The organism is Companilactobacillus nodensis DSM 19682 = JCM 14932 = NBRC 107160 (genome assembly GCF_000615905.1).
In the GTDB taxonomy this organism is placed as follows: Bacteria; Bacillota; Bacilli; order Lactobacillales; family Lactobacillaceae; genus Companilactobacillus; species Companilactobacillus nodensis.
Map to the genome: position 1 here is coordinate 115343 of NZ_BAMN01000005.1, position 50504 is coordinate 165846.

Genomic DNA, 50504 nt, shown 5'->3' on the forward strand with positions numbered 1-50504 from the left:
CATCACTAATAGATAACTTAATAATCAGTGGAGCAACCTCTTTAAGGAATACTAGACTTGCGGCGATATTACGTTGGTGGAATTCATCACCCATAGTAATGGCCTTAGCATCATAACTGTAATATTTAATCCACCCTCCGTTTGCTTGATAGCTTTACTCAAAGTTGGTCCAAGGACGTCTCTCATCCAAATTAATCTATCAACAACTTCTTGTGAATATGCTCCGAAACGTAATACTTTACCGATACCCTCATTCAAAGTACAGAATGCTTGATTATTCTTTAAACGATTTTCGATCACCAGAACCGGCATATTAGCAGAAGTAATACCACCCATAGGTCCTACAGCGCGTACTGAATGGCAAGGCATGAATCTAACTTCACCAGAGTTTAATAATTCTTTAGCCTCATTTTCATCTTTTACCCAACCTTCAAATAAAGCGGCACCAATACATGAACCTTGCATAGGTTCAGTCATATCTTTAAATGCGATTGGAGGACCGGCATGCAATAATGTCTTATGATTATCGTCAGCCAATTCATTAATAACACTCTTAGCAGGTACGACATCTACCAAATATGGTTCTGATTTTTTAAATGAGTTCAAAATATCTTCATTTTGCTTCTTTAAACCATCCAACTGACGAACTTGCTTTAGAAGCTTAATCATCTTAGGATTTCCCCCAGCAACTGGTTTCCAATCAAACTGAACTGACTTACCATTGTATTTATTAATTGGTTCATTAAAACTTTCTACACCGACATTCACTACACGTGGCTTTGTATACAGTAAATCAAGAACAGATTCACTTGATTCAGGAATCTCATCATGTGGTTTTGTATAAGGAACAACTTTCTTATCAGGTTCGTCGATATCCATTCCTACTAGATTCAACCCATAACGAACTGTTTCGGCATTAGTATCACAAACTGTAACACCTGCATCCTCTAATATCTTATGTTGTTCATCATAATCTTGTGGATCTTCATTAGTACCAACAATAGTTGCAACAAACGCCAATTTACGTCCATCATCATGTGCTGTTTTAATAGCAGCTTTAATTGATGGTGCAAGTGCTGAAGCCATATCATCTGTTGTACCGTAGCCTAAAACATCATCTAGAAGAATTACTCCAGTTTTTTCATCATGTGACAATTTTTCAATTTGTTGAATTCTGATACTTGGATCAATCATTGGATGTGGACGACCTTGTGTATAGATATCATCACCCAAATCAATAACATCATATCCATCTGATTTAAGAACATAGCCATTGTCTGTAATAATCCCACCTAAATTCAATGACTCTGAGATTAGCATTCCAGCTTCATAAGCTAAAGTACCACCTGAATACAATCCTTTGATTTTCTTTCCTCTTAATTTTTCATCCACATTGGCAATTGGTGCAGCAGTGTAGTAATTCTTTTTTACTTCTTTGTTCAATGAAAGATCCATCGCAATTTTTGCTGTCTCTTCCAATGTATGAGCAAGATATACACCATCTTCGTGATGATCTGGTTTTTCACCTAAAAAGATAGCTACAACTGGCTTGTCAATATCATGCAATAGTTTAACAACCTCATCACGAACTTCTTTTGCTGGTGGCTTAGAAATAATACCTAACACTTCAGATGGATCATGATGTGCTAATCCAACTAATGCATCGATCATCGTACGTGCTCCAACCTTATCAGAAAGATCACGACCGCCTGTACCAATAGCGTGTATAACTCCGCCACCCATTCGTTCGATGGCAGCTGTTACTTCCTGAATACCAGTACCAGATGCACCGACCAGACTGATATTACCTGATCTAATTACATTCGCAAATGCCATTGGAACTCCACTAATAATTCCAGTCCCACAATCAGGTCCCATTACCAACAAACCTTTTTTATGAGCTTTATTTTTAAGTCTTGCCTCATCTTCAATAGATACATTATCACTGAAAACAAATGCATTAAGATTGTGATCCAAAGCATTATCAATTTCATCTGCAGCATAAACACCAGGAACTGAAATTAATGCTGTATTTGCATCTGGTAATTTGTCAATTGCCTCGTCCCATGATGTTGCATGTGATGATGCGTTTGATTTGCTAGATTTTTTATTTGAAAGATCATCAATAAATTTGTCAATTGCTTTAAGAACATCATCCATAATTGATTTATCATCAGTATCTAAAACAATCATCATGTCACTAGGTTTAGCTTCTTTAGCTTCATCTGTGAGTAACCCAGCGCTGTTAAAAATATCTTTATTAGCATCAGTACCCATCATTACTTGAACTTTGTTGACACCGTTCATTTTGCTAATTTCTGTTGTTAACAACATTAAATTGATAGAATCTTGATAACTATTATTCTTTAAAACTGTATATAACATTTATGTCACCCTTTCTCGTTCTTGATTACAGTTATAATAGTAAGCGCTATCATAAATAAATACATTTACCAAAAAAGTAAAAAGAATGTCAGCTTCTTTGTCCACTTTGGATAAAGAAACTGGCATTCTATGGTTTTATAATATATATACTGGATAAGGAGATATTCTATATGAACACTTCATTGGAGGAAATTTTAGGTTTAACTGCTTTATCTAAGGCGAAAATCATTGCTGGTAAAAAAGACATTCATAAAAATGTCAGTAATATAATGATCATGGAAGGACACGATGTTGAAAAATGGGTTAAACCTGGATATATAATTCTAACAAGTCTTTATGGATATAAAAATGAAAAAAAAGAAGAATTCATAAATTTATTCAAAAAATTGAATGAACTAAAATGTAGTGCTGTAATTGTTAAGCTCAATCGTGCCGTCAGTATGGTACCCGAAGAACTAATTCATACTTGTAATAAAATGGGACTTCCACTTATAACCATTGATGACAACATTGGTTATAAAGATATAATCTTACCTGTAATGCAACAATTGTTTGACCAAAACAATCGATTACTTAATCACTACAAAGATGTAAATCAAAAATATATTCAACTAGCTGCTTCAGGTGCAACCATCGAGAACTTGATACAACAACTTGACGTTATTATAAATAACCAAGTTGATATTGTCCCAGATCTAGAATCTATAAATTATGTTGTATCCAGCAGAACCTATTCATCAAAGGTACTCAGTGCAGGCAAATCTGAAGTGCTTAAATCCGATCAATTTCAAAACTACGATTATTATATGAGAGATATTACTCAATACGATCATTTACACCCTGACGTAAAACAAATACTCGTCAAATTGGACGGAAATGAAACTAATAAAGGTTACTTATGCATAACTGAAAGTAATCAAAAATTAAGTAGTGAAGATTATATTGCAATTGAAATTGCTGTTAATTTTATCAATCTAGAAATTCTAAAATCAAGTGCACTAAAAAACGCCAAAAAGGACTCCGTAAATGAACAATTTGACGAATTTCTTGCTGGAAATCTGCCACTTGATGGTATTCTACCTGAAATATTTGAGGAAAAAAATTTCCAGATGAACAAAGAATATCGCTCATTCTATTGTAAAATCATAAACTCTAACGATTCAGAAAAAAATCTATTAAACCAAAAAATTACTATTTCAAGCCTCGAAAACCGATGCAAGATCTATTGGCCAAGAATTGTTTACCGCAGCTGGATAGACCAAATATATATTCTCGTAGAGAGTGATGATTCAATAATAGAGTTCAAGAAAAAATTGAACACAATCGTTAGCTATATTCAAAAAAATTCTAAAAGCAAATTAACCATTCAAATTTCAATTGGAAATAGAGAGACACTACAATTCATCCCTGATATATCAAAAAAATGCCTATCCAATTTACAAATAGAGTCAAAATTAGAGAATAAGGACTTTATTATTTCCGAAGATGACTTAGGAATACTTCAACTTTTACCATTTCCAATCAACAAAACAGAAATAATTAATTTATTACCTGATGAACTAATATACATGTATAAAAAGGAACCTGAACTAATTGAAACATTAAATTCATATATAAAAAATCAAACCAATATTACTCAAAGTGCAGAACACCTTTACATTCATCCTAAAACTATGAGATATAGATTAAAAAAAAATAAAGAATAAATATTCAATTGATTTAGATAATCCTAATAACATCATGAATATGGGAATAAATATAAAACTATTAAAATTATTATAGGAGAAAAAAATGAAACAATTTATCATTAATCCAGATCAAAAAATTAATTTTTACAAATCTTCAAGTAATCGAAAAAATCAGACAATAATATACATTCACGGCGGAGGATTATTATACGGTAATTTGGAAGATTTACCGAACGAATACATAGGTTTATTCTTAAAATCTGGATATGATTTTTTAACAATTGATTACTTATTAGCACCTGAATCTAAGTTAACAGAAATCAGAAAAAGTGTATACGATGCATTTACTTGGTTTAAAAATAATTATTCATCTAAATTAAGACTCGAAAGCAATGAATACATTTTGTTTGGAAGATCTGCAGGAGCATACTTATGCTATCAACTTATGGCTCAACTCATAATGGAAAAATCAAAGTTACCAAATAGAATGCTCGACTTCTATGGATTCATTGATTTAAATTCATCTAAACTAAAAAAACTAAGCGACTATTACAAACAATATCCGGTTCCATCAGACGACGTTATTAATTCGATGATTATGAAAAAAAGGATATACGAGGGAGACATACACACTAGGTTCTTATTATATGTTGCAAGTAGACAAAAGGGACTATGGCAAAAATATTTAATTAATTCTGTCAACGATCAAATAAAACTATGTCTTGAACAAGTTCCACCAACGTATATTGTTCACTGTACTGAAGATTTTGATGTTCCCTTCTCAATTTCGTTGAATAAAAAATTCAAATTTAAAAATTCAAATTTAATTTCAATTAACAAAAAAATGCATGATTTTGATCGAGAAGTAACTGAAGAAAGTCTAACTGTTTACAATAATATGATTAATTGGCTACAAGAGAAATAAAAGTGTGTCAAGGTAATTATCACCTTGGCACACTTTTTGTTAAATAACTTATTCCATAACTCTTATTGCATGATATGCTTCATGAACAGCATCCATTATTTTTCTTGGAGATACAGCATCACCAACGACAGTTAGATCCACCTTATCTTCTAGAATTTCTTCAAGAGAATCATTTGACTTATAACCAGCTGCAACAACTGCGGTATCACAAGGAAGTTTCTTTTCAACTCCATTATCATCAATAACTACGGAATCCTTAGTTATTGCCTTAACTTTAACACCGGTATCAAGTTTTACTTGAGCATCTTTCAAATGATCTCGTAATGACAAATCGTTGTTCTTCGAATGCGATCCAGTCTGTAAAATATCATCTAACATTTCAACAACCGTTACATTTTTTGCACGAGAACTTAGATCAAGGGCTGTTTCACATCCAACTAAACCACCACCAATTACAACAACATCGTCACCTGGCTGTTTGCTTTGAACTAAATAATCCTCGGCCTGATTTGCATTATCAACTCCCTCAATCGGAGGAACCTTACTTGTAGCACCAGTGGCTAAAATAACCTTGTCAAAATTACCTGCAAGAACATTCTCAGAAGTAGCCGTCATGTTATAACGAACATTAACGTTTAAACGATTAATCTCACGTCTCAAGAATTTTACAAACTTCATGACATCCACCTTAAATGATGGATAACCAGCTACAAACATGTTTCCACCTAGCTGAGTGGTCTTTTCCCATAATTCGACTTCAAAGCCACGTCTTGCAGCTGTCAAAGCAGCTTCCATACCACCAGGTCCACCACCAATTACTAAAACACGCTTCTTACTCATTGCGGGAGTTAGCTGATAATCTTTCTCAGCATAACACAGTGGATTTACTATACAGTAATAATGTTTACCGCTAAATCCTCCAAGAAGGCACTCATTGCAACCAATACATGGCGTGATTTGATCAAAGTTTCCTGCTTTAACTTTATTAGCCAGTGTGGATCGGCCAGCATTTGATGTGCCAATGCAACATAATCAGCATCACCATCTTGAAGTACTTTTTCAGCATCCATAGGATCATTAAGCTTTCCTTGAGTAATGACCGGAATATTTACTGCAGCCTTAACCGCCTTTGCAGCAAATATTTGATGCATTGGTTTTTCATAAACTGTCGTAATTGCTTTGTACCAAACTTCATAGCAGCCAACATCTACATGCAGGTCGGAAACTCCCGCTTTCTCAAAAATCTTGGCCATTTCAACACCTTCATCAAGTTGACGACCACCCTTAATGCCATGGTAAGCGGTAAATTTCATTGATACTGGAAAATCAGCTCCACACTTCTCGTGAATTGCTGAAATGATTTCAGTTGAAAAGCGAAGTCTATTTTCCAAACTCCCACCATATTCATCTTTTCTCTTATTCCAGAGTGAGGAATGGAATTGATCCAGTAAATAACCACCATAACCATGTAATTCAACACCATCCGCACCGGCAGCTTGTGCTAGACTTGCTGAGTAAGCCATTCTCTCTGTCAAATAATGGATATCATCCACAGTTAACATACGACATTTCAAATTTGGAAACCAGAACGAACGAGCCTCATCACTAGCTGAATATGGAGGCGTATATGGATCTGCGTAAACCATACGTCCCAATCCAGGGGTTATTTGAACAAACACTTTAGTTCCATAATGATGGCATCGCTCAATCATAACGGCTAATTTTTCAACATTATGAAAGTCAGATAATTCATTCTCTGGGCGAGTTTCATACTTGGTACTGACAATATTAGCACCGGTAATAATTAATCCAACTCCACCTTTGGCACGTTCTTCAAAATAATTAATTGCATTGTCAGAATAACTACCATCAGCAGTAGGTTTAGTTCCCATCGGTGCCATGATAATTCTGTTTTTTAATTTAACATTTCCAATTTTACCTCGTTTGAATAAATCCAAAATAATCACCCTTTCGCTAGTTATATAGTTCACAATCTTTACTTAAGTAAAGATAACACCATTTTTATGAAAGCGCAACCACCAGTGTGCAAATTAATATATGATAAAATGTAGCTAATACCTCGGAGGTAAGGACTTTGGACACTAAAAAATTAATTTTAAAAAATGCCTACAAACTATTTCAAGAAAAGTCATATCAAGAAGTTAGTATTGATGACATTTGTAATGCTTGCAATTTAACAAAACCAGCTTTCTACTACCATTTCAAAGCAAAGTCTGATTTATTAATCCATTATTATGATCATGTCGTTGAAAAAATGACACTAAAAATCTCCAATAAAAATGATGATTATTGGAAGCAATTTATTGATTTATTTATTCAATTGATAGAATCCAGTGTTGCCATAGGCACGGATTTAGTACGTCAATTATTTATAACCAATTTAAAAATTGACAAGGGTTCTTTTGATTTTAACAAACAATTTGCATCAATGTGTGTAAATCTAATTTCCAAAGCACAATCCTCAAATCAAATAAGAAACAAACAAGATCCAAAAGAATTATTTATAGCATCATCTTTCCTATTTACAGGATATGAAGTATTTTGGGCAATAAAGAACGATGATAAAAATACTATTCAAAATGTTATTGCATCAATTGAAGTTATTTTTGATATACAACCAGAATTAAAAAAATTTGATAAATGTATTTTTAATTCTATTGTATTCCCAATTAAATAAAAGCTAAGTATTTGTAATTTAAACAAATACTTAGCTTTTTAATTTTACAAACTCAAAATATACCTGTGCAAAACAGCTACTGCCTTCCACAAAATACCTTCATCAATATCGAATCTACCATTATGCAGTGGATAAGTTTTTTCATTCTCAGATTCAGCTGTGAATACGAAGAAAACTCCCCTAGCATAATTGAAATAATCTGCGGCACTGTCACCAGACAAGTATTCACTTGAAACCAGTCTTGATTCATTACCAAATACTTCTTCTCCGGCACGTAAACCAATATCCACCAAACCCGCATCGCTAACAATTGGTGGTATCGGTGGATCTGTTATCTCAACTTCAATTTGAGCCTTGGTATCCTCCTGAATATCAGCAATTCCATCTAATAACAGTTTACGTAACTTTGCATAATCTGACACTTTGATTGCTCTAAGCGTTCCTTCGAGCAACGTTTCATCCGCAATAACATTTGAGGCACTACCACCATTAATCTTACCAATTCCTAATATAAAGGGTGAGTTGGACACATATTCACGTTTAATCTTATTCATCAAACTAAGAATCTGACCTACAACATCAATCGTATCAACGCCATCATCAGGCAAAGCCCAATGACTAGATACACCGGTTATTCTTATCTTTATAGCACCGATAGCAGCTGACGAAGCTCCTTTATTCAATTCCATCCCTAATGGGGCGTCATTAGCAAAATGCAGCATTGTAAAATAATCAACCTCAGGATCATTCATTACCCCACCGTCAATCATAATTTCAGTACCCTTACCATTTTCCTCAGCTGGTTGGAAAAATACTTTTACATTATTGTGCAACAATTCTCTGTTATCAACACACAGTTTAGCGGTAACCAAGACTGTTGCCATAATTGCATCATGACCACAAGCATGCATTACACCAGGGTTTTGAGATTTAAAGTCAAAGTCATTCTGTTCTTGAACCGCAATAGCATCCATCTCTGCACGCAAAGCAACCGTCTTACAGCTAGGATCATTAGCCCAAATCATCGCTACCAAACCATAATCACCAATTCTGGTGGTTTCTAGCCCCAAGTCATTCAAATAATCCTCAACAAATATCGAGGTTTCTTTTTCGTGCAAACTGAGTTCGGGATGGCTGTGCAATTGCCTTCTCAAACTAACTATTTCATTTTGAAATGCTTGATAATTTATTTTTGACAATATTTTTCTCCATTTCAAATGAATTTATTCAACTTTGATGCCAAATAATCCAATCAATATTGCAGCTTGATACTGATTAACAACTAATCCACGTGCTAACTCAGGACTAATAGTAATCGTCTCAAACTCCGATTCTTTGAAGTCAAAACCTTTTAGTCTGGTCTCACTGAAGTTAGCCTCAGTTAAAATTGACCCCGCAAATGAAATATTCTTCTTAACCTTCAAAGCTTGAAAGAAGCTTCCATTCAAATCACAGTTAATAAAACCAATTTTTTCAAAGCGACTCTCAGTAAAATTAGCATATGGCATCTTACAATCACGAAAATCAGTATTCTTGAAATAAGTATTATTAAAATCAGCACCTGACAGTTGCATACTACTTATTTTGCAGTTATACCAATTGCTCTGGCTAAAATCACTACCAGCCAATTGGCTGTGATGCCATTCAACATTGCCAAAACTAACACGACTGAAATCAGTCTGTTCAAAATCACAGTGGTCAAATGTTATATCGGTATAATTCATCGAATCACCGTATGATTTGAAATGGCAACCTTTATAATAGTAGCCATCTTCAATTTCATTCATATTCAAGGTTTGATCAATTATCGTTTCGATTGGTTCATTCATTTATGTTCACTCCAGTTGATATCAATATACTATTAATATACAGGTCTGTGACAAAATAAAAAAGCTTACATCCAAACAGATGTAAGCTTTTGATTTAATCTATCCTTTATTAACGGCAGGTTCACGACTACCTAATCTTACCTTACCAACTTCATGAACGTTCTCTTCCAAATCTTGTTCCTTGAATCCGAACAAGTAGGTACATGTGAACGATACAACGATGGCGGCAGCTGATGCAATCAAGTAACCTGTGAAGCTTCCATCAATTCCCTTAGGATTGATGAATGAGGCGAATCCGATAAGTGATCCAGCGAAGCCCCACATATCAACGTGCAATAAACCTGTCAATAATCCACCAACAGCACCACCAATGTTAGCTGTCCAGAAGATACGGCCATATTTCAAGTTAATACCATACATAGCGGGTTCGGTGATTCCTGAGAATGCCGAAATCGTAGCAGCACCGGCAATTTGTTTCATACTTATATTCTTCTTAGTCTTGAAGAACACTGCCATAACTGCAGCACCTTGAGCAACCATGGTAGCAGAGACAATTGCATTCAAAGCACTGTGTCCAGTTGTAGCAATTTGATTGGCAACCACCGGAATAACTGCCCAGTGTAATCCGAAAATAACCAAGCATTGATAAAATGCTCCAATGATCAATCCTGATAGAGCTGGACTAAACTTGAGCAACGCAACGATGCCCATTGCTAGATATGAACTCAATAATGTAATAACTGGTCCAACGATAACTAGAATAACAGCACTGACTATGAATACCTCTACTAAAGGACTAACGATCATTCTAACTGTTGCTGGAATGTGCTTCTTCAACCACGGTTCAACGATCGATGCTAGCCAAGCTGCAGCAATCATTGGGAAAATCGAGTAAGTATAGTTAGCTACGTGAATCGGAATACCAAAGAAATCAGCGTTCATGTTCATTTGAACTGAACTCGTCTTCGAAGCTAATTGTACTAACGTCGGATACGCTAGAACTCCACCGATAACTCCGACGATTATCTGATTAGAACCAAGTCGCTTAGCAGCAGTGAATCCAACCAATATTGGAAGGAAGTAGAACACTGAATCTCCCATTGCGTTAACGATCATATAAGTTGAACTAGTATCTGAGAGCCACTTGGCTGATACGATCAATGACAACAATCCTTTGAGAATACCGGCAGCAGCCAACAATCCGATAATTGGCATCATGCTGGCAGTGATAACACCGATCAAGGAACTGAAATAATATTTTGTCTTCGGCCAGACACCCTTTGGTGCTGGTTCTTTTTTAGCTTTGGCTTCATTATCATTTGTACCAATGCCAGGTCCCAGATGATCGACGACTGCATCAAATACATCTTCAACTGCTGGTCCAATAACTACTTGATATTGTCCACCAGCCTTAGCGACATCCAAAACTCCATTCAGATTCTTAATAATCTCATCATTAGCTTTGGATTCATCTTTCAAATAAAAACGTACACGCGTAATACAATGAATAACATTATCAACGTTACTTGGTCCGCCAACATTCTTAACAATGTCTTTGGCCAGTGCATCAAAATCGACTTTCTTCTTATTAGAAGTGTCGGGTATTTCTTTTTCACCCTTGGCAAAGGTACTGACGGTTGCGGCACTATCACCACCATCAACATTTCCAACATGAACATTTATCTCTTTGAGGACCGCTGCGGTATTAGTGATAACGACGATAACATCAGTCGTCTTTCCAGCATTCTTGACCATGGAAGTATCCATCGTCGCAAGTTGCTGACCAGCTTTGATCGTGTCACCTTCTTTGACAAATACGTCAAACGGTTCTCCATTCATCTCAACCGTATCGACTCCCATGTGAACTAATACCTCTAGTCCATCATCGGTATCGATTCCTATTGCATGTTTGGTACTAGCTACCAATACTATTTTTCCTGAAACTGGAGAAACAATACTGCTGTCACTAGGCACCACTCCAAACCCATCACCCATTGCCTTTTCAGAGAACATTGGATCGTGAACATCTTTGATCTTCACGAGAACTCCGCTGACTGGGGAGAGCATGTTTATAGTGTTTTTCATAGTAGGACACCCTCCTAGTTCTTATTTGTAAAAAACGGCAGATAAGTTGTAATCAAGAAGTTTTGTCTTATCCACCGTTTTCATTTACATGTATAAGATACTATATGTATGACATGTTTAAACATCATATTTGAATAATTATTTTTATGAAAACTGTACTATTTGTTTAAACAAATAAGAATATAATATCAATAAGATTATATGTGTTTAAACATGTACAAATATTTTATTGGAGGGTAATCATGACACCATTATATTTAACTGTCACTGATAAACATATTAAATATTCATATGAAGATCAAAATACTACCGCAACTATTCAGCAAGACTACAATATTAACCCTAAGCTTCCATTAACTGATAACTTCGTTAACTTCAAATCCAAACTACCCGAATATTTTGACGTGATCGTTATTCTCAACCCGATCGATGTTGAAATGAAAGATACTATCGTCAGTTGTAAGAATCAGCCGATCGATATTGGCCTGTACATGGAGAACTTATTTCACATCCCCACTGTCGGGATTCATCAAGTTGCCAAATTGGGATTGAAACAAGCAGCTTCCATCGAAGCTGAATATGCTGGTTGGCACTTAGACTACTACGGCTATGAAGATGGCAAAACTCAATATTCTCAAGAGGCAATGCAGACACTGGGCAATGGTTATTTTGGACTACGTGGTGCCTATGTTGAATCTAAGGCTGACAAGAACAACTACCCTGGTACTTACGTGGCTGGTGTCTATAATCAACTAACGACTAGTATTAATAGTAAGGATATTGTCAATGAGGACTTGGTGAACCTTCCAAATGCTCAATACATAACCTTTAGCATCGATGACACTGAAAAATTCAAACTCAATGGCGAGGAACTTGAAGATATCTACCGTTCACTCGATATGAGAACTGGCTTATTGACGACAACGATGTTGTTACAACTCAAAAATGGTAAACGACTCAAAGTCGTAAGTCGTAAAGTTGCCGACATGAAAAACTATCATAGTTATTCACTACAATATACTGTTCAACCACTCAACTTCTCTGGTGAAATGAAGATTCACACCGAGATCGATGGACAAGTCGTTAATGCTAATGTTGAACGTTATAAGAATCTTGATAACCATCATTTGATCACTGACAAGACTCTAAATGACGACAACACTGCTATCCTACTGGCACATACACGCCACTCAAAAATCAATATTGCCGTGGGCTCTAAGCTAGATTCACCTAACTTAAGCGAGTTGAATGTTCACACAGACAAAGCACACGATAAAGTTGCTCAATCAGTAACCTTCGAAGTCGTCGAAGGTAATTCTTATACGCTCGAAAAAACTGTCAGCGTCTATACATCACTAGAAACAAAAGGTGATCTCGTTGAAGCTGTCAAATCACATTCATACCACAAGACCTTCGCCGATGCCGTCAATAATTCGATGGAATGCTGGCAAGATATTTGGAGTAACGAATATCTAGAGATCGACGGCGATATTACCTCTCAAAAATTGTTACATCTCAATGCCTTTCATGCCACTGTTTCCGCACAACAAAATGTCAATCGAGATCTTGATGTTTCCGTTGGCGCCCGTGGATTGCATGGTGAGGCTTATCGTGGGCACGTCTTCTGGATGAACTATTTATTCTGCCATACTACAACCTTCACTATCCCGATTTAACTAAGTCACTGCTGATGTATCGTTACAATCGTCTCGGTGCTGCTAAGGAATATGCCAAGTCAACTGGCAATGAAGGAGCTATGTTTCCTTGGCAAAGTGGGATGACTGGAGACGAACAATCTCAAGTAATGCATTTAAATCCTATTACTAATCAATGGGACCCTGATAATTCTCGCAAGCAACGCCACGTTTCACTGTCAATTGCTTATAATATCTGGAATTATTACAGCATGACCAATGATGAAGACTTCATCCGTGACTATGGATTAGAGATGTTATTGAACATCACTAAGTTCTGGATCAGCATGACCACATATAATGAAGAGACTGGTAAATATTCTATTTCTAACGTCATGGGACCAGATGAATTTCACGAAGGTTACCCTGATAAGGAAGATAGTGGATTAACCAACAACGCATATACCAATATCATGACTAGCTGGGTCTTCAAAAAGGTTGAATACTTCTCAACTCATGAATCACAGGATATTCTGGATGATAATTACAAACGTGCTGATTTTTCGAAAGAAGATTTGAAATTAACTAAGAAAATCAGACATAACCTCGAACTTGAATTTAATAAAGATGAAATCCTTGCCCAATTCGACGGTTACTTCGACCTCAAGCCAATTGATTTCGACTATTATCGGCGTCAATATGGCGATATATCCAGAATGGACCGTATCCTCAAAGCTGAAGGAGACAATCCCGACGACTACCAAGTAGCCAAGCAAGCCGATTCACTGATGGCACTGTATGCTTTGAGAGAACCAACTTTTTTTCACATAATGTCTGATTTGGGTTATGAAATTCCAGATAAGCATGATTTCATAACGAAGAATATTGAGTACTATCTGAGTCGGACAACCCACGGATCTACCCTTTCAAGAATTGTTTATGCAATGTTGGCACTCAAGGTTAATAACAATGACCTTGCTTGGAAACTATTCTCACAAGCATTAACGTCTGATTACTACGACATTCAAGGGGGTACGACCGCTGAAGGAATTCACCTAGGTGTCATGGGTGCAACACTCAACGTCGTTACTTGCTTCTTCGCAGGTATTGACTATCGTGGACCAGAACTAGAAATCGATCCACACGTTCCCGATGCTTGGCAGAGTATCAAGTTCAACATGTCATTCAAGGGGACCCGTTTCTACTTTACTGTTACTCACGATCAAGTTCGTGTTATCCCTGATGATGATATCGTCGTCGTTTTCAAAGGTGACAAAGTGCAACTTGATGCCCACAAAGAAAAAATGTTAAATTATTAAAACAAATTTATTGAATAACCTCCACAAAAGTATATGATAGAATGATTGTGATTACTTTTGAGGGGGTTATTTTTGTGACTGATTTAACAACTGGAAGACCTATCAAAGTTATCTTTCTATACACAATTCCATTGTTATTAGGTAACTTCTTCCAACAATTTTATAATTTTATCGACACATTGATTGTTGGTAAAACCATCAGTGTCAATGCTTTAGCCAGTGTTGGTGCTACTGGTGGATTGACCAGTTTGGTCATCGGTTTTGCGATGGGTATGACGAGTGGTCTAACTATTCTGACAGCCAGGCGCTACGGTGCTGGCGATGAAAAAGGTGTGACCAAGAGTTTTGCTTCAGGTATCTTGATATCGCTATTCATCACTGTGATCTTCACTGCCATTGCCATGTTAGTAGCGTATCCGCTACTCGTAATTATGCAGACGCCAAAAGTTCTCTTGCATAATGCATTTGTATTTTTGGAAATAATCTTTGCCGGAATATTTGCTTTCGTCGGATTCGATTTCTTGGGAAATACAATGCGGGCACTTGGTAATTCGCGTGTTCCACTGTTCTTTTTAATGGTAAGTACTGTTTTGAATATTCTGTTAGAATTGGTATTCATCCTCTACTTGCACATGGGAGTCGCCGGAGCCGGTCTGGCAACTGTCTTAGCACAGACCATCACGATGATTATCCTGTGGTTTTATATTAGAAAGAAGATTCCATACTTAGTAATTGGTTTCTCGGATTTCAAAATTGACAAAGCCGAACTAAAAGAATTATTGAGAATGAGTTTGCCAATGGGATTCCAATCATCAATCATCGCCATCGGTTCAATTATTCTACAATTCATGCTCAACACTTTGGGTGCACAAGCAGTCGCTGCCTACACTGTTGCAGGTAGAGTTGAACAAATCGCTACTTTACCAGCAATGAGTTTTGGTATCGCCTTAGTCAACTATACGGCTCAGAACCTTGGTGCTAAGCACTATTCCAGAATCTTAGAAGGTGTCAAAAAAGGATTGATCATGTCGGTTGCCTCCAGTGTTATCATTGGTGCCCTACTAGTATTATTCGGTAGAAATATCTCTCACCTATTCATGAATGGACCTGAGACGCACGTCTTGAACCTAATTCAAATCTACTATTGGTTCAACGGAACCATGTACTTCATGCTCTCGATCCTATTCATCGTTAGATACACATTACAGGGACTTGGCAATCAAAAAGCCCCAACCATTGCCGGTGTGGCAGAACTACTAATGAGAATCTTCGCCAGTGTCGTCATGATCCGCTTCTTTGGATTCTACGGTGCTGCAATGGCAAGCCCACTAGCTTGGATCGGTTCAGTCCTAGTTCTCGTAAGTACTTGGAAAATCGAACTCAATCGCCTTAGAAAGCTTCAAGACGAGTCAGAACAAATCGAAAATGTAACAGACTAAAAAGAACTTTATTAACTGATTTTCTAAGTTAATAAAGTTCTTTTTATTTAATAATCAATCACTAAATATTTTTATAAATGGAATGTTTAAGAATCACGTAAGGAGTTTTTAGATCACATTTTATCAATATAATATAATGTAAACTTCCCATATAACTGTAGGAGGTTATATCTTATGAGAAGAAACGGATTCTTGATCAGTGCTACCATGGCTGTTATGATTGCTCCAACAATGCTTGGCGGATTAGCATTAGACGCAACAACAGTTCACGCTGATTCAAAAATGATTGGAATCGTTCGACGTGACGGTGGAAATCTAGTCAATAATAATGGTGTCTTGATACCAGGTCGAACACTTGGTAACTTCACATCTTGGAAGCTAGGTACTCTAAAAAATATCAATGGAGTTGACTACTACCAAGTTGCGACTAATGAATGGATCAAAGCAGCTTCAGTCGAAATAAATAACGCTACTGCTAATTATTCTGTGAATGACGGACTAGTTAAGACACCGGGTTATGTCGGTACGGTCAGACGTGGCGGCGGCTCGATCGTCAATGATCACGGTGAATATACTAACCATACTTTAGGCAACTTTACTTCATGGAAACTTGACGCTAAAAAAGAAATGCGCGGTACGATTTATTATCGAGTCGCGACTAATGAATGGATCTCCGCTGCCTCGATGGATATCAATGTGCCACAAGCCACTAACATTACACGTACCCCAGGCTTTGTTGGAACTATTTCCCATGGTGGAACTCTTTCATATACTGACAATGGTCAAATAACTAACAATGCCTTCGGCAATTACACAGCTTGGAAACTTGATGCCAAAAAAGTTATGAATGGCCAGACTTACTATCGTGTCGCTACAAATCAGTGGATCGAAGAAAGCTCCATGTCGGTCGCAGATGCTAACGGTCATATTATCAACCAAACACAAACTGATAATGATACAAATAATATCAACAACTGGGACCCATATGAAGCTCAATCAATTGGCTTGAGAGATTACTATGATAGCAGCACCAATACTTACGTCCACAATCCGTACGGCGCTGGTTCAATGTTCACGATTTACAAAGTCGTTAAAAATATCAACGGCAAGTATTTCTTCTTGATCGATCAATACAACAGATGGCTACCATCAGATGACTTTGACAACATACCACAACGTGTCTTCAATTCGGCTGAGTACGAGCCTTACTTCGCTACTTCTGTTAAATAAAAAACTGATTCTACTCGTAAATTTGAGTAGAATCAGTTTTTTGCTTGACTAAAAGTTGGTATTAAATGTCGTTCCGCAAGGCAGGAACGGTGTCTGTGGGGACACCATGCCTGCCTTGCTGCACTAAATAATTTGACTATCTATCCAACACTAATTAAATCTAATCTGATACCGATCAGCTTCAGCTGGAGATTGTCAGTGAAGGAACCAGCTGTGAAAGTTTTGTTAGGGCGGTGATTTACCGGCCTTACAAAACGGACGAACTTTAAGATTTGCGAACCATGCAAAGCTTAAAGTCGAAGTCCCAGACCGCTTCTCAGGCTGAGGCTGGTCCCACAGCAGGTGGAGTCACTGACAATCGGAAGCGGCGAACAAAACACAAAATCTACAACCTCTTAGCACACTCATAAATTGCATCTTCACTAGCAGCAGCCTTACCAACCAAATTCAAGAATGCATGTGACATACCACCATAGCGAATATAAGTTGCATCACACCCAGCCATACCAAGTTTTTCAATGAAAGCTTCATCTTGAAGGCGGAATGGATCATACTCACCCGTCAAAACTGTCACTTTCTTATACAAAGTTGGATCAGAATACATTGGTGAAAGAATTGGTGATGTCAAATCAATATCTTGTTCTGGCAAGTACAACTCAGTCATCTTTTTATCCAATTGTTTAAAGATTTCATAACTTGCATGAAGTACGTCACGTTGTTCGTCAACAATTGGAATACGTGAATCATCCCACAGTCCACCATTAAGATCTGAACCATGAATTACCGTTGGGTAGAAGAGCAATTGACTAGAAATGTCACATATCCCCATATAATGACTCAACTGGCTCAATCCCAACGCCATGGAACCACCGGCGGAATCCCCTGCAAGTGTAATATCATGTTTTGTTTTTACAACTAACGAAAGTACTGAAAGACAATCCCAGAGTCCAAATGGATATGGATTTTCTGGAGCTAATCCATAGTCAACTGTATAAATAGTTCCATTGAATCTGGTTGCCAGAAGTCTGAGTGGAATCAATGAATCCTCTGCACTACCACCGTAATAGGCACCACCGTGAATGTAGATCAATGCACGATTGTTGTTTTCACAGCCCTTTTTGTAAATTCTCAAATAACGAACCTTACGACCCAATTCATATGAGTAACGAGAGTCTACACAAATATCTGGATACTGCATTTCAGGAATTGGTGCCGGTTCTGTACCTGCACGAAGTACAGTTAGATCATTCGATAATACTGGATTATCAACGACTCCCTTTAAGTCATTCCATGTGTTTGTTTCATATGAGTGGGCATCAACACGGTCTTTGATAACCATATTCACATCTTCCAAGCGAGGGACCTCAACTGGTTCCACACGTTTAAGTCGATTCAATTCTGTCAAATAATTACTTGTGATCATAATGTCCTCCCTGATTATTTGTTAAGCTTCAGCAACTTTTGTATGATTCTTCTTTGCTTCTGCTTCAGCCATTTCTTTCTTTTCGTTCAAGTTATAGAATACGAGAATTCCAATAATCAATACAGCAAGCAAAATTGGAAGCCAAACGAAGTTAATGTTAATAGCTAATTGAGCCTTGGCAGCTTGTGTCTTGGCAGTGGATTGGAAACCACCCCATGTCAGGATCCAACCTGATAGCGCACCACCAATACCCATACCGATCTTAGCACCAACAACGGGAACTGATGATAAGAAACCCGGTTCTTCAATGTGCAAGTGAGTTCTAGCAAATTCAACCGTATCAGCAATCATAACGAAGGCAATTGTAAAGACGGAACCCATGGCGATCATGGCGATCCCATTACCGATGAATAACAGTGGTAAGTTTTGTGATTTTTGACCGATAGGCATAAGAACTTCACCAATTACGAAAACAACTAGTGAAACATCCATAACATCACGGTTCTTGAATTTCTTTGAAAGGATTGGAGCAAGCAAGTTACCAGGTACAGCGAAGATCGTCATACCTAAGAATAAACCAACAATTGCGGGGCTCTTATAAACATAATTAATGTAGAAAACACCTGAAGCCATTCTTACTACCCAGAATGTTTGGATACAAATAAAACTCAAGGTAAGAATTACCCAAGGGCGGTTTTTGAAGGCACCTTTGAATGAATCTTTAACTGACAAATGACCTTGGATTTCTTCTTCACCAGCATCTTCACTGATGTCCCTTTCTCTCAAATTCAAGAAAGCTAAGAAGAAGCAAGCGGCAATTACTAATCCAACAATGGCTCCCCAAATGGCGAAACCTGTTTGTTGATTTTTACCACCAAAGAAACTGACCATTGGTAGTGTAACAGCACCGATGACAGCTGTACCAGTATTTGTCAGAACCATTCTGGCAGATGCCAAGTTAGCACGTTCGTCAGCATCATCTGTTAAACTAGGCAAGATTGCAGTAATAGGTGTATTTGACCCTGAATAGATCAAACTGAAGACTGTATAAATAACACTGATCCAGATCATTTGAATAACTTTGTTACCACCAAATGACGGATTGAAGAATAATAGAAATGCCAAAATTCCTAATGGAATACCAAACCATAAGAAGTATGGTCTTGCCTTACCATATTTAGAATGAGTGTGGTCAATCAAGAATCCGAAGAACATTCCATCGAAGGCATCAACGAAACGAACTAGTAAGAATAATGTTCCAACGAATGCAGCAGATATTCCAAGGACCGTCGTGTAATAGAATAGTAGGTATAAACCAACCATTTGCCAGATTAAATTTCCGGCCATATCAGTCATCCCATAGAATATACGTTGTTTCCAAAGTTGTAACTTGTTCATAGTATTTCCTCCTTTCGATAGGCAAGATATTGATAATTAATTTTTTTGTTATCAATATCTTGATATCTTTTTCAACTATATTATATAGCCTGTTTAAACAAATACAAGGCAAAATGTGTAAGTTTCTTTTACAAAAATTGCACGATTGCCTATGTGATGGCGTTTGCACAAATATTTTAGTAAATATTTTTTTGAAATTTAATTGTACAAAAATAGACATAACTAATTTTTCCACATACAATCTGTACAATTTTAAATACGCATTAACACTAACCCTATGGTACATGTCTAGTGCTAAATAAAAACTCACAGTGATAAATATCCCACTGTGAGTTTTATTTGTGATTTGATGTCGTTCCGCCAGGCAGGTACGGTATCCGTGGGGAACGACCATAGCCAAAAAACGGTCTATGGTCTCGCCTTGCTCCACTTAATCTTGTTACCGCATAATCTTTACTAACTAAGTATGCTGATTGATCTTAGCTGGAGTCACTGATAATCGGAAGCGGAAACCACTACATAACCTAAAATACTAAAAGACAAACTTATCCATAGCCTTAGCAATACCATCATTATCATGCGTATCAGTAATATAATCAGCAAAATTCTTTGCAATATCCGATCCATTTTCCATACAAACAGCGGTCCCAGCATATTTGAACATAGAAATATCATTCTTCTCATCACCAAATGCCATTACCTGATCAGCTGTCAAATTAAGATACTCAGCCAATCTGCGTAATCCAAAGCCCTTGCTAGCACTACGATTCATCACCGCTAGGAAGACAGTTCCTTCACGCACAACATTAAATTGCTCATCAAAGTCCCTTATCACTTGTAGCTCCGTGTTATCTAGTTTTTCGATTTCACCAACAAAATCAAACTTTGCTGCGGCAAAATCCTCTGGTAATTCATCCGGTGTTCTAACATAAATTCCTGCATGATTTTCATTTGCTTGAATTACTGCGACACGGCTGACATCACGATTGCCAGTATAAACATTACTATTATCATCCAGAGCATAGTACTGAATATCATGCTCATCACCATATTTGACTAATTGTACATATTCATCTTTGTTGATCAAATACTTGTTCAATGTCTTACCTGCTGCTGTCTCCACAATAGCACCATTGTACGTGATCACGTATTGGTCATCCCCGTGAATACCCAATTCATCCATATATTCTGAGACTCCAGCCAATGGACGTCCAGTGCACATTACAATTTTAATTCCCATATCTAAGGCACGCTTTATGGCCACTTTACTAGATTCAAGAATCATCTTGTTTGAATCCAACAAAGTATTATCCATGTCGAATGCAATTACTTTAACACTCATTTACTACCCCTCTTTATTCAGTAGTCTCTGCACATAATTAATGACACCATTATTATCATTACTCTTAGTGACATGATCAGCGATCTCTTTGACGTCATCAGTTGCATTATTCATGGCTACACCATCCCCGACATAATCCAACATTTCAATATCATTACCACCATCACCAAATGCACACATTTCCTCAGGTTTAATATGCAAAATATCACTGAGTTTGTTCAAACCAGTGGCTTTATTTACACCCGGTTTAATAATATCTATTGATCCATGCCCACTCGATACTGGCGTTGCGACTCCACTTAATCCAACTGTTAATTCATCAACTAATTTTTCCGTTACATCATCTGGACAATTAGAGGCAAACTTCAAAACCTCATCATCAACCTCACGAAAATCCGAAACTCTTTTTAATTTGAAATAATAATGATTAATATCTTCAAATAGTTCGTCAGAAATACTTTTCAAAACATAAGCACTATTCTTACCACAAACAACTAATTCTAAATCTGGTATTTGTTCTGCCAAATCAATGACTTTCAGATAACTGTCCTCATCAAAACTTGATGACCAATATTCTTCATCTTGATAAGTAATCAACGCACCATTTTCAGATACATAAATAGTCTCTGGATATTCTTCAAAGAAAGAACGTAACTGATAATACTGGTTACCACTGGCGACAACAAATCTAACATCATTCTGGTCCATTAATTGATGAACTTTCGCAAACGACTCAGCACCGTAGTTACTTTGGCTATTCAAAAAAGTTCCATCCATGTCGGTCGCAACTAACTTTAATTTTGTCATCTTTATCCTCTAATTTTCAAAGTATTTTTGTTTTTCGAGTTCCCAAACTTTTTTATCATTTTCATTTATCTCACGTAACACGTGACAAGGATTACCAACTGCAATAACATTATCAGGAATATCCTTAGTAATGACTGAACCAGAACCAATGACAACATTACTTCCGATAGTAACTCCAGGATTAACAATAACTCCGCCACCTATCCAGACGTCGTCTCCGATCACGATGGGCTTGCCATATTCATAAGCTTCATTACGAATAACAGCGTCAATTGGATGCCCTGCAGTATATAGACCAACTCGTGGTCCAAACATGACGTTCTTACCAATTGTAATTGGTGCAATATCAAGAAAAATACAATCGTAGTTAGCATAAAAATCTTCACCAATTGTGGTGTGAATTCCGTAATCAGTATGGAATGGTGGTTCGAAGTAAATATTGTCCCCCGTCTTACCAAACAGTTTCTTTAATAAATCATGACGGATATCACCGTCATCTTCAGTTGTCTGATTATATAGACGAGTTATACTCTTAGCACGATGCGAATCTTTGGCTAACTCCTGATCACTGGCAATATAGAGATCTCCAGCCAGCATTTTTTCTTTTTGTGAGCGCATATTGTTTTTACCTTTCAAATTTGTAAATCGTTTACAAATAAAATTGTACCATTTATGGGTAAAGAAAAAACACCCACAATGTGAGTGTTAAATTAACTAGTCAATTAAACTATCAGGCTTCATGCCTGTTAAAAAGTCCCAAGTACCATTACTGATCTGATAAGTATCTTGATCCATTCTCGACAACTTATGATTGATAAGTTCTTCGTGACCAGCCAAGACTTTACCAACAAAGTGCGGCTCAAGTAACATTTGAATACCAACACCAACTAATTCAGCGTTATTTAGTATGCCCTCAGCTTGCTCCTTACCTTCAACGCCACCGATACCGATCAACGGAACACGTCCGTTAATTTGGTCATGAACATAAGCCAAGATCGACTTATCTTTGTAGTCATCACTGACGGAAACACGTTTGTAATCATTCTCAGATAAGTGTAAGTAATCCAATGGTTTGTCAGCAAGTTTATCGACTAGATACATCGTATCTGACATACGGATCCCGGGATTTTCATATTCTTCAGGAGAAAACCTATATCCGACGATAAAATTCTTAGCACCGGACTTATCAACAACATCTAACACGCCATCCACTAACTCATCAATGAAATGATAACGTTTCTCAAGGCTGCCACCCCACTCGTCATGACGACGATTAGAATGTGGTGAGAAAAATTGTTGGATAATATAAGTATTGGCACCGTGTAGTTCTACACCATCAAATCCAGCTTCAATGGCACGTCTAGTGGCCTTCCTAAAGTTATTGATCAACTCTGTAACTTCAGCAGATTCCATTGCACGAGGTGTCTCAGCACCTGGACGCTCGGAAGCAACAGCACTGGCAGATACTGGTTGAACACCGTGAAGAACACCAGAATCGGTCATACGACCAGCATGGAAAATCTGCAATATTGCCTTAGTTCCATTCTTCTTAATTACTGCAGCCAACTTAGCCAGTCCAGGAATGAACTTATCATCAGCGACACTGAGCTCGCCATCCCAACCCTTACCATTATCTTGAACATTGGCTGCTCCAGTAATAACCGCACCATTTTCTCCGGCACGAGAACTATAATAACTCACCTCATCATTAGTCACAGTCCCGTCGAAGAAACTCATTTTGGTCGTCATTGGCGACATAATAAAACGGTTCTTGATCGTCAAACCACGTCTGAATGTTAATGGACCTGTCATTTTTGTCATAGATATCTACCTCTTTAGAACTAAATTATGATATTAAAAAGATGCCACCGTCAAGTAACACCTCATAATATTATTAATCTTTAACCAGTAACGATGTGAATGCGCCGAGTAATAACGAGATTGCCATAAAAATAAAGGCATTCGCAAAGTTACCACCTGATTGCTGAACAATACTACCAATCAACATTGGTGCGATGAAACCACCTAGAGTTCCACCGGTACCAACAATTCCTGATGCGGAACCAATGATCTCTTCAGGGAAAATCCTCTGTGGCCATGAAGCTGTGGCGGCAAAAGTGGAAACAATGAACATTCCACTGATTGCCACACTGATGATGGCAACAATCAATGTTTTGGCCAAAATCAAACCGACAATACCTAAGACGGCAATGATCGCACTACTAATAATAAATTGCTTCTGCTTACCAGCCATTACTCTAGTAAGAATAATACCAGTACCTAAGCTACCGAGAATCTGCATGATAGCACTGACCGCCATGATAGCCCCAGCTTGAGCAACTGACAGATCGAACGTATGAGTCAAATAACTAGGCATCCACGACATAGCACCATAGGTAACAATATTTTCGAGCAGTAAAATAACAAAAATTAAAATAACACTACGATTCTTGATTGTCTGACTGAAAGGCAGTTTCTTTTGAATCTTAACCTCAGTTCTAACCTCACCAGAATCATTAGGCAGCATAAACAAAACACAAAGAAATGCTACTAAAAACAAAGTTCCTAACATGTAATAACCGTATCTCCAATTAGCGGAAATAACGTTGGCACCCAAAGTATAAGCCAAAATGCCACCAATACCAGTTGTCGTCAAAATCCCTGACTGGGCCATAACACGTTTGGTCGGATCGAAGTTCTCCGCAATGGCCTTAGACGTTGAAGGTGGATAACCTCCGTGTCCTAATCCTGCCAAGAATCTGATTGCAATGAACAACAGTAAACTGCTGGCAAATCCAAATAAATACGAAGTTACTGCGATACTTGCCAATGATATCAGCAAAATCTTCTTGGCTCCGATTTTATCAGCCAACCAACCACCGGGAATCTGCATACATGAATACGCTAAAAAAAATGCACTCATAATGAACCCCGTTTGAGTCGTGGTCAAATTGAAGTCCTTAGCAATCGGAATAACCGCTGTCGAAACCATAGTCTTATCCATGTAGACCATCGTATAACCGATCATCAAAGCGGTAATAACTTTGATGTTCTTGGCCGACATTTTCGGCTTAGTAGTTTCTTTTCCCATAACGCCACCGCCCTTCGAACACTTTTATTTTCAAAGAAAGTGTCTAGTTTATCTAAACACTGGTTTGCTATTACGATACAGCACATCATCGACATCTTCAAGAACATTGGCATATCTTGCCGCAGCGAAGAAATAATCCGATAGACGATTGATAAATTTCAATACTTCAGCGTTGATAGATTCATCCTGCATCAAAGAAACGATCTCTCGTTCAGCACGTCGAGTTACCGTCCGTGCTACATGTAGATATGAGGCCGAAACAGAACCACCAGGTAAAATAAATTTTTTAACCTGTGGAGCCACCGCCATATACTTATCAATTTTTTTCTCTAACCAATCGACTGTTTCGTCATTCTTGAAGATATATTCATGTTTAGCATCGTCTTCAGGAGTGGCTAAGTCGGTACCACAATCAAACAATAATTGCTGAATTTCTTGCAGTTCATCCTTCAACTCAGCTGTTTTATCAGTCAAACTAGCCGCAACCAGTCCAACTAATGAGTTGAGTTCGTCAACCGTACCATAAGCATTGATACGCTTGTCAGACTTGTACAAAACGTCGTTACCAATAATACGAGTTTGCCCCTTGTCACCAGTTCTTGTATAAATTCTCATTATCTACTCCTTCGTGATAAATAAATTATATTTTTCTTTGTAGTTGTTAAATATTTTAATCCAACGTTTACCGACTAACAATAATAAAACAGCAGTAAATATTGCGTGGATCAAATCAAAGTAAAAACTACCAGCGATCGAGATACCGACACTCTTCCAAGTTATCGGATCAACGAAACCAATAATATAGTAGACATCCATGATCCATCCCATAATAAATCCTGATGCAAACCCCCAGACTGTCAATAACCAACGTGGTATTTGCTTACGTGACAGTAACCCTGATATTAGTCCAATAATACCTAGGGCAAACATCTGCCATGGCGTCCATGCCCCTTGTCCAAAATACATATTGGAGGTTAAAGCGATTATCGTACCCATTAAGAAGCCTGTTTCAGGTCCACTGACAATTGCTCCCATGATCAGAACAAATAATTCCGGTTTAACAGATGGCAAAGCAGCAAACAGAACACGACCACCAACCGCCAACGCACAAATGATAGCAATAAAAACAATTTCTCGTGAATTCTTACGTGAATGCTCGAATTTTGCAAAATAAACGCCAATCGTTAACGCTAATAATATAAATGAAAACAACAAATAATTCTTACTTCCGAAAACTGCCATTAAGATTAAAATAATAATTGAAATGGCAATTAACGAAATTGATTTTTTATTCAAAAATGTTCCTCCTTCAACTGTCGATAATTACCAGTGTAATTTAAATTACGTAATAATTCTTAGTTTTTTTTAAAAAAGCTCTTAAAAATGGTAATTATACTGTCAAGTATGTATAATATTTGTAAACGATGACATTACTAATAAAATGGTAATTATATCGAATTTTAATAAATTTTTATAGAATTATTTGCACAAAGGGGTGTATTTTATGCAAGATAGCTTAACTTTACAATTATTGGGTGAATTCATTGGTACCTTAGTCTTGATCCTACTCGGTGACGGTGTTGTTGCAGCTGTAAGTTTGAAAAAATCAAAGGCTGAAGGTGCTGGTTGGGTCGCTATTGCACTTGGCTGGGGTCTCGCAGTAACACTTGGTGTTTACTGCTCCGGATTCTTGAGCCCTGCTCATCTTAATCCAGCCGTTACATTAGGGATGGCCATTGCCGGATTATTCCCATGGTCATCAGTAATACCTTATATCATCGCTCAAACATTAGGTGGTATCGTTGGTGCCGTACTAGTCTGGGTCAACTACTATCCACACTGGGCTGAAACAAAAGATGAGGATGCTATCCGTGGTGTATTCGCAACTGGACCCGCTATCAGAAATTATCCAATGAATTTTATCAGTGAATTTATTGGTACTTTCGTTTTAGTCTTCGCTCTACTAGCATTTACACGTGGTAAGTTTACCGATGGATTGAATCCAATGGTCGTCGGTGTCTTAATTACATCGATCGGTTTCTCACTTGGTGGTACGACAGGTTATGCTATTAACCCTGCCAGAGATTTGGGACCAAGAATTGCTCACCAAATTTTACCGATTGCCAATAAAGGTGATTCTGACTGGCCCTATAGTTGGGTTCCTGTCTTAGGACCTATGGCCGGTGGCGCTGTTGGTGCATTAGTTTATCTATTAATTCCTTAATAATAAAAGCTATAGGACAAATATTAATATTTGTCCTATAGCTTTTTTAAATTATTCCAAGTCAAAGCATCTGGAAAACTATCCCTAGATGCCTTATTTATTTCCGTTGTATAAAAGAATTTGTCCCTGAAAAATTCAATTGGTTGTTTGAACTCACTTAATTTACCGTCAAACATCATTGACACATAATCAAACCGCGTCGCAAAAACTAAATCATGACTATTTGCGAATAAGATACCGCCAGTTGCCAGATAATCCTCTAATAGCTCATGAAGTTTTAAAACCATATTAGGATCTAATCCCTTCGTTGGTTCGTCCAAAAACAATACCTCAGGATTCTTGATCAAACCAATTATCAGCGCTAAGAATTCCTGTTGTCCTCCACTCAAATCATAAGGACTGATATCTTTTAACTCAAACAAATCATATTGTTTTAGAATCAAATCAACTTGTTGAGAAGTGATCTCAGAATTATTTTGTTTTAGCTGAAACTCGATTTCTCCAAAAACAGTATCGGCAACAAACAGTAGCGCTGGATTCTGCGGTAGAACAAACAGTTTTTGATAAATATCTATATTCTTATTATTAACAGTCTCACCATCCAAAACAATCTTGCCGGACTGTTGCTTCATCTGCTGTGAAATAACCCTGATCAATGTGGACTTACCAACTCCATTAGGACCGACTAAGCAGTATGACATCCCTTCATCCAACTCAAAATTAACTTTATCCACAATTGTTTTTGACTCAAAATCAAATCGGAATTCCAAATTTTTAAGCTGTAATACTTTTTTGGAATTATTAACTTTTCGAGGACTATCGACATAATTTATTCCATCTTTATGCTCAATTAACAGTTTATTAAATTGACGATTATTCAATGGCAAAACCATATCATCGTTAAACTTTAATTCCATAAAGGATCTATCTATTTGAGACAAATAATTCTTATAAAAATTATCTTGATACATCTTCTTTAACGCTGTATCGACCTTTTCATCCAGCAATATCGACCCCGATTCGATGATAGCCAAACGATTGGCATACACGGTATTACGTTCGAGTGAATGTTCCACCATGACGATAGTTACATTTAATTCCGAGTTTATTTTGTGCACCATCTGCAGTAATTTTTCGGCCGCAATTGGATCAAGTTGTGACGTCGGTTCGTCTAGTAACAAAATATCCGGATCAGTTATCAACGCTGAAGCCAAATTGATCAATTGCTTCTGCCCACCAGATAATTCCTGTTCAGTTAGATCCAACAAGTCGATGATCCCGAAGTAACTTGCTACTTCCGCGATTCTCATATGTCTTGTATCAGTCGAATAGCCTCTATTCTCAAGAATAAAATTAAATTCATCCCTAGCACATTCAGTTATCATCTGATTATCCACAAATTGCGAAATATAAGAAATATTATTATCAGCTATCTGACAATCTAGAGTACCTTCGGTAATATTACCAACCACTAGGTCCGGCTTCAGTTGTTTCAATAAGGTACTTTTACCACTACCGGTTTTACCGATCAATAACAAAAAATCGCCTTTGTTGATGGTTAAATCAACCTTACTTAACGAAAGTTTTTGACTGTTGGCATATTTGAAGCTGTAGTTTTTGAAATGTACCATTTCCACCATAAGTATTGAAACACTCCTATTAAAATTGGCATTGTAATCATAATTAAATTGATGACACTGATAATTATTATATTTGAATTTATTCCGAATTTAACTGTCGCTGAACCAAAATCAACTTTGCCCGTTTTTAAAAATATCATCGTAAAATTAAATATGATAGTCAGAAAACTAACTGTGAAAAAAATATAGTCTGACTTCGTACCATGATAATCCCGAGAAACTTTCGCACGTTCGTTATAACCCTTAGTTATTAAGACATCCGATACATTCATAAAACTTGCAACTGATTTGTTTAAAACTATTTCTAGCAGGTCCATTTGTTTGGAGACTTTACCGTTACCGTGATAATTATTATTACGAAACTTATAAAGAAAACTAGTATTCTCAAATATTTGAATTATCTTGGGAATAAACTTAATCGTCAAAATAAAGACAATAGCAATACTCCGTAAACTTTTGGACAGTAAATCAAAAATAACTTTGACATTAGTCAATGAATCATAAATATAGAAGGCTAATAACAAATTAACGAATGAAAAGGCCAAGATACCAGCATTCAAAAGCGATTCAGTGGTCACTCTCAGTAATGGTATTTGAAAAAGAACATTACTCCCTCTTTGATTGATAATCAGATTAAATATAATCGTGGTCAAAAAAATTATTACTGTAAATTTAAAATAACCTTTCGAATCTTCTCTTTGAGTAAACTTGGCAACGAATAATAAAGACAAGAATACTACCAAAACAATTATTGGGTTATTAAATACAAGTGATGAAATAATGATTGATAATAAATAAACTAGTATCGAAAAATTATTTACTGATTGTTTAAATCCAGAATAAATTTTTTTCACTATCAATCACTCTCCCATCTACTCACTAGTACATTTAAGAATAACACAATTCCAAAGTATTATTATTCACATGAAATCCTTATATATTGATAAACAAATTCTCTGATATAATTAGAAATCGCAAGCTAATTTTATCTGAAGGAGTACATATTATGAAAAAAAGAATCACCGTTTTATTAATGTCATTGTTATTGCTTATTGGTGTTATCGCACCGGCTGCCACAACAACCGCTGATGCAAAGACAAAAAACATCAAAGTTACTTATGTCTTGAAAAAGAATAAGAAACAAATTGCTAAGAAGACTGTTACCTTAAAAAAGAATGCCACTGTTATGACTGGCGTCAAAAAAGGCTGGAAAGTTACTGAAAAGGGCGGCTTTATCTCAGCTATCGATGGCAAGAAGCAAAACAACAAAAAGAAGATCTACTGGACCTTTACTGTTAATGGTAAAAAAGTTAACGTTGCTGCCAACAAAAAGAAGTTAAAGAATAAAGACAAAGTTACATTCACATTAGCCAAATATAATGGCTAATTAATATTTCTTACAAATAAGTCGTTGAGAGAACATCTCAACGGCTTTTTGTATGTCATAATAAAAATAAATAAATTTGCGAGGTTGACTTAAAATGCTATTGAATTTGAAAGAACTCAATTGGTCAAAATCAGACTATGAAAAATTTCTAACTGAACTGGAAAGTATGAGTGATCCAAAATATCGTGAGCGAGCTGTAAAAATCATTGTTACTGCCTATCCAGTCATCGGCATATCTATGAGTGAGCTTCGCGCTATAGGCAAAGAAATCAGTCAAGGCAACCCCAAAGAATTCCTAAGCATTGTTGGGACAGAAAACTATGAAGTCGTCATCATCCAAGCTTACGTTATAAGTAACATGAAACTCACCCTGACAGAATTCACCTCATACTGCGATGAATATTTATCAAAATCAAATTCTTGGGCAACTTGTGATATGGTCATTCACTTCAAACAAGTTCTCAAGTATCGTGATGAGTTCTTGAATACTATCAAGTCTTACTTGAACAGCGATAATCCTTGGCTACAACGAAGTGGCCTGGTCTTCTTGCTGAAGTTCTACAACACAGCCGGTTACACTGACGAAATACTCGAATTAGCCACTTCAATAAAGAGTGATGAGTATTACGTTCAAATGGGACAAGCGTGGCTATATGCAGTTATCTTCCCGCATGATCAAGAAAGAATCTACCAAATCATTGCTAAAGAACCACAATCCAAACTTGCCAAATTAACCGTCAGAAAAATCAAATCACTCCGTCACACTAATGATGACGAAAAAGAATGTCTAACTGCAATAATCAAAAAATAGTTCACTGGAAAAAATCCCAATGAACTATCTTTTTAATTATGTGGCAAAACATTAATAATATATAGCAACAATAGGAAGACAAAGAACAAACCGTACATAATACCGTTAACTTCTTTTCTTCTACCTGCTGCCATCATTGTCAATGGATAGGCTATGAATCCAAAGGCAATACCATAAGTAATATTATATGTAAGTGGCATTGCTAGAACTGTTAAGAAGGCAGGTAAAGCAATCTCAAACTTCTCCCAATGGATTCCCTTCATTGATTGAGCCATTAAGGCACCAACGATAATCAATACTGGTGCAGTAACGTTTGATGTGACAACCGTTAATAATGGTGAGAAGAACATGGAGATAGCGAAGAACACACCAACAACAACTGATGTTAATCCTGTTCTACCACCAACGGCAATACCGGCACTCGATTCAACATAGGCTGTTGGAGGAGTTGTACCAAAGACAGCTCCACTGACCATTGAGATAGAATCAGCCATCAAAGCACGCCCGATTCTTGGCATCTTACCATCCTTCATAATACTTGCTTGTTCCGCAAGTCCAATCAAAGTACCAGCAGTATCAAAGAATGCTACCAATAGGAAGATAATAACAACGGCCCACATTTGTGGTTTATTGATGATCTCCCCAACATGCGAAATACCAACACCAAAAGTTGGTTTCAAACTTGGAATACCAGAAACAATATGCTTAGGCATTGAGATCAAGCCAGTTACTAATCCAGCAACAGTCGTGAAGACCATCCCAATAAAGATTGAACCAGGAACTTTTTTGCACATAAGTCCAGCCGTAACGATCAATCCAGCAATCGTTAATAGAGTTGTTGGATTAGTGAATGATCCAATCTCAACTAATGATGACTTGCTGGCTTCGATCAAGCCACCACCCTGCAATCCTACGAAGGCAATGAACAACCCCAGTCCAGCCGAAACAGCTAGCTTCAGATCTTGTGGAATTGAGTTGATAACTAATTCACGCAATTTCAATAATGAAACAATTAAGAAAATAATACTGGCAACGAAGACCCCTGCCATTGCTGTCTGCCATGGAATTCCCATCGCAATAACAACTGAATAACTAAAAAATGCATTGTCACCGAGTCCTGGTGCAATAGCAATTGGATAATTGGCCAAAATCCCCATCAAAACAGATCCGACAATCGCCGTCAAAGCTGTGGCAGTGAATAATGAACCTTTATCCATCCCTGAATCCCCTAATACTTGTGGATTAACGAACAGAATGTATGCCATAGATACAAAAGTTGTTAATCCAGCCAAGACCTCACGTCTAACAGTAGTGTTAGCCTCTTTTAGATGAAACAAACGTTCTAAGAAACTTAGATTCTTTTCATCATTCAATGATTCCAATATAAACGCCCCTAATCAATTCTTTTTCACGAACTTATATAGTATTGCAAAGTTGAATTGATTTTTCAATACAAATATAAACATTTTCTATATAAAATTAATTATAGTTCGTGTTTTGCTACAATTTTGAATAATTATCCAGTTTTATATCGTTATGTCAACAAAACATAAACGATTTTTTCAGAAATGTCTCAATTAATTTTCTATATAAACTCGATATTTAAAGCTAATAATCCAGTAAAATCCGAACATTGTATGGCTAAGACAAATATATTTACACTTTTCAGTTTACTATTTTCATTTAGCGTTATTATTGAATATATAAGTATTTTTATACAGAAAAGTGGGCAGATTAAATGAGGATTTCAACCAAGAAAAAAATCATTTATATTTTGGCAATCGCACTATCAGTACTTTATTTACTATGGCGTGTATTCTTTACTATTCCCTGGCACGCTCATATCTTCACACTTATTTTTGCCCTACTATTAGTTGGTAGTGAATTGATCTCAAATTTCACCGCTTATGTTTTGATAATCTTTCGCATTATGCAATCCAAGAAAAATCATAGTCTAGAAATTCCTAAATTTGATCCAACTCAACCTGTACCAGATATCGATATCTTGATCGTGACTCACAACGAGGATGTCGATTTACTTAGAAAGACCGTCAATGCGGCTACATTCATGAGGTATCCCGATAAGAACAAAGTCCACGTTGTTATTTGTGATGATGGCTGTCGAGACGAGGTTAAAAAATTAGCAGCTGAATATCACGTTGGCTATGTCAAAATGGAAAACAACAAAAAAGCCAAAGCCGGTAATATCAACCATGCTTTGGCACAATTAGATTCACCACTGTTTGCCATTTTTGATACTGATATGATTCCGTTCTCCAGTTTTTTATACAGCAGTGTTCCCTTCTTCACTAATAATTGGGCCAACTTAAGGGCTGACCCTGATCACACTAAGGCACTGGGATTCGTTCAGACACCACAAAGTTTTTATAACGCTGATATTTTTCAGTTTAACTTATTCGCTGAAAACTACGTTGCTAACGAGCAAGATTTCTTTTCACGTGACGTTAATGTCTTAAATGGTTATAACGAAACAGCTCTATTCACCGGTTCCAACGCTGTCTTCTTACGTAAATCCGTTGATCAAGTTGGCGGATTCCCAACTGATACTATTACTGAAGACTTCGAGCTAGGAACACAGATCAACATGGAAGGTTATACAAGTATTGCTACAACGCAGCCCGTCAGCAGTGGTATCACACCAGTTGATGTCAAAGGTGTCATTAAACAGCGTACTCGTTGGGCGCGTGGGGTTGTTCAAAGTTGTCGTAACTTACACATCTTCACCAATCCTAATCTCTCTATGACGAATCGAATCATCTTGATCAATACTTACCTATATTGGTGGACTTTCACTCGTCGATTGATCTATATCGTAGCGCCGTTATTGTATGCACTATTCAAAGTACAAGTTGTTAATGCTAATTTTTGGATCTTGATGATCATCTGGGCGCCAGGTTACTTCCTATTACATTACGTCCTCGGTGATGCTTCAAGTAAGATTCGTAACGAACGCTGGGGTGAAATTCAGGAAACATTTTTCGCACCATACTTGTTCATCCCTGTTTTTTTGGAAACAATCGGTATTAAAGCCAAGAAATTCAAAGTAACTTAGAAAAACGTCACTTTCTCATTCAAAGATCGACTTTATATTTTGCCATATCTATTCCTGTGGTTGCTCACACTCTGGGCAATTATCAAGTTTAACTATGGTAAATGGGGTTCTGAAATCATTGTCGGAAGTGTGATTACTTTTTGGCTAGTCACTCACTTTATCAACTTAAGTTTTTGTCTATTCGTATCAATGAAGCGAAACATATATCGTAAGAGTGAACGTTTCTTAAGTGAAGCCACTGGTGAGATCCAATTACCTGGCGAAGCCGCACCAACAACTGAATTCAAAACTCGAGATGTTTCTGAAGGTGGATTCTCATTTGAATTCATTGATCCATCCGTCAAACTCAAACAGAATCAAGAATTCAGTGGCATCTTGTATCACGACAAGTTTCCGATTCACTTCACTAGTCGCGTCGTTCGTGTCGTGGAACAAGAACCGGTTTGGTATGCCGTCACGATCAAAATTGACAATACTAAGGGTCAAGATCATTACATAGAGTTGATTCACGATGGTGATAATGCTTTACTACCAAAGATGCAGGACAATTGGATCACACCACTAGATGAATTACATCTGAATGCTGTTATGCATTTGAGATCGATTGAACGTACGTTTACCAAATTTATCCGTAATAACTCTTAACAGGGAGTATAGTAAATTGTCTGTATTCGGTTTTATAATTTTTTTCATTGCCCAATTGGGTTATGCCGGAGGACTTCGAGAGTTCGGTATAAATAAACATCTGTCTTGGATAACAGGCATGATCATTCAAACATTGATCCTGTATGTCTTCGCGATGCTAAAATTACTTCCATTCGCACTAAACGCGGTGGTTATTTTTGGTATCCTGATCGAAGTAATAAGGATCGTCTTGTTACTAGTCCATAAAGGTCATACCAAATTCGAAGAGATGCATTACTTTGATGTTTGGATGATGGTTATTGGTATCATCTTAGGCAAAACTCTGGTAGAAAGTCCCCTGCTTCATTATGATAACTATTCTCACTGGGCACTGATCGTCAAATTCCTCCTATTTCAAGGACACCTTCCTACTGCCGGTGATTCACTGATTTCATTCACATCTTATCCACCAGCAACGGCACTCTTCATTACACAATTCGTCCACTGGGTCGGGTTCAGCGATGGTGCTATGCTATTAGCTCAATTTCTATTGATCTGGGCTAGTTTCTATGCGATATTCTCCGTCTTAAGAGATCGTACTAGGGCATTGAATGCCTTCATTTTGTGTTTTATTATCTCCATAACCAACGTCTTCAATATTGCAATTCGCATGAATAACCTGCTGGTAGATTTTATTTTACCAGTTGTTACAGCTGCTGGAATTGCTGGTATCTATACTTACCGCAAAAAATGGAAAATTGCTTGTTTTATTGCCTTCGTATTCAGTGACGAACTACTATTGATCAAGAACTCTGGTGCCATGTACGTTGTCATGACTGGCTGTTATCTCTGGTACACGTTGATGAAAAACACCAAGGGTAATTTATTCGAACGTATTGGCAAAAGTTCTATCTTATCCATCCCGACCATGATACTAGGTTACCTGCCATTCTTCTGGTGGAACTTACACGTCAAATCAACATTTGCCGCTGTATCTAAGCACCAAATCAGCTCACAAGCATACAAACACCAATTATCTAGCGAAAGTTCAACGGTTATTTTAAAAATCGGTCGGAAATTTATGCATCAAATAATGAGCACAAATTCCTTATCGACTAAAGGAGTTATCCTAATAAATATTGGTCTGATCATCGCCTGGTTGATTATTCGCATCTTTCTTGATAAGAAAACTAATCTATTCGCAACACTAATTGCACTCGATTTGAGTTTTGTCGCCTATTACATCAGTGTCTTCGCAATGTACATCGTCTCAATGCCCTATGCTGAGGCCATCAAGTTGGACGGGTGCGAACGCTACTTATCCAGTATGGTCATCCTAAACTTGCTATTAGGATCGATGGCATTAGTCGTGGCAATGGATCGAGCGTACTTCGAACAAGATATTTCCAAACGTTCATTGCGCTCATTCTATTCGATCATAACTAAGAATATGTACCAGATCATGGCACTAGTCTTAATGATCTTTTCAGTCATCATGATGTTCTCTGAAATCAATGGCATCGAATATAACGATACTTTGGGTAAAGAGGAACTACCGGTCCAAATGAAAAATCTTGCACCACAGATTACCAAAATGAATCATACCAAAATATTATTAGTCGATCCTCACGCTGTCGATGCCGACGACTATTACGCCGGATATGTCGGTAGATATTACTTCTTCTCAGACAAAGTTACTGGTCAAGAGAACTTCACAATGTCGCAACAACAGTTCAAAACTACCGTTAATGGCTACCAGTATGTCGTCATTCCTGAATGGCACCGAACATTTACAGTCATGACACAAAAGGTCTACCATCAACATTTAAAAGTCGGTATCTTCAAAGTCACACCTAACAAATTGATCAGAGTCAAAAATATTAAAGCATAAAAGCAGGCTTATAGCATAACCACATTTCACTAAATCTGGAGCGTAAACGCGCAACAAAACACAACTTCTTCCGTTTAACTACAAAAAGCATCGCATTTACTACGTAAATACGATGCTTTTTTAGGTTATACTCAGAAGCTAAACGTGTTTTGTCACGCTCTATTTTCTATTTATTCTCAGTGATTTTGATTGTTCCATCTACTAAGTCAGCTTTAAGATTCTTAACATCCAAGTTGTCCAAGTAGAATTCAGCAACCTTATCTCTAATCTGTTGTTCGATGACCCGACGAAGTGGTCTTGCACCCATAGCTTCATCGTATCCTTCATCGATCAACCATTCCTTAGCTTCAGGAGTTACTTCAAGTGTGATATTCTTCTTAGCCAAGTTCTTATTTACATCGTCTAATAACAAATCAACGATTTGATTCAAGTCAGACTTTGATAGATGAGTGAATTCAACGATACCATTGAATCTATTCAAGAATTCAGGACGGAAGTATGGTGCTAATTTGTCCATTAGTTTTTCATCTTGAGTAGCTTTGTCACCGAAGCCGGCATTTGATGCGGCGATAACAATCGTATTCTTGAAATCAACAACATTACCTTGTCCATCAGTCAAACGACCGTCGTCCATAACTTGCAACAACAATGTCAAAACTTGTGGATTTGCCTTCTCGATTTCGTCTAACAAGACGATTGAATATGGATTACGTCTTACTCGTTCAGTCAAAGTATTGCCGTTATCCTCATAACCAACATATCCAGCCGATGTACCGATCAACTTAGATACAGCGGTCAAGTCAGAATATTCACTCATATCCAAACGCACGATAGCATCCTTACTACCAAACATATCACTTGCTAATTGTTTGACTAATTCAGTCTTACCAACACCAGTTGGACCAACGAATAAGAAACTACCAATTGGACGATTGCCCTCGTCGAAGCCAGCACGGTTACGACGAATAGCACGGACAACCATATCAACAGCTTCATCTTGACCAATCACATGACCCTTGAGACGCTTGCCCATTTCCTTCAACCTCTCAATGTCACTGGCACCCATTTGTGATACTGGTACACCAGTTAATCTTTGAGTTGATTCAGCAATGTCATTCACAGTTGCAATTGGTTCAGCTTCACTGCCTTCGTCGTCGTTTAGTTTGGCATTCAAGTCTTCGATTTTCTTCTTCAAATCAGCGGCTTTTTCGAAATCTTCTTTCTTAGCAGCCTCATCTTTTTGAGCTTCAGCTTCTTTCAAGGACTTCTCCAAGCTAACTTTGTCAGTTACCGGATTCTTAGCTGCCAAGTGAGCAGCTGTCATATCGATCAAGTCGATTGCTTTATCAGGGAGTGATCTCTGTGGAATGTATTGTACTGAATAATCCACAGCAGCTTTCAAAACTTCATCAGGCAACTTGACATTGTGGTGATCTTCGTAAGCCTTGCGCAATCCCTTTAAGATAGCTACTGTCGCATCTTTACTTGGTTCATTGATCGTTACATCATTGAATCTTCTAGCCAAAGCAGCATCTTTCATGATCGTATTACGGTACTCATCTTGAGTAGTTGCACCAATAATTGAGATCTCACCACGGCTCAAAGCTGGTTTGATAATATCTGATAAGCCTTTACTACCAGCATCTCCGCCTGCAGCACCAGTTCCGATGATCTGGTGAATTTCGTCGAAGAATAGAACTACATTACCAGCTTTTTTGACTTCCTTAAGTAGGTTTTGAATGTTCTCTTCGAATGAACCACGGTATTGCGTACCAGCTTCTAGTGAAGATACATCAACAGAGATGATCTGCTTGTCTTTGATAGCAGCCGGAACATCACCTTTGACGATTGCTTGTGCCAATCCTTCAACAACCGCAGTCTTACCAACACCAGCATCACCGACTAGAATTGGATTGTTCTTAGTACGACGACTCAAGATCTCAGCCGTTTCTTGAATTTCTTTATCACGCCCAATAACGGGGTCAAGTAAACCGTCGCGAGCTTCTTGCGTTAAATTACGTCCGAGTTTGTCTAACAACTTACCGTTACTTCCAGAATTAGCTTGTTGCGCCTCATCACCGACAGGAACTTGCTTGCCAGCCGTACGCATTTCTTGGTATCTAGCCAATTCTTCAGGTGTTAATTCATGGCCATTGACATAGTACTTCGTGCCATTACCATTGTTGTTCTCACCCATCAATCTGTTGAAAATGTCATCCATATCGTTATTTGAAAATAAATCGTCATCCCAAAATGATCTTGCCATAAATAATTACCTCTCTCTCATTTTAGATAATGCAATTCCAAGTCACGTAGAACGCGCCACATCTCCATATCTTGCGCTTTGGCCAAGGCCTCAATATCGCGTAGATTGAGCGGCGTTGCGGAAGATTGTTCCTTATTAAAGGACTTATGCAAAGTGGTATAACCGTACCCACTCTTCTTCGCTATGAAGTAAATCGTTAAATGCTTATCCTCTAAATAAGTCTTAATGTCTATTTCCATATCTCCAACCTCCACAAGTACATTATAGCACATCTGTAATATATCACAAGTGTGAAGTACTACAGATGTGCTATATTTTGTAATAATTATACTTTCATATCATTATTTTGGTACACTGAATATAGAGACTCGAGGTGATCCTATGAAAGAGCTACTCAAATCTTTAAACAGATTAAACAAGATTTATGAGCAATTTGACCTGTTAAATTTTCGAGCACATAAGGCCATGCCATTGACCTTCAACAAAAAGGATAGCAAAGAATTACTTCGCCAAAATAAGCGTATGTACTTCAGCTACTCTTATTTGAACAAAGAAAAAACTAGACTTACAAATTTGATATTATCTCAAACTGTAAATCTTAAAGATCCACTTTTTAAGCAAAAAAGAATGCTGCATCCTGAACTTATCGATAAAGCACTAAAACTTAAAAATATTGATGAATCTCACGCCAAAGAAATGGAAGACATTCCGAACCGTAACCGTAAAATCAATAAATTGAAACGTCTGATAGCTATGATCCAAGATGAAAGCATTGGTTTATGTCAAGGTTACTTAACACAGATGAAAGTTTTGATATATCAAAACAAAATGCATGTCTTTGAGGAAAGAACTGAAAAATATCAACCTCACGAATTACTGAATGATCTCGACTTCAGAACTAGGATCATGCAGTTTGATTATGACCGTTATATGTTCGATGAATTCACTCCCGAAAGTTTCTTAGACTATTTGATTTTTGAAAAAGTCCAAAGACATACTACTTACATCCGTTCTTATGATGCCAGGGTCCTGATTCCTGAAGCTGATGCCTGTGGATTCTCAGGTATTGCCTACGAAGTCGAAATCGATGGTATTCGCGAATGTTACGTTACCTTCAAAGGAACTGAAGCCGACATGGATTATACCGAACGTTCGCGTCGTAAGCGCCTAGATAAGTTCTTGCTGGAAGGATACAAAGACTGGAATTACAACGTCAATGCCATCCTTGTTGGCAATGATACTGAAAATCGCCAGATGATGGTTGCCAGAGATTTTATCAGTTACCTTCAGAACAATATTCAAGATAACTGCTTGCTGTACGGCTTAGGACACTCTCTAGGCGGTCATTTCGTACAGACCTTACAGCTAACTGATGATTGTTTTGCCGGTGGTTACACGCTTAATTCTGCACCGATCAACCTAAAACAAGTTCAAATCATCAACCCCGAATTATTTGATGAAGCCACTTGGAACAAACTCTTTGAGTTGACCAGAGATAAGACCAATGGCAATATCCGTAACAGCGAAATCAAAAAGTTATTACCAAGAGAATATCCAGAAATTATCAACCAAAGTTTTGAACAGGATCTGACCCAAGTATCTACGAAATCCCCTATACGATCTGGATCGGACACAAGTGGGAATACAATCTTAATAACTGGAAATATCCATTTAGAAATCACCTAGCTTCATACCTAAATGCCGGTGAGATTCATTCTTATCAACATTTCTTTGAACAATTATTCGCCTATCTACAAGACTCCGCATCTGGCGCACAACTAATGAGAAGTTCGATATCCTTCTTAAGAGCTCGTGTGAAGATTCTTCATGACGATATCGACAAGCCACAGACCACTGAATTCTTCTATGCATATTCTAATTACTTGTTCGAATCAGGAATCTTCCTGGATCGACCACAACAAGTATCTGATGACTTCAGTAAGTCGCAACCGACAATGTGGAAGTCATCACGACGTGAATGGCCGTTCTTGAAGAGTCTCAACATGGACATGCTCGAATTATCTGTATATTTCCATATAATATCTGGAGTTAAATACTTTTTGAATCGCACGCCTAATAAAATTGAGTAAAACAAAAGAGCCTATCGATTTTCGATAGACTCTTATTTTGTAATTAGTTTTATGAACAACTGAACTTGATCTATTGTACGTTTTCTTACCTCTGGTTCAATTGTCTTTTTATTCTTGATCAATAACTCTTCATAAATCGACCGCTGCGTTATAGCAACAATAATATCGATTAGAGTTGTTATCTCATCATCTGAAATACAAATTTGATCTTGAATGTTTTTGACACTCGTAGTCAAATTCTTCTTGATTCGAATCAGGATCTGAGAAATCCATTCAGATTGCTCATTGGACAAGATGGCACGTTCTCGGATAGTGATCATGAATGAACGATACCCTTCCTCATCTGAAAATATTTCACAGACTCGATCATACATATCAAGTATCTGTTCTTCAAATTCTTGTAAGGAATGAACTTCAATACTAGAACGAGCAACTCCTTGTTCACGATGAACCATCCCTTTTTCAACGATCATATCCAGAATTTGTTTCTTACCCTCTGGAAAATAATAATATAAAGAACCGTCAGAAATTCCAACGGCCCGATTTATTTCACGCGTAGTAGTTGCTTCAAAACCTTTTTTGGCAAATAGATCTTGAGCGGCCTTTAAAATCTTTTCTTTTTGAATGTCACTCTTTTTTACCATTTATCCTCCACTAAGCTTCCACAATTGTTTGAACGATCAAATAAATATTTAAGATTATCAAAACGATGGTTGCGAACCAAGCACAGTACTTGACCCACTTCTTATTCTTGAATTGTCCCATTATCTTCTCATCACTGGTGAATAGTACCAGTGGGATGATGGCGAATGGCAAAGCCACACTCAAGAATACTTGTGAGAATGTCAATAAGTTTTCGATCTTAGCTTCATTATCGTGATAATAGAAAGCAAAAATCAAAACTGGTGTAACTGACAAAAGTCTTGTCAAAAGACGTTGTGCCCACAATGGCATCTTTAATCTAATGAAACCTTCCATGATGATCTGACCAGAAAGTGTACCAGTAATTGTTGAACTTTGACCTGATGACAACAAGGCAACAGCGAACAACATACTCAAGATAGGACTGGCAATGGCACCAACGACTTGCTTATTGCTCAAGGCATTGAACAAGTCAACGAAACGTCCTAGTTCACTATTTGTACCATAGAATAATGCGGCACCTAATATCAAAAGCAAACTATTAACGATGAAAGCTAAGAATAACTGGATATTTGAGTCAATTGTTGAGAACTTGATTGCTTTGGCAATATCCTTCTTATCTTCACGATTAACTTTTCTTGTTTGAGAAATTGATGAACCCAAGTACAAATCATGAGGCATAACTGTGGCACCAACAATACCAAGTGATAGATACAACATACCATTGTTGGTAATAATGCTACTCTTTGGGAAATAACCATCAATAATTCCTGCAACACTTGGCTTAGCTAGGAATACTTCATATAAGAACACTAATAAAATAACTGAAACTAATGTCGCAACGATAGCTTCAATCTTACGGAATCCTAACTTCATTAGCAATAGCAAAATCAAAACATCGGCAGCAGTAATCAAAATACCAACGATCAACGGTATATTGAACAACAGCTTAATAGCAATACCTGAACCAATGATCTCAGCGATATCCGTCGCCATGATCGCCAATTCAGCGATGATCCAGAGGATGATTCCTCCAGTCTTAGAAGTCTTCTCACGTGTTAGCTGAGCAAGATCCTTCCCTGTTACGATACCAAGCTTGGCAGCCATTGATTGTAATAACATGGCAATCAAACTTGAGATAAGTACGACTGACAAAAGTGTGTACTTATATTGAGCACCACCGGCGATTGACGTGATCCAGTTACCAGGATCCATATAACCTACGGCAATCAAAATACCGGGACCTGTATAAGTCATCAACGTTCTCCAGAATCCAGCGCCTTCAGGCACTTCGATACTGCCGTTGATCTCATCCAAACTCTTGTTTTCAGCAGAGCTGGCACTTACAAACTTGCCGTGCTTAGCGGTTGTCTCGTTTGTTTCTACTTCACTACCATCTTTCATAGTAGTACCTCTTTTCTATTGGTTTAGAAATTCGGCGATATATTATCATTTATAACTTATGATGTTATCTCCGTATTTTTCACAGTTATTGAGCACACGATTAAGTCATACAGCACTTATAATTATATTAATATTGAATAATTTGAGCGTGCGCTCAATTAACCATTGATATAATATCATGATTTACAGAAAAATACACCGATTTTTTTGGAAAAACTAAAAATATTTTTGTATATAATTAAAAGAACCGCTTAAGGCCGTGAATTTCTGCCTTGAGCGGTTCTTTTTTGTTTACATTTTGTCTTATTGTACAACTACCTTCATTCCACCAGGAACTGAAGAATTGATCCATTTTGCATCAGGAATAGTTAAACGTACACAGCCATGACTTGAACGTTCGCCTAGCTTATGTGCTTCGCTTTCGACATACTTACCATCCTTGTCGGTTGGAACTGAGTGGAATAAGTAAACTCCCCAGTCTTTGAATGATGTCCAATAGTTGGCACCTTCCTTAGACTCAGAGTTGTAGAATGAATCGCCACGGTTTTGGATATGGAATGTTCCCTTAGGTGTTGGTGAACCCTTTTCCCCTGTGGCGGCCTTCATAGTATACAAAGTATTTTTACCATCGATAATATAAACTCTTTGCTTATCGATCGATACCTTGATATAAGCATCTTTATGCTTGGCTAAGTCTGGATAAGCCTTAGACTCAGATGGACGTTTCCATTCATTCAAATCCTTTTTTTTGGCCTTTGCTTTAGCTTCCTTTTTCTTTTTAGCAATTTGTTCGGTCTTCTGTTCAGCTGCAACTAAACGTGCCTTATTATTATTGCTGACAAAAACTGAAATGACGGCAATAGCAATCACCCCAACAATCGCGATTACTGCTGCAATTAACTTTTTATTTTTAATCATAAGATCCCCCGTGGTCTAATAATAATATACATAGTCACACGGCACAATAGACTTTTTATTTATGTAATGAAAGCATAACAATGTTAATTATATCCAAATATATTTGTTGTTTTGTAAAAAAATAAGATGATATCCAGAGGATATCACCTTATGAAGTTATTTTTGAGTAAATGTAACGTCACTAGCTTTTACCCATTCATCAGTCGCAACTCGATACATTGTTTCATTATCAATAGTCTTTGAAATCTTATCAGTAACAAAGGTAGAATTCTTGGCTAAAGCACGGTTAGATTGATCACCAGTATCCTTATAAAGAGTAGCCTGTGTATTAGCTTTAACTACGCCTTTAACTCCCTTGATCAAAATAACATCGTCAGCCTTGACCCACTCATCAGTTGCTACACGATAATACTTAGTGCCGTTGAATTCAGCATAACCGTCATACAACCAATCTGTTGTGTGCTTCAAAGCTCGATTCAATCTGACACCATTTAAGTTCAAAATCAACTTATCTGAATCAGACTTAGTTTGTAGAACACCAGATTCTTTGGTGTATTCTCTGACATCATCTGCTTTGATCCACTCGCTATTAGAAATTTCGTAGTATGTGGTGCCATCAATTATATTTTTTTGAGTTGTGTTAAAGGTAGTTATCTTACTTAAGGCTTTATCTGAAACTTTTTTACCATTTTGATCATAAACCGGAATTGAATCTGATTTCTTTGTAATCAATGACAACTTGTTAATATCGGATATCTTCGAATTATTAGAACTTGAACTGGAGTTAGAGCCACTGTTTGAAGAACTACTTACCTTTGGGGTAACCGTCACGGTTATTGTTGATGATGGAACACCAGTTAAATTATAGGTTACCTTATAAGTTCCCGGCTTGTTGGTATCAACCTTATCACCAGTTATAGTTAGCTCACCATTGCTAATTGCAGCATCAATTGTAGTCTTATCTATTGAATACAATTGACCATTAACCATTTCACCTGTCAAACCACTAGATGGATCCCATGTTTGACCTTGTACAACTGAAACATCAGTTGTATTAAGTTTTGGTAACATGCTCTTCAACATAATTTGTTGTGTTAGTTTAATCATCAATGGATAATCGTGACCATTTATAGTCATGAACTCTTTAATTTCAACAGATAATTTATCCTCTGTTATTCTGTCAACCTTAATTGTTTGTGAATCCGGGTCATAAACCGCTGTAGGTTTAGCTGAATCACCTGAACTATCCACAGTAATCACAGGAGTAACTGTTGCATCCTTATGAATGTATTTGCTGATATCAATTGATTCAGAATCATTGTCAGCATAAAGATCTTCCATGTTGATACTCAACGGGTTTGGATAATTGGGTAAAGTAACATTTGTAAGAGACTTATTCGATTCAAGCGCATTAATATCATCAATATTAATGCCAGTATCTCCAGATAAATTTAATGTTTTCAAATTCTTCAAATTCGAAATACCAGATATATCAGTTAAACCTGGAATGTCAATTGTAGTGTTAGTTGGATTGTTGGAAAGATCTAAATCAGATAATGAAGTCAATCCTGAAAGGTCATCAATATTGGTTATATCAGCATTACTTAATTTCAATGATGTTAACTTACTCATGTTTTTCAATGCAGAAATATCACTAATTGTTCCTCGACCATTTGAAGGATCACCACCACCAAGATCCAATGACGTTAAATTAGTAAGCAATTTTAAATCATCAAGATTTGTAGCAGTTTTGACATACGGAGTTGCATTTAAATTCAATTCTTTTAACTGAGTCAAATTAGATATAGGACTTATATCTTTAACACCACTATTTTGTAAATTTATCGAAGTCATTTTTGTGCCATAGTTTAATCCAGATATATCCTCCAAAGGTGAGTTAATATCAGCATTATAATCAAAAGACGGCAAACCCTCAATAAACTCAGGAGTTGCAAACTTTTCTGCACCAAGGAAAAGCTGGGATTTAACTCCAAAAGCTATTCCATCAGAACCGACATCATTAATACTTTCAGCCCTAACAATATTAACAGTCGGCTGACGAGTAACAAAATTGGTACCCATCATAAACATTCCACTGGCTAATCCAGTAGCAATCAAAAACATACTTTTCTTCAAAAGAAACATCCCCAAACTTATTAATGGACCGAATAATAATAAATATAATTATTACATATGAGGATTATTATAAGTCTATATACAAAAAATGTGCCCATTAAATTTCAAAATAATAAAAAAATAATGGCCATACTGGCCACTACTTAAATATTTATTAATTAAACGTTACATCGCTAGCTTTTACCCATTCATCAGTCGCAACTCGATACATTGTTTCATTATCAATAGTCTTTGAAATCTTGTCAGTAACAAAGCTCGAATCCTTAGCTAAGGCACGGTTAGATTGATCACCAGTATCCTTATAAAGAGTAGCCTGTGTATTAGCTTTAACTACGCCTTTAACTCCCTTGATCAAAATAACATCGTCAGCCTTGACCCACTCATCGGTTGCTACACGATAATACTTAGTTCCATTGAATTCAGCATAACCGTCATACAACCAGTCTGTTGTCTGCTTCAATCCACGATTAAGTTTTATACCATCCGCATTTAACAATTGTTTATAGGAATCAGACTTACTCTGCAAAACTCCTGATTCTTTAGTATATTCTCGAACAGAATCAGATTTAACCCATTGATCATTAGCAATCTCATAATAAGTATTATCATCAATTACATTTTTTTCAGTTGTATTGAAAGTCGTCAATTTGCTTAAGGACTTATCAGATATTTTCCTACCATTTTGGTCATAAATAGGAATCGAATCGGATTTTTTAGTAATCAACAAAGTTTTTTTGATATCTGAAATATCTGATACATTTGAATCAGAATGAGATACACTACTTGAATTATTCTCTTTGGGTTTAACGGTAACGGTTGAGGTAGTCGGATAAATAAAACCTTCATATAATGGTGAATAGTATTCAACCTTATATGTCCCTAGTTTATTTGTGTCTAATTGATTTTGAACAGGTTTTACAGAAATAAAAGAATTATCATTATATCCAAAATGGTCTTTTAAGTATGTACTGTCCCATTTACTACCGGCTCTTTCCATAACTTTACCCAAATAACTTGCATCTTCAATTCCAGCCTCAGGATCCCATTTATCGCCTTGATCAATAGTAATATCTTTAGCATGAAATTGTGGCATGTAATCAACACAGTTATAACGCTTGCTTAATATCATATTTGCAATGGGGTTACTACCATTTTTCAATTGTATTTTTTCACTAAATGGAATCCCTATATCCTGCACCGAAGAATTATCCTTATTAGTGATTTTTATTTTAGATGCATCACTATAATTTATATCTGCACCCGTAGGAGATAAAACCATATCTCCATCTATTTCTACACTATTTTTATCAGCATTAGCATCAACAAAATCATATATGTTAAGAGTTGCACTGTTACCGTACATATAATCATCTGGAGCCATTATACTTTGCTGCCCAAGTACACATTTATCAAGTTGAAACAACTTATTCAATACACCAAAATCTTTAACAAGATTAAAACTGATATCCAATGATGTTAAATTAGTTAATCCACCCAATACACTAATATCACTTATTTCATTTGAACTTACATTCAAGCCAGTTAATGAATCAGCATATTGAATACCTGATAAATCAGATATATTCTGATTTGACAAATCAAGTGTTCCGGTCAATGTTCCCAAATAATCTTTTGTTACTGCTGAAACATCGATACCCTCTTTGGTAGCAATAGCAGTTCTAAGGGAATCTGAAATTCCATCAGATTCTTCTGTACTTGAACTAGTTTCCTCTGTCGCAGCATTAGCGATAACTGGTGTACTTATATTGTTACTAATTGCAAATATTCCACCAGCCATGGCGGCTGTTAATAAAATCAAACTCTTCTTCACAAAAAACATCCCTAACAAAATACTTATATGTACTCATTGTAGTTCTTCATTGAAAATTTGATCAAAATAAAAAGGTGATTGCCATAACGGCAACCACCTTTTTCAATATCCAAATATTATAGACGTTCGTTTAATTCTTTGCCAAGTTCTTCAAAGCCTGGTTTGCCAAGCAATGCGAACATGTTCTTCTTGTATGCTTCAACACCCGGTTGGTTGAATGGGTTGATACCATTCAAGTAACCTGAAACGCCAACGGCAATTTCAAAGAAGTAGATCAAGTAACCTAATGTGTAGGCATTTTGTTCTGGAATGTGAACGCTCATTACAGGAACGCCACCGTCAGTATGAGCAAGTACAACACCTTCGTAAGCACGTTTGTTTACGTAGTCCATTGACTTACCTTCAAGATAACCTAAGCCATCAAGATCTTCTTTTTCACTAGGAATTTCCATTTCAAAACGAGGTTTGTCGATGACAACAACTGTTTCCATCAAGTTACGACGTCCTTCTTGGATATATTGACCTAATGAGTGAAGGTCAGTTGAGAAGTTAGCTGATGATGGGTAGATACCCTTTTGGTCTTTACCTTCAGATTCACCCATCAATTGCTTCCACCATTCACCGAAGTATTGTAGGTTTGGCTCGTAGTTCTCAAGCAATTCTGTTGTGTAACCTTTACGATACAAGATGTTTCTTAATGCAGCATACTTGTAGGCATCGTTCTTTGATAGATCAGCATCTGAGAAGTCTTCACGTGCTTTAGCAGCACCTTCCATTAACTTGTCAATGTCGATACCAGCAACGGCGATTGGTAGTAGACCAACAGCTGTAAGAACTGAGAAACGACCACCGATGTCATCAGGAACAACGAATTCTTCGTAGCCTTCAGCATCTGATTCTGTCTTCAAAGCACCCTTAGCACGGTCAGTAGTAGCGTAGATACGGCCCTTAGCGCCTTCTTCACCATACTTTTCAACCAACTTAGCTTTCAAAATACGGAAAGCGATTGAAGGTTCTGTAGTTGTACCTGATTTTGAGATAACGTTGATACTGAAGTCACGGTCACCAATAACTTCAATAAGGTCAGCAAGGTAGTTAGGAGAAATTGAGTTACCTGCAAAGTAAACTTCTGGAACATCCTTGTTATTCTTAACGTTATAGAATGATGAACTTAGAAAATCAATAGCAGCACGAGCACCTAAGTATGATCCACCAATACCGATTCCGATAAATACTTCTGAATCAGATTGGATCTTCTTAGCAGCTTTCTTAATGCGAGCAAATTCATCCTTGTCGTAATCAACTGGTAAGTCGATGAAACCACGGAAGTCAGCACCGGCACCGGTACCCTTACGTAGTTCGTCATCGGCAGCAGTTACAAGGTTTTGCATTTCGCCGAGTTCATTTTCATGAATGAACTTATTTAATTTTGAATCATCAAATTTAATATGTGTCATTTTCTCTCCTCCATTTATCCTAAAACTAGATTATCATTTCCACTGAAAATTTCAAATCTTTATGTGATTTTTCAACCAATTTCCAACAAAATAAATCAAATATCCAATTGCCGCACCAATTGTGTTCGAAATCACATCATCAATATCCGTTACACCGGTGTTTAAAATGAATTGCAAACCTTCTATAGAAATAGAAACCAAAGCACCAATTAAGACAACTTTGAAAAATTTCCGGTCTTTCTTGCCCAAAGCAGGAATAAAGATTCCCATCGGAACGAACCATACAATATTACCATATAAATTATAAAAGAAATCTACTAAAGACTTACCATTTAATAATTTAAATGTCTGCACGAATGGTACCGTGTTGATATCTGAAAGCGGTCGATGGAAAAAGAACTTGAATTCCCACAAAAAATAGTCATCTCTAAAGACGGTCAACGCAAAAAGCAGGAACACGTAAAACGCGAATACCGTTACCCAAAATTCATGGGCAAAACTCGTCTTCTTATGTTTCCACTTAATCCAAATAAATCTTAATATAATGAAGAAAAGCGTATATAATATAGCTTTATCAACAGCATAGAAAGACAGGCGAATCAACGGAAAATGATTAATCCTAGTTGCATACATATTTGATACATAGTTATACAAGGGTCCTAAAAATATCATTTTTCTCATTCTTTCCCACTTTTTACTTAATACGTATTATACTAACAATTAAGCAAATTATTTAGAAGAATATAAATTTATTAAAGAAATTTTACAAACAAGGAACTTTTAATGAATTAAAATAAAAATTAATTTTTGAACAAAA

At 36.9% G+C, this 50504-nt stretch carries 40 protein-coding genes and 2 pseudogenes (1 of these 42 cut by a window edge); 15 read left to right on the forward strand and 27 right to left on the reverse strand.

The window, feature by feature from the left end; translation table 11 throughout:
* A pseudogene (locus JCM14932_RS16270) lies at positions 1-2385 on the reverse strand (bifunctional FdrA/YlbE family protein) (it extends 653 nt beyond the left edge of the window).
* Between the two features lie 170 nt (positions 2386-2555).
* Between JCM14932_RS16270 and JCM14932_RS05270 the strand changes: the two are divergent.
* On the forward strand, positions 2556-4091 hold the full coding sequence (locus JCM14932_RS05270) for a PucR family transcriptional regulator (protein WP_025023964.1): 1536 nt from the start codon (positions 2556-2558) through the stop codon (positions 4089-4091).
* Between the two features lie 85 nt (positions 4092-4176).
* Positions 4177-4998 carry an alpha/beta hydrolase gene (locus JCM14932_RS05275; RefSeq protein WP_025023965.1) on the forward strand — a complete coding sequence of 274 codons (822 nt, stop codon included), beginning with the start codon at positions 4177-4179 and terminating at the stop codon, positions 4996-4998.
* 48 nt (positions 4999-5046) lie between these two features.
* On the opposite strand, the gene JCM14932_RS16750 is transcribed toward JCM14932_RS05275, so the two are convergent.
* Both JCM14932_RS16750 and JCM14932_RS16755 read right to left on the reverse strand, forming a co-directional pair.
* Positions 5047-5838 carry an FAD-dependent oxidoreductase gene (locus JCM14932_RS16750; protein ID WP_202898503.1) on the reverse strand — a complete coding sequence of 264 codons (792 nt, stop codon included), beginning with the start codon at positions 5836-5838 and terminating at the stop codon, positions 5047-5049.
* Positions 5839-5885: 47 nt separating this feature from the next.
* Complete coding sequence (locus JCM14932_RS16755) at positions 5886-6956, reverse strand: NADH:flavin oxidoreductase (protein WP_202898504.1); 1071 nt, start codon at positions 6954-6956, stop codon at positions 5886-5888.
* Positions 6957-7093: 137 nt separating this feature from the next.
* On the opposite strand from JCM14932_RS16755, the gene JCM14932_RS05285 reads away from it, so the two are divergent.
* The gene (locus JCM14932_RS05285) at positions 7094-7696 is read left to right on the forward strand and encodes a TetR/AcrR family transcriptional regulator (RefSeq protein ID WP_025023966.1); all 603 of its coding nucleotides are present in this window, start codon (positions 7094-7096) and stop codon (positions 7694-7696) included.
* Between the two features lie 44 nt (positions 7697-7740).
* Here JCM14932_RS05285 and JCM14932_RS05290 read toward each other — a convergent pair whose 3' ends face one another.
* The 3 genes from JCM14932_RS05290 to JCM14932_RS05300 all read right to left on the reverse strand — a co-directional run bounded on the left by JCM14932_RS05290 (position 7741) and on the right by JCM14932_RS05300 (position 11610).
* Entirely contained in the window at positions 7741-8895 is a 1155-nt protein-coding gene (locus JCM14932_RS05290) for a M20 metallopeptidase family protein (protein ID WP_025023967.1), read from the reverse strand.
* A 24-nt stretch (positions 8896-8919) separates the two neighbouring features.
* Positions 8920-9525: a pentapeptide repeat-containing protein gene (locus JCM14932_RS05295; RefSeq protein WP_025023968.1), complete on the reverse strand. Its 606-nt coding sequence runs from the start codon at positions 9523-9525 to the stop codon at positions 8920-8922.
* 99 nt (positions 9526-9624) lie between these two features.
* Complete coding sequence (locus JCM14932_RS05300; RefSeq protein WP_025023969.1) at positions 9625-11610, reverse strand: PTS sugar transporter subunit IIABC; 1986 nt, start codon at positions 11608-11610, stop codon at positions 9625-9627.
* A gap of 644 nt (positions 11611-12254) precedes the next feature.
* Here JCM14932_RS05300 and JCM14932_RS14625 point away from each other — a divergent pair.
* From JCM14932_RS14625 to JCM14932_RS05315, 4 genes and pseudogenes are all read left to right on the forward strand, one after another.
* Positions 12255-14263, forward strand: a pseudogene (locus tag JCM14932_RS14625) (glycoside hydrolase family 65 protein); the annotation flags it as partial.
* 45 nt (positions 14264-14308) lie between these two features.
* Entirely contained in the window at positions 14309-14563 is a 255-nt protein-coding gene (locus tag JCM14932_RS17615) for a glycosyl hydrolase family 65 domain-containing protein (protein WP_369342710.1), read from the forward strand.
* 74 nt (positions 14564-14637) lie between these two features.
* Positions 14638-16002, forward strand: coding sequence for an MATE family efflux transporter (locus JCM14932_RS05310; RefSeq protein ID WP_025023970.1), 1365 nt, complete (start codon positions 14638-14640; stop codon positions 16000-16002).
* A gap of 174 nt (positions 16003-16176) precedes the next feature.
* Complete coding sequence (locus JCM14932_RS05315; RefSeq protein WP_025023971.1) at positions 16177-17232, forward strand: SLAP domain-containing protein; 1056 nt, start codon at positions 16177-16179, stop codon at positions 17230-17232.
* Positions 17233-17617: 385 nt separating this feature from the next.
* On the opposite strand, the gene JCM14932_RS05320 is transcribed toward JCM14932_RS05315, so the two are convergent.
* The 9 genes from JCM14932_RS05320 to JCM14932_RS05360 form a co-directional block, all read right to left on the reverse strand.
* On the reverse strand, positions 17618-18655 hold the full coding sequence (locus JCM14932_RS05320; protein ID WP_025023972.1) for an alpha/beta hydrolase fold domain-containing protein: 1038 nt from the start codon (positions 18653-18655) through the stop codon (positions 17618-17620).
* Between the two features lie 21 nt (positions 18656-18676).
* Positions 18677-20053 (reverse strand): MFS transporter, encoded by a 1377-nt coding sequence (locus JCM14932_RS05325; protein ID WP_025023973.1) that lies wholly within the window; start codon positions 20051-20053, stop codon positions 18677-18679.
* 532 nt (positions 20054-20585) lie between these two features.
* Positions 20586-21395, reverse strand: coding sequence for a Cof-type HAD-IIB family hydrolase (locus JCM14932_RS05330; protein WP_025023974.1), 810 nt, complete (start codon positions 21393-21395; stop codon positions 20586-20588).
* 3 nt (positions 21396-21398) lie between these two features.
* Complete coding sequence (locus JCM14932_RS05335; RefSeq protein WP_025023975.1) at positions 21399-22202, reverse strand: Cof-type HAD-IIB family hydrolase; 804 nt, start codon at positions 22200-22202, stop codon at positions 21399-21401.
* 9 nt (positions 22203-22211) lie between these two features.
* Positions 22212-22820 (reverse strand): sugar O-acetyltransferase, encoded by a 609-nt coding sequence (locus JCM14932_RS05340; RefSeq protein ID WP_025023976.1) that lies wholly within the window; start codon positions 22818-22820, stop codon positions 22212-22214.
* A 96-nt stretch (positions 22821-22916) separates the two neighbouring features.
* Positions 22917-24023: an NADH-dependent flavin oxidoreductase gene (locus tag JCM14932_RS05345; protein WP_025023977.1), complete on the reverse strand. Its 1107-nt coding sequence runs from the start codon at positions 24021-24023 to the stop codon at positions 22917-22919.
* 73 nt (positions 24024-24096) lie between these two features.
* Positions 24097-25293 (reverse strand): MFS transporter, encoded by a 1197-nt coding sequence (locus JCM14932_RS05350; protein ID WP_025023978.1) that lies wholly within the window; start codon positions 25291-25293, stop codon positions 24097-24099.
* A gap of 48 nt (positions 25294-25341) precedes the next feature.
* Complete coding sequence (locus JCM14932_RS05355) at positions 25342-25908, reverse strand: cob(I)yrinic acid a,c-diamide adenosyltransferase (protein ID WP_025023979.1); 567 nt, start codon at positions 25906-25908, stop codon at positions 25342-25344.
* 3 nt (positions 25909-25911) lie between these two features.
* Positions 25912-26589: an ECF transporter S component family protein gene (locus JCM14932_RS05360; protein ID WP_025023980.1), complete on the reverse strand. Its 678-nt coding sequence runs from the start codon at positions 26587-26589 to the stop codon at positions 25912-25914.
* A 208-nt stretch (positions 26590-26797) separates the two neighbouring features.
* On the opposite strand from JCM14932_RS05360, the gene JCM14932_RS05365 reads away from it, so the two are divergent.
* Positions 26798-27517, forward strand: coding sequence for an MIP/aquaporin family protein (locus JCM14932_RS05365; protein WP_025023981.1), 720 nt, complete (start codon positions 26798-26800; stop codon positions 27515-27517).
* 35 nt (positions 27518-27552) lie between these two features.
* Here the strand turns inward: JCM14932_RS05365 and JCM14932_RS05370 are convergent, their stop codons facing one another.
* Positions 27553-29157: an ATP-binding cassette domain-containing protein gene (locus JCM14932_RS05370; RefSeq protein ID WP_025023982.1), complete on the reverse strand. Its 1605-nt coding sequence runs from the start codon at positions 29155-29157 to the stop codon at positions 27553-27555.
* Positions 29091-30011 (reverse strand): energy-coupling factor transporter transmembrane component T, encoded by a 921-nt coding sequence (locus tag JCM14932_RS05375; RefSeq protein WP_025023983.1) that lies wholly within the window; start codon positions 30009-30011, stop codon positions 29091-29093. Before JCM14932_RS05375 ends, JCM14932_RS05370 begins: the two co-directional genes overlap by 67 nt.
* 152 nt (positions 30012-30163) lie before the next feature.
* Here JCM14932_RS05375 and JCM14932_RS05380 point away from each other — a divergent pair, with 152 nt between their 5' ends.
* Both JCM14932_RS05380 and JCM14932_RS05385 read left to right on the forward strand, forming a co-directional pair.
* Entirely contained in the window at positions 30164-30544 is a 381-nt protein-coding gene (locus tag JCM14932_RS05380) for a DUF4430 domain-containing protein (RefSeq protein ID WP_025023984.1), read from the forward strand.
* A gap of 94 nt (positions 30545-30638) precedes the next feature.
* The gene (locus JCM14932_RS05385) at positions 30639-31355 is read left to right on the forward strand and encodes a DNA alkylation repair protein (RefSeq protein WP_025023985.1); all 717 of its coding nucleotides are present in this window, start codon (positions 30639-30641) and stop codon (positions 31353-31355) included.
* 32 nt (positions 31356-31387) lie between these two features.
* Here JCM14932_RS05385 and JCM14932_RS05390 read toward each other — a convergent pair whose 3' ends face one another.
* Positions 31388-32737, reverse strand: a complete 1350-nt coding sequence (locus JCM14932_RS05390) for an NCS2 family permease (protein ID WP_034542629.1) — start codon at positions 32735-32737, stop codon at positions 31388-31390.
* Between the two features lie 356 nt (positions 32738-33093).
* On the opposite strand from JCM14932_RS05390, the gene JCM14932_RS14630 reads away from it, so the two are divergent.
* From JCM14932_RS14630 to JCM14932_RS05400, 3 genes are read left to right on the forward strand one after another with little or no spacing between them, the layout of a single operon-like run.
* Positions 33094-34428, forward strand: coding sequence for a glycosyltransferase family 2 protein (locus tag JCM14932_RS14630; RefSeq protein ID WP_235700522.1), 1335 nt, complete (start codon positions 33094-33096; stop codon positions 34426-34428).
* A 39-nt stretch (positions 34429-34467) separates the two neighbouring features.
* Positions 34468-35073, forward strand: coding sequence for a PilZ domain-containing protein (locus JCM14932_RS16995; protein ID WP_235700523.1), 606 nt, complete (start codon positions 34468-34470; stop codon positions 35071-35073).
* Positions 35074-35089: 16 nt separating this feature from the next.
* Complete coding sequence (locus tag JCM14932_RS05400) at positions 35090-36943, forward strand: hypothetical protein (protein ID WP_025023987.1); 1854 nt, start codon at positions 35090-35092, stop codon at positions 36941-36943.
* 166 nt (positions 36944-37109) lie between these two features.
* Here JCM14932_RS05400 and JCM14932_RS05405 read toward each other — a convergent pair whose 3' ends face one another.
* Entirely contained in the window at positions 37110-39209 is a 2100-nt protein-coding gene (locus tag JCM14932_RS05405; RefSeq protein WP_025023988.1) for an AAA family ATPase, read from the reverse strand.
* Between the two features lie 17 nt (positions 39210-39226).
* The gene (locus JCM14932_RS05410; protein WP_025023989.1) at positions 39227-39448 is read right to left on the reverse strand and encodes a hypothetical protein; all 222 of its coding nucleotides are present in this window, start codon (positions 39446-39448) and stop codon (positions 39227-39229) included.
* Positions 39449-39590: 142 nt separating this feature from the next.
* Between JCM14932_RS05410 and JCM14932_RS14635 the strand changes: the two genes are divergently transcribed.
* Positions 39591-40895 carry a DUF6792 domain-containing protein gene (locus JCM14932_RS14635; RefSeq protein WP_235700524.1) on the forward strand — a complete coding sequence of 435 codons (1305 nt, stop codon included), beginning with the start codon at positions 39591-39593 and terminating at the stop codon, positions 40893-40895.
* Between the two features lie 95 nt (positions 40896-40990).
* Positions 40991-41299, forward strand: coding sequence for a glycosyltransferase family protein (locus JCM14932_RS17000; protein WP_235700525.1), 309 nt, complete (start codon positions 40991-40993; stop codon positions 41297-41299).
* A gap of 32 nt (positions 41300-41331) precedes the next feature.
* Here JCM14932_RS17000 and JCM14932_RS05420 read toward each other — a convergent pair whose 3' ends face one another.
* The 7 genes from JCM14932_RS05420 to JCM14932_RS05450 form a co-directional block, all read right to left on the reverse strand.
* A complete protein-coding gene (locus tag JCM14932_RS05420; RefSeq protein WP_025023990.1) occupies positions 41332-41943 on the reverse strand; it encodes a TetR/AcrR family transcriptional regulator in 612 nt (203 codons plus the stop codon).
* Positions 41944-41953: 10 nt separating this feature from the next.
* Positions 41954-43345 (reverse strand): Nramp family divalent metal transporter, encoded by a 1392-nt coding sequence (locus JCM14932_RS05425; RefSeq protein ID WP_025023991.1) that lies wholly within the window; start codon positions 43343-43345, stop codon positions 41954-41956.
* Positions 43346-43648: 303 nt separating this feature from the next.
* Positions 43649-44263: a L,D-transpeptidase gene (locus JCM14932_RS05430; protein ID WP_025023992.1), complete on the reverse strand. Its 615-nt coding sequence runs from the start codon at positions 44261-44263 to the stop codon at positions 43649-43651.
* 156 nt (positions 44264-44419) lie between these two features.
* Complete coding sequence (locus tag JCM14932_RS05435) at positions 44420-46399, reverse strand: SLAP domain-containing protein (protein WP_025023993.1); 1980 nt, start codon at positions 46397-46399, stop codon at positions 44420-44422.
* 154 nt (positions 46400-46553) lie between these two features.
* Positions 46554-48230, reverse strand: a complete 1677-nt coding sequence (locus tag JCM14932_RS05440) for an SLAP domain-containing protein (protein WP_025023994.1) — start codon at positions 48228-48230, stop codon at positions 46554-46556.
* A 116-nt stretch (positions 48231-48346) separates the two neighbouring features.
* The gene (locus JCM14932_RS05445; RefSeq protein ID WP_025023995.1) at positions 48347-49687 is read right to left on the reverse strand and encodes a glucose-6-phosphate isomerase; all 1341 of its coding nucleotides are present in this window, start codon (positions 49685-49687) and stop codon (positions 48347-48349) included.
* Between the two features lie 51 nt (positions 49688-49738).
* A complete protein-coding gene (locus JCM14932_RS05450; protein ID WP_025023996.1) occupies positions 49739-50359 on the reverse strand; it encodes a VanZ family protein in 621 nt (206 codons plus the stop codon).
* Between the last annotated feature and the right edge of the window lie 145 nt (positions 50360-50504).

Bases quoted from the DNA above. Each gene is read 5' to 3' on its own strand.
- JCM14932_RS05270 (WP_025023964.1), top strand. From the start codon at position 2,556: ATGAACACTTCATTGGAGGAAATTTTAGGTTTAACTGCTTTATCTAAG.
- JCM14932_RS05275 (WP_025023965.1), top strand. From the start codon at position 4,177: ATGAAACAATTTATCATTAATCCAGATCAAAAAATTAATTTTTACAAA.
- JCM14932_RS16750 (WP_202898503.1), bottom strand. From the start codon at position 5,838: ATGAGTAAGAAGCGTGTTTTAGTAATTGGTGGTGGACCTGGTGGTATG.
- JCM14932_RS05295 (WP_025023968.1), bottom strand. From the start codon at position 9,525: ATGAATGAACCAATCGAAACGATAATTGATCAAACCTTGAATATGAAT.
- JCM14932_RS05300 (WP_025023969.1), bottom strand. From the start codon at position 11,610: ATGAAAAACACTATAAACATGCTCTCCCCAGTCAGCGGAGTTCTCGTG.
- JCM14932_RS17615 (WP_369342710.1), top strand. From the start codon at position 14,309: ATGGGTGCAACACTCAACGTCGTTACTTGCTTCTTCGCAGGTATTGAC.
- JCM14932_RS05315 (WP_025023971.1), top strand. From the start codon at position 16,177: ATGAGAAGAAACGGATTCTTGATCAGTGCTACCATGGCTGTTATGATT.
- JCM14932_RS05320 (WP_025023972.1), bottom strand. From the start codon at position 18,655: ATGATCACAAGTAATTATTTGACAGAATTGAATCGACTTAAACGTGTG.
- JCM14932_RS05325 (WP_025023973.1), bottom strand. From the start codon at position 20,053: ATGAACAAGTTACAACTTTGGAAACAACGTATATTCTATGGGATGACT.
- JCM14932_RS05330 (WP_025023974.1), bottom strand. From the start codon at position 21,395: ATGAGTGTTAAAGTAATTGCATTCGACATGGATAATACTTTGTTGGAT.
- JCM14932_RS05335 (WP_025023975.1), bottom strand. From the start codon at position 22,202: ATGACAAAATTAAAGTTAGTTGCGACCGACATGGATGGAACTTTTTTG.
- JCM14932_RS05340 (WP_025023976.1), bottom strand. From the start codon at position 22,820: ATGCGCTCACAAAAAGAAAAAATGCTGGCTGGAGATCTCTATATTGCC.
- JCM14932_RS05345 (WP_025023977.1), bottom strand. From the start codon at position 24,023: ATGACAAAAATGACAGGTCCATTAACATTCAGACGTGGTTTGACGATC.
- JCM14932_RS05350 (WP_025023978.1), bottom strand. From the start codon at position 25,293: ATGGGAAAAGAAACTACTAAGCCGAAAATGTCGGCCAAGAACATCAAA.
- JCM14932_RS05355 (WP_025023979.1), bottom strand. From the start codon at position 25,908: ATGAGAATTTATACAAGAACTGGTGACAAGGGGCAAACTCGTATTATT.
- JCM14932_RS05365 (WP_025023981.1), top strand. From the start codon at position 26,798: ATGCAAGATAGCTTAACTTTACAATTATTGGGTGAATTCATTGGTACC.
- JCM14932_RS05370 (WP_025023982.1), bottom strand. From the start codon at position 29,157: ATGGTGGAAATGGTACATTTCAAAAACTACAGCTTCAAATATGCCAAC.
- JCM14932_RS05380 (WP_025023984.1), top strand. From the start codon at position 30,164: ATGAAAAAAAGAATCACCGTTTTATTAATGTCATTGTTATTGCTTATT.
- JCM14932_RS05385 (WP_025023985.1), top strand. From the start codon at position 30,639: ATGCTATTGAATTTGAAAGAACTCAATTGGTCAAAATCAGACTATGAA.
- JCM14932_RS14630 (WP_235700522.1), top strand. From the start codon at position 33,094: ATGAGGATTTCAACCAAGAAAAAAATCATTTATATTTTGGCAATCGCA.
- JCM14932_RS05405 (WP_025023988.1), bottom strand. From the start codon at position 39,209: ATGGCAAGATCATTTTGGGATGACGATTTATTTTCAAATAACGATATG.
- JCM14932_RS05410 (WP_025023989.1), bottom strand. From the start codon at position 39,448: ATGGAAATAGACATTAAGACTTATTTAGAGGATAAGCATTTAACGATT.
- JCM14932_RS14635 (WP_235700524.1), top strand. From the start codon at position 39,591: ATGAAAGAGCTACTCAAATCTTTAAACAGATTAAACAAGATTTATGAG.
- JCM14932_RS17000 (WP_235700525.1), top strand. From the start codon at position 40,991: ATGAGAAGTTCGATATCCTTCTTAAGAGCTCGTGTGAAGATTCTTCAT.
- JCM14932_RS05420 (WP_025023990.1), bottom strand. From the start codon at position 41,943: ATGGTAAAAAAGAGTGACATTCAAAAAGAAAAGATTTTAAAGGCCGCT.
- JCM14932_RS05425 (WP_025023991.1), bottom strand. From the start codon at position 43,345: ATGAAAGATGGTAGTGAAGTAGAAACAAACGAGACAACCGCTAAGCAC.
- JCM14932_RS05430 (WP_025023992.1), bottom strand. From the start codon at position 44,263: ATGATTAAAAATAAAAAGTTAATTGCAGCAGTAATCGCGATTGTTGGG.
- JCM14932_RS05445 (WP_025023995.1), bottom strand. From the start codon at position 49,687: ATGACACATATTAAATTTGATGATTCAAAATTAAATAAGTTCATTCAT.
- JCM14932_RS05450 (WP_025023996.1), bottom strand. From the start codon at position 50,359: ATGATATTTTTAGGACCCTTGTATAACTATGTATCAAATATGTATGCA.